Source organism: Alcanivorax sp. P2S70 (assembly GCF_000475295.1).
GTDB lineage: Bacteria > Pseudomonadota > Gammaproteobacteria > Pseudomonadales > Alcanivoracaceae > Alcanivorax > Alcanivorax profundi.
In genome coordinates, this window is sequence record NZ_AXBZ01000022.1 from 1 (window position 1) to 51114 (window position 51114).

Sequence of the window (51114 nt, forward strand, 5' to 3'; positions counted from 1 at the left end):
AGCGTGCAGCTGTTGTGTCTTGACTCGACGGTAAGGGTGGTTCCCTTTCCTGGAGGCAAGGCGCATCAGATGTGCGTTCCAGGCCGCGTCCCTCGGGTCTTCCAGGCTGGCCCACACTCGTTGTTGCGCTTTCTTCGAAGGTGAAGAGCCGATGGATGAACATACACCTTCAAAACCGCGCCCCGCTTTACCTTTTGGCCCATTAGAGAGGGTGAGCCAGCCTGAAAGACTGAGCACGCAAGGCGTTATTCAGAGGCTCCCTAGAACTTTTCTTCCGACAGTGTCTGCATCTGCTTGAGTCGCCCGTTGAGCTTGCTGTACAGGGCAAAGTCCTCCCGGGCATCGCGCAGGGCATAGCTCATTTGCTGTAGCGCCTTGCTGTCATTGCCGCGCAGGAACTGGCTTTCAGCCTTGGCGTGAAGTGCGCGCACCCGGTCGCCACTGTTGCCATAGGCATCGGCAGCCAGCTCCCAGATGGCGGGGTCCGTGCCGCGTTGTGCCAGCAACGGTTTGATGATCGGCAGTGCATTGTCCGGTTGATTGCTGCGCAGGTAGGCCCGGCTCAGCAGCACGGAGGCTGCATAGTTGCCGGGGGCAATATCGAGCACCCAGCGGGCTTGCTGGATGGCTTCGGGGTAACGTCCTTCATCCAGCGCGATTTCCGTGAGCCCCAACCGGAACCACAGCTCATCCGGGTGCTGGCTTGCCAGCGATTGCATCAGGTTGCGGGCCTGATCGTAGTGGTTCGCACGCAGATAACTGAGTGCCAAGCCGTATTGGGCGGCCTGCAGGGCCAGTGCGCTGCGTTCGTTGGTGTAACGTTTGAAATAATCGATGGCCTGACTGTCACTCTGGATAAAGGCGGCGCGCAGTCTTGCCTGCATCAGCAGGTAATGGGGAGAGACATTCAGCCGTGGGGAGGGGAGATTGCGTGCCCGGGCCCGGCTGTCTGCGATACGGCTTTCGGTAACCGGGTGGGTGAGCAGGAATTCCGGCGGCCGGCCCGCAAAGCGCTGGCCATCATGCATACGTTCGAAGAACCGCGGCATGGCATCCGGGTCCATGCCTGCTGCGGCGAGGGTCTGCATTCCCACGCGATCGGCTTCCCGCTCATTCTGCCGTGAATAGGCCAGCTGTGCCTGAATGGCGCCAGCCTGGGTGGCTGCCACCCCTGCCATCCCGGCTTCACCATCCCCGGCAATAGCGACGGCCAGGCTGGCCAGCATGGCGGCGAGTACGGCGGTGTTGACCTTTTTGGAATCCAGATAGCGGCGGGCAAAATGGCGTTGGCTAACGTGGGCAATTTCGTGCGCTACTACCCCGCCGACTTCGTCTTCGCTGTCTGCATTCAGGAACAGGCCGGCGTTAAGGCCGATGACACCACCAGGCACAGCGAAGGCGTTGATCTGGCGACTGTTTACCACCACGATGTCCAGGTCCGGCTCTTTCAGATCACTGTAGGAGGCGAGACGGTAAACCAGGCTTTCCACATATTCCTGCACCATCGGATCGTTCATGATGGAGGTTTGTCCGCGCAGGCTGCGCAGCCAGGCTCGGCCCAGACGGTACTCCTGATCTGCAGACATCAATGCCGATGTGGGATCACCCAGAACCGGCAGGTCATCATTGGCACTGACCGGACCCGTCAGCAGGCAACAGAACATCAAGAGTGTGCGCGATAACAACTTCAATCAATGGCTCCATGTCGGGCAGGCCGGGTTGTGACTATAATGCCGTCAGGTTGGTAATCAATGAATAGCATGACGGACACAGTGACTGATCTCCAGTTGGATACTTCCGGGCTGCAATGCCCCATGCCGCTTCTCAAAACCCGACAGGCCTTGCGACATATGCAGCCTGGCCAGGTGATGGAAGTGATTGCCACCGATGCCTCATCGGCCATCGATATTCCTGCCTATCTGAGACAATCCTGCCACGAGCTGGTTCGCAGTGAGGAGAAATCGGGCCGTTTTATTCTTGTGATTCGTCGCGGTGAACAGGAGAGCTGATGCTGCGCATTTTACGCAACTGGGCGGACCAGTATTTTTCAGACGAAGAGGCGGTGTACCTCTTGGTCGTGCTGCTGACAGCCGGTCTGCTGATCGCTTTCTTGGGGGGCATGCTGGCGCCCGTGCTGGCAGCCATTGTCATCGCTTACCTGATGCAGGGGCTTGTCTCAGGGCTGGAGCGGCGGGGGATGAGGCGTTTTTTGGCGGTGAATCTGGTGTTTGCCCTGTTTCTTGGGTTGCTGATCATGACGCTGGTGCTGCTGTTGCCCATGGTCTGGCGTCAGACCGCCTTGCTGGTTCAGGAGCAGTTACCCCATGTGCTCAAGAACGGCGAGGCCTGGTTGCGGGAATTGCCGGTGCATTACCCGGAAGTGATCTCTCTTGAGCAGGTGAACTCAGTGATTGCCGTCATTCAGCGGCAGGTGGCGGAAGCCGGACAGGGAGTGTTGACCCTGTCGCTGGCCTCGATCCCCAATATTGTGGAAGTGATGGTGTTTCTGGTGCTGCTCCCCCTTCTGGTGTTCTTTTTTCTCAAGGACAAAGACGCCATTGTGGGCTGGTTAATGCAGTTTTTGCCTCGTCGTCGCCGAGTGCTGAGCCACGTGTGGCAGGAAATGGATGGCCAAATCGCCAACTATGTCAGGGGCAAGGCGGTGGAAATCCTCCTGGTTGGCAGCGTTACCTTCGTCGCCTTTATTTTGCTTGATATGCATTACGCCGTGTTATTGGGTGTGCTGGTCGGGTTGTCGGTGGTGGTGCCTTACATCGGCGCGACGGTAGTCACCTTGCCGGTAGCTGCCGTGGCCTATGTCCAGTTTGGCTGGAGTGGTGAGTTTGCGCTGGTGATGGTGGTCTACGGCATTATCCAGTTTATTGATGGCAATATCCTTGTCCCGCTGCTGTTCTCTGAGGCGGTGAATCTCCATCCGGTGGCTATTATTACTGCGATTCTGCTGTTTGGTGGTCTGTGGGGGCTCTGGGGCGTATTTTTTGCGATTCCCTTGGCGACCCTGTTCAAGGCGGTGTTGAATGCCTGGCCCCGGGAGGGAAGTTATCCGGTGGCTGAACAGGCGAGTGGCGAGTAAACACAGCAAGGGGCGCCGTTGCGGCGCCTCCAGATGCCGCCAGCAAGCGCTCAAAACCCCGTTGCTTGCCCAGATTTTCAGGCGTATCCCCCTGAGTGGGCCAACAGATAAAGAGGGGGCGCTTTTCAGGGGGGGCTGCCCATCCATCGGCTTTTCACCTTCGAGGGCAGCGAAACAACGCGTGCGGGCCAGCCGGTTAGATCCCCAGCTCGTCCAGTTCTGCCAGCAGATCTTCGTGGTGGCTTTTGGTCTTGAACTTGTCCATGACCTTTAGCAATTTGCCATCCTTGCCGATGATGAACGTGGTGCGGATCAGCCCCATGAATTCCTTGCCCATGAATTTTTTCATGCCCCAGCAGCCGTACTTTTCTGCCACGGTGTGATCTTCATCGGATAACAGGCTGAAGTTCAGGTCATGCTTTTCGATGAACTTGGGCAGCCGTTTGACCGGGTCCGGACTGATGCCGAACACCTTTACCCCGCGCTTCTCCAGTTCCGCACGGGTGTCGCGAATCCCGCAAGCCTGGGTGGTGCAGCCAGGGGTCATTGCCTTGGGATAAAAGAAGATCACTACCGGGTGCTGGTTCTTGAAGGACTTCAGTTCCACCAGGTTGTCGTCCTGATCGGGGAGTTTGAAATTGGGGGCCAGGTTGCCAATTTTGGGATGTGCCATATCGGGGTTAGATCTCTCGTGTTATCGGGCGTGTAAGCGTTATCCAGAAGCGCCTCAGCGCTTCGGGCTCATGGTGGCGTCCAGATTGCGGGCCTCGCAGAAATCCAGGAAGGCGTCGCGCAGCTGAGCCACGGATTGTTCTGCGTTCATGCTCAACACCAGGTGAAGGCTGAACATGGGTGTGCCGGTGTGGGGCGCGGCATAGGTGCCGGTGTGCAGGTCGTCGATGTTGATGTTCCGGGAGGAGAAGAAATTGGCGATTTCATGGACGATACCGGGATTGTCCATGGCGACCACTTCAACCTCGTAGGGGAGGCTGCTGGGACGGGTGTCGCGCTGGCGGGTGCGCTTGAGGGTGATCAGCAGATCCAGTTCCCCGGTCAGCGTCTGCTGGTCGGCTTCCAGCTGATCCAGGGTGTCATTGCTGCCGCTGATCAGCATCAGCACGGCAAATTCGCCCCCCAGCACGGTCATCCGTGAATCAAGGATGTTTCCTTTACGCTCCAGTACTGCCCGGGACAGGGCTTCCACAATGCCGGGGCGGTCTGTACCCAGGGCGGAGATCACAATCAGCTGTTCCATGGCGTAGTCCTTGTCCTCACTATAAGGTGCTGCCCTGACGGTAATGGGCAGTACAATCAATCCTTCGGTGGCCTGGAGGCAATTTCCAGGGTCCGAACAGTTATGGTCAGGAAAGTGTAGACGGCCGCTTCGGGAGAGTCGATGCTGGCGAAAAGGCGGGTTTGACCGGCCACATCTGGCGTCCGGCCCTGTCGGCGTTTACCATAGCGCCCTTCACCCTTTGGCCGGGGCCGATGCGGCGGTTTTCCGGCTTTGCGCACCTGTGTTGCGCCCAACAGGAGAGAGGCATGATTCGCGGTAGCATTGTAGCGCTGGTTACCCCCATGCGCGCGGATGGTTCAGTGGACTGGGAACGCCTGCGTTCGCTGGTGGACTGGCATGTGGAGCAAGGCACCCATGCGATTGTCGCGGTGGGCACCACCGGGGAGTCTGCCACCCTGGGTTTCGAGGAGCATGACAGTGTGGTTCGCGAAGTGGTGGCGGTGGCCAAGGGTCGCATTCCTGTGATCGCAGGGACCGGGGCCAACAACACCGAAGAAGCCATCCGCCTGACCCGTGATGCCAAGCGCGATGGCGCGGATGCCTGCCTGCTGGTGACACCCTATTACAACAAGCCTCCCCAGGAAGGTCTGTACCAGCATTATCTGGCGGTGGCCCGGGCGGTGGATATTCCGCAGATTCTCTACAATGTGCCTGGTCGTACCGCGTGCGACATGCTACCGGAAACCGTAGAGCGCCTGAGCAAGGTGCCGAATATCATTGGCATCAAGGAAGCCACCGGCAATCTGGAGCGGGCCCGTGAAATCCGGGAACGCTGTGGCGAAGATTTCATGCTCTATTCCGGTGACGACGCCACCGCCATGGATTTCATCCTGGCGGGAGGTCACGGCGACATTTCCGTTACTGCCAACGTGGCTCCTGCCAAGATGGCTGCCATGTGTGATGCCGCCCTGGCGGGGGACGCTGACAAGGCCCGTGCCCTGAATGCGGAACTTGAACCCCTGCATCGTGATCTGTTTATCGAAGCCAATCCGATTCCGGTGAAATGGGCACTTTATGAAATGGGCCTCATTGATGCAGGTATCCGGCTGCCACTGGTCACGCTGTCTGAGGCGGCCCAGCCGCGGCTGCGTGAGACCATGCGTCAGTGCGGGCTGCTGGAGGGTAAATGAAGCACGCAGTACCGATTGCACTACCTGTAAGTGGCAAGGGCGCAAGCCTGGCGCTGACACTGCTGGCCCTGTCGGGGATGGTGGGATGTAGCTGGTTGCCAGATACCAGTCTGGCTTACCGGGATGCGGCAGTGACCGATCCTGTTGAGGTGCCGGAGGGCGACGTTTTTATCGGTGAGCAAGCGCTGTATCCCGTGCCGCGTCAGGACGATCGTTTGGTTGGCGCCCAGAAAGATGAAGACAAATTTGTACCTCCCAAGCCGCCCCAACTGGTGGTCTTGGGCAATGAAGCCGACAAGGACGACGCGACTCCTATCCCCAAGGGGGAGTCGATCCGTGCCGTTCTGGCGCGCGATGGTAACGGTTACCCCATTATCATGATGACCACTCGCTATGCCTGGGCATGGGAATACGTGAGTGATGCGTTGAAAGAAACCGATTTCAAAGTCAGCGATCGTGACCGTGATGTAGGCATTTTCTTTCTACGCGTACCTGACCGGTATGAACTGGGTGCACGGGAAGCGCAGTTGAAGCTCAGCCATACAACCAACGGTATCCAGGTTGCAGTGCTTAACGAAAAGGGCACGGCACTGGTGGACAAAACCCCCGGCTCTGCCATTCTCGAGCGTATTTACGAAGAGCTGGAATAACGTGGACGAAGCCCTTGCCCCAACCCGGCGGCTGCAATCCTGCCAGGGTAGACGCTGATGCGGTTTGCCTCCTTGGGAAGCGGGAGCAAGGGAAACGCCACCCTCATTGAGGCCGGGGATACCCTGGTATTGGTGGATTGCGGTTTCACCTTGAAAGAAACCCGGGCGCGACTATCTGCTCGCGGGCTCGAGCTCGAGCAGCTAAGCGCGATTTTGGTGACCCATGAACACGGGGACCACATCCGCGGAGTGGGCCCAGTGGCGCGGCAGGCGGGATGCGAGGTATACAGCTCGTTTGGAACTGCCTGCGCGGTAGAAGACAAGCCCGCCAGCCTGCGCAATACCCGGTGGCAGGAAGTACGTCCAGGCAGGGTGTTTCATATTGGTGAGCTGGAAGTGCTGCCAGTTCTGGTGCCTCATGATGCCCGTGAGCCTTGCCAGTACCGTTTTGGTTGGCAGCAGCGCACATTGGGAGTGCTAACTGATCTGGGTTCCATCACGCCTCATGTTGTGGAGGCATACAGTGAGTGCGATGCCCTGTTGCTGGAATGCAACCATGACTATGGCATGTTGGCGAACGGCCCGTATCCTGCCTCGTTGAAACGGCGCGTGGGTGGTATGTTAGGGCATCTGAGCAATGCACAGGCGGCGGCGTTACTGCGGCAGGCCAACACGGACCGTTTGCAGCATCTGGTTCTCTCTCATCTGAGCGAACAGAACAACACGGCTACTCTGGCGCTGGCCGAGATTCAGGCAGCGCTCGACACCGGCCACGAACGTATTGGCGTAGCCAGTCAGAACCAGGGGTTCGACTGGCTGCAGGTAATTTGATTTTGACCCGAGTGAAAGGTCTCTCCATGGAAAAACGCGACGAGTTGTATGCCGGCAAAGCCAAATCTGTTTTCACAACAGATGATGGAGACCGGCTGGTAATGGTGTTTCGTGATGACACCTCGGCTTTTGACGGCAAGAAGAAAGAAGCGTTGGCACGCAAGGGCGCGGTGAACAACCAGTTCAATGCTGCCATCATGGAGAAGCTAAAAGCGGCTGGTATTCCCTGTCATTTTGAAAAGCTGCTCTCGCCGACCGAGGCACTGGTCAAGAAACTGGACATGATTCCGGTTGAGTGTGTAGTGCGAAATGTATCGGCAGGTTCTATCTGTCGCCGTTTGGGAGTGGAAGAGGGCAAAGAGCTCAACCCGCCCACCTTCGAATTCTTCCTCAAGAATGACGACCTGGGGGATCCCATGGTCAATGATTACCACATCCGCAGCTTTGGCTGGGCCACCGATGAGCAGGTTGCCCAGATGAAAGCCTTGACCTTCAAGGTCAACGAGGTGCTCAAGCAGTTGTTTCTGGATGGCGGTATGCTGTTGGTGGATTACAAACTCGAATTCGGCGTGTTTAATGGGGAAGTCCTGCTGGGCGATGAATTCAGCCCCGATGGCTGCCGTTTGTGGGACAAAGACACCCGTGAAAAACTGGACAAAGACCGTTTCCGCCAAGGCCTTGGGGGCGTGGTGGAAGCCTACGAAGAAGTGGGGCGTCGTCTGGGGATGACGTTCGAATACTGAAAGCGCCATAAAGAGAACGCGATAATAATAAGGAGCGTACCATGAAAGCGGTTTTTCGAATCACGGCGGTTGCTGTGCTGGCTGTCGCCCTGAGCGGTTGTTTTCTCACCAAGATTGCGACTACCCCCATGCGTCTTGTGGGCGCTGCAGGTTCTGTAGTCGGGGCTGTGCTCTCGATCATTCCTGTCGTTGGGAATGCCGCTGACGAGGCACTGGAAAAGGTCGATGGTGCCATCGATAACACGGCTGACGAAATTGATAAGATCCCGCTGTGATTTCTGCTACTCGCACCGCCGGGCGGTGCGGGTGGGCGCAACAGCCTTGTAATCGGCTCCGGGGTGTGAAGAATATTGGCCACACCTCTGCTGCCTGACATAACAACAAAAACCGGAGTTCGCCATGCGTCGCTGGCTACTGTCCCTGCTTGCCATGCTGCCTTTCCAGGCGCAGGCAGACGATGCCCTGATTGGCATTGGATACCTCAATGGCCTGGTTGGCCTTAACCTGGAGTGGGCCACCACTCAGAACAGCTTCTTTGCCCTTCCTGCCTTCTATGTGGATTCGTCGGGTCTTGATACCGAGGAATTTCGCTGGGTCGTTGGCTGGAGGCACAAAATGGAGCGCGGCATGATGGACGAAAGCGGCTTCTACACGGGGCTGATGGGCGGCGATCTGGGCGGCGAGCGCCATTACGAGCGCCTGGGTGTCGCGTTTGAGCTGGGTCACCAGTGGGTCAAACCGTATTCCCGATGGACCGTGAGCGGTGCAGTAGGTGTGCTCGAAGCGCTTGAATGTGGAGAATACCGGGGCGTGAGGTCATGCGATACGGATGAAGAGCGTGATCGCTACGATCTTGATGTGGAGCCTGCCGTGGTTCTGGGGGTGAGTTACAGCTTCCGTCGCTAAAGCCCGGGTGGTCATGCCCCTTGATATTGGATGCCCCCAAACCTCCCGGCCCTGCTGCCCCTGTGTAGGGCCCTGCCCGCCGTGAAATGCGCTGTTTCTCGCTGCTTGATTGGCATTTCCCCACTCCGACCAGCGTTGACTGGTGTCTTGCCCCTGTAATGGGCAAGAGTTTTGCACAGCGAATAACCATTTTTCATATTAAGAATGAACGATGTGCCCTAACTCTTTGATTTTTATTGGTGGCTTCTAAGCTTTTGATTTTAAAGGGTTTAACAAAATGGACAAATTTTCATCATTTTGTTGTTACCTCAGGGAATGCCGGTACTGAGAACGGTTCCTGACACTCTATTCACAGAGTTATCCACAGATCCTGTGGGTAACTGAAAGGGCTTCAGCGACGCAGCATTGGAAGTGGCCGTAGAGGTTGGGAAAGAAACTGCTGTCCGCCAAGTTTGAATAGCAGGCGGTGAAAGCCGGCATTGGGGAAGGCGCGCTTGATTAGCCTTACACGGGCAGAAGGAATGCCAAAGCGAAGCATGCCAAGACTGACGTCGATCCAGTCTGCGCGCCGAAAAGCCTCGACCAGTCTGTCGTTGTCTGAAGGCCCTGAGCTGGATGAGTAACCGCTGATCTTGTGATGATTGACGATCATGGCCTCAATTTCCTCTTGCCAGTGCGCAAGCCCCTGCTCCTCGAGATAGTGCTCCGCGAGCCGGGCAGACGGACCTAGATAGTCAAAGGTACCGGCAAGCCAAATACCCGCATCGTGGAAAAAACCGGCGACGGCAAGTTTGTCGCGTGCCTCAGCATCCAATGTTTGCTGTGCAGCAACCAGGTTTATCAGGCGGTACACGTGGTTGCGATAGGGCGTGAGGTCTTTCCCGAAGCGTTCCATATGGGCATCAAATAACGCCTCAAGCCGGGGCAAGCGGGTAATGAGTTCTGGTGTCATTCAGTGATTCCGTCTTTGCGCCCTGGGGCACCAAGTGAGCAGAAACCGGGCGGGGTTAAAGAGTGTAACGCCACACGGCTATCCAACCTCCAATCATCCTAAGGGATCAGTTGTCGAATACCAGTGAATGGCAGTGAAAAAGGGGAACCGGTTGGCAATGTGACAGCTTTGGTTGGAAGGGCATGTCTGGCGGGTTCAACAAGCTGCATAACGGGAAAACAAAAGGTTGGTCGTGAGTCGGCCCTGTACTATAGTCGGACAATCACGCCATGATTGTTAAACAAGACGTAGTGGGGGCACGGTGAGCTTCAAAGCCAAGGAAAGCCTGTCGGAGCAAATTGCCCAGCATCTTGCCGACCAGATTATTCGCGGTGACATGTTGGCCGGGGATCGTATTCAAGAGCTGAGAGTTGCGGGTGAGCTGGAGGTCAGCCGCGGGTCGGTCCGTGAAGCCTTGCTGATTCTGCAGCGTCGTCAGCTGATCGATATCCTGCCGCGTCGCGGGGCAGTGGTAAAAGAAATGTCGGAGAGCCACGTGCGCAGCCTTTATGAGGTCATGCAGGTGCTGCTGGGGTTGGTGATCCGCAAAGCTATCAAGGTGGTAAGGGAAGAGGATCTGGATTCCTTTATCGAGCTGGTGCATGGCCTTCAGGTGGCCGCAGAAGACCGGGACCTGGATGAGTTTTTTGCGCTCAGCTTCCGTTTTCTCGAGCATGCCTACCCTTATGCCCGTAATCCCTTTGTGGAAGACATTCTGATCAATATGCAGCCGGCCATGCAGCGTGCCTATTTCATGGCGTTGCATCTGGAGGCCGATGAGGTGAAAGAGTGCCTGTCGTTCTTCAAGGCACTGGTGGAAACCATCTTCCGTCGTGATGTTCGCTCAGCGTTGGAGATCATTCGCGAATTCGCCGAACACCAGTCCGAGTTGGTTGAAGAGTCGATCACCCGAGCCCGGCAGATCGAGACCGCCTGGGGTTCACGACGAAAAAAATCATGACGTGGCGCTCAGGGGTTGCCCTGACCTGGCAAGCTGCATAGAATTGCCACCCTCTTCAGGGCGTTGTAGACGGCCTGTGGAATATACAACCGTAGCTCAGTTGGTTAGAGCACCACCTTGACATGGTGGGGGTCGGTGGTTCGAATCCACTCGGTTGTACCAAATGTGAAGGGCCTGTCGCGTGCGACAGGCCCTTTTTTTATGGCGCAAGGGCGAGGGTTGCTATCGTGGGGTGCACTTGCCGAGCCGGCCATTCTGATAGAATGGTGCCCCTGTTTTCCTTTCCCGGCTCTGCGGCATGACCTCCTGCGACATCCTTGGCTCCGCCACCGCCAGACTGATTCTGTATCTTCCCCATCGCCCCGTGGGTCTGGAGACGTTTGCGGAGACTCCCACGGCCCAGGCTGTGACTGAGGCGAACTCCAATCACTGGCGCAAGATCATCAACCTGCTGGCCAAGGTGGCAAGCCCGGAGGGGGGTGACTGGCGTCGTTATCGTGATCATGCGCTGTTTACCCAGACGGCCATATGTTTTGCTCCCCAATTATTGCCGGCAGCAGGTTGGCACTGGATTGCGGGCAAGGAAAACCTGCATCGTTTCGAGGGGCTTGCACATAAGGCGACACCGATTGATGCGGTGGGGCGGCTTAAAATGGATGTATCCCGTCGCCTGCTGCTGAGTCCGTATCCGGATTATCGACAACTGAACAATGAACGGGTGGCGGTTGTGCGCGAGGCCCTGGCTGGCGCCGGCTTCTATGGGGTGGGGGCATGTTGAGCCTGCCGTATTATCTGGGATGTCCACAATGGCAGCACCCGGACTGGCAGGGGCGTTTGCCTGCGGGCTTATCATCGCTTGCGCAATACAGCCGGGTATTCAACACGGTGGAAGGCAACACCACCTTCTACGCCACGCCAACCTCCGCCCAATGTGAAGTGTGGCGATCGCAGGTGCCGGAGTGTTTTCGCTTTCTGTTCAAATTTCCGCGAGAGATCAGCCACGATGCCCTGCTGGCCAGAACCGACCCGCAGGTGCGTCGCTTTCTGGCCACGCTGGCGCCCTTGGAGGATGTGTTCGGTCCTTTCCTGCTGCAGTTGCCCGCCGCCTTTGGACCTCAGCATCTTGCCAATCTTTGGGGCTTTCTGGACCGCTTGCCGGATGCGCTGACCTGTACTGTGGAAATGCGTCATCCGGCCTTTTTTGAAAAAGGGGAGGCAGAGCGTGCCCTGAATCAGGGGTTGCGTGAGCGAGAGGTGGCCCGGGTATGTTTTGACAGCCGACCCCTGTTTGCGGCCGACCCAGTCGATGAAAGCACTCGCGATGCCCAGCGCAAGAAGCCGAAGTTGCCAGTGCATGTGTTGCCAGTGGCGAGGGCAAATCCAGTCGTGCGGTTTATCGGGCACCCGGAGCTGGAGGCAAACCGTGAGTATCTGGCGCCGTGGGTACCGCGAATGGCGAACTGGATTGCCGAAGGCCGCAAGCCCTATATGTTCATCCATATGCCGGACAACGGGCAGGCCTTGTCACTGGTGCAGTTATGGCAGGGATTATTGCGGGAGAAGGTGCCGGAGCTGCCCGAGCTGGGGTTGGCTGATCAGGTCGATCAGCCCGGTTTGTTCTAGGAATACACCGGCTCTACAACAGTGATCACTGAGCCAAGGAGGGATCGAGGCCTTCAGATCGCGAACTTAGTGAAGAGCCACGCGGGTATCATCACGACGACGGCTGTTTTCTGCCCACACCAACAGGTCGTAGTAACGACGGATATGGCGGACGTAGACCACAGCCTGACCGCCACGGGCGGTGCCGTATTTCAGCTGCTCTGCATACGCAGGTTTGGCGAGCATGGGCAGACGCTGTTTCACATCCTGCCAGTTGTCCGGGTCGCCGCCCTGGCGCTGGGTAAGAACACGGGCATCTTCCAGATGTCCGAAACCCACGTTGTAGGACGCCAGCGCCATCCAGGTACGACTGGGCTCCGGGATGCGGTCCGGGATCTTGGCGTGTACGCGGCGCAGGTAAGCGGCGCCGGCACGAATGCTTTGTTCCGGGTCGGTACGGTCGCTGATGCCCATCTGCCGAGCGGTATCATTGGTCAGCATCATCAGGCCCTTCACCCCGGTCGGGGAGATGGCGCCCGGATCCCACAAGGACTCCTGATAGGCCACGGCAGCCAGCAGGCGCCAGTCGAATTCATTGTCGTCTGCAGCGGAGCGGAACAGCTCTTCGTAGCGTGGCAGCCGTTCTTCCAGGTGACGCATGAAGCTGCGGGCAGCGTACAGGTTGAAGTACTCCACATGCCCGTAGAAACGATCTTCCAGCTTGGCGGTAGTGCCATCGGCTTTGGCCTGGGTCAGGAAGCGCTGGGCTGCCAGATACAGGCTTTTGTCATCCTTGGGATTGAACGCCCAGGCCAGGGGCATGTCAGTGGCCACGGTGTAGTCGGCAATCAGGTCTGGCCACAAGGCTCGCTGCAGGGCATAGGAATTGGAGTGGATCAGGGTGTAATCCACCTCGCCATCTTCCACCAGTGCCAGCAATTGCTCCGGTGTGGCGTCTTCTACTTCAATGAATTCCAGTTCCGGGGTTTCCAGCTGGGCCTGGATCAACATTTCGGCATGGCTTGAACCTGCCGGCACGGCCACCGTGTAGCCGACCATATCCGCCAGACCGCGCAGGCGCGGACTGTCCAGGCGGCGGGCGACCAGGGAATCGACTTGTTGATAAGGGGTGGTGAATCGCAGGCTTTCGGTACGCTCGGGGGTCACCACCAGGCCTGCTGCGGCGATATCCGCAGTGCCTTTACGGATGGCGTAACGGATGTAGGAGAGGTCGTCGGACTCCAGCACCTTGAGTTTCACCCCCAGGCTGTCAGCAAAGCCTTTGGCAAGCTCGAATTCCATGCCGGTTTCGCCGTGCTGGTCTTCATAGTAGGTGGTGTTGGAAGGACGGGTAATAACGACCAGTTCACCACGATCCATCACCCGCTCCATGGCGGAGGGGGTGGGGCGCATGGCGAGCATCATCCCGACCACGCCGAATAGCGCCAGCGAGGCGAGCAAATGCTTACTGTGTCGAAAGAATACCGTCATCTTGGGTGGTACCTCTGTCAGGTTGTCCAGACAGGTCGATACTGCCTACCGCCGACCGGTTGGGAGCCTTTCTCCCACTACCTGTGATCTATATCACGAAACTTGGGGCGCACTCTAGCATTGCCAACCCCATGATCTGTAACCATTTGTCGGACAATAGCCGGTTTTTTGCACAAATTTTAAAAGTCCGGTAAAGAGCATGAATTTGCTTATCAGGCAAGTGGCGTAGGTGATTTGCTACCGTCTTATGAAGGGGTGAGCCCTGAGAGGGCGGGGCAGGGGAGGGATCCAGAGCTAGGGGAAATTTGCACCCCATGAAGGCTGCGATAGGCAGGCAAATCCCGTATCATTGCGGCCCTGAATTTGGCTCCACTTCATCCCCCACTGATCAATCAGAGTAAGGCGCACTATGCTGATCCTCTCCGGAAGCCCGGCCCTGTCCGCATTTCGCAAGGAAAAACTGCTGGAATCCCTGCCCGGGATTACCGCTATTTCAGCCCGATTCGTTCACTTTGTGGCATTGCACGAGCCACTGGACGGTGCTCAGCAGCAGGTGCTGGAAGGGCTGCTGCAATACGGCCCGAGCCTGGAAGAGGATGACGTGGACGGCCAACGTTTCGTGGTGGTGCCACGCCCCGGCACGATCTCGCCCTGGTCGTCCAAGGCCACGGATATTTGCCACAACGCCGGCCTGACCCAGGTGGAGCGTGTCGAGCGCGGCATTGAATACCGTCTGGACGGCGAAGGGGACCGCGCGACGCTGGCGGCGGCGCTGCATGACCGCATGGTAGAAGTGGTGCTGGCGGAGCTGAACGATGCTGAAGCCCTGTTTGCCCACCATGCCCCCCGCGAGCTGAGCACCGTGGATGTGATCGGTGGTGGCCGCAACGCGCTCGCCACGGCCAATAGCGAACTGGGTCTGGCGCTGGCAGATGACGAAATCGATTATCTGGTAGAGCGTTTTACCGCTCTGGGCCGTAACCCGGCGGATGCCGAGTTGATGATGTTCGCCCAGGCCAATTCCGAGCACTGTCGTCACAAGATCTTCAATGCGGACTGGACCATCGACGGAGAGGAACAGGAACTGAGCCTGTTCGGGATGATCCGCAACACCTACAACAATGCCCCCGAAGGCGTGTTGAGTGCCTACAAGGACAACGCTTCCGTGGTCGCCGGTCCTGTTGCCGATCGTTTCTTCCCGGCCCCGGACAGTGCCCGTTACCAGTTCGTTAACGAGCCGGTGCACCTGTTGATGAAGGTGGAAACCCACAACCACCCCACCGCGATTGCCCCGCACCCGGGGGCGGCTACGGGTTCCGGCGGTGAAATCCGTGATGAAGGTGCCACCGGTCGTGGTTCCAAGCCCAAGGCGGGTATGACCGGTTTCTCCGTGTCCAACCTGAATATTCCCGGTTTCCAGCAGCCCTGGGAACAGCCCTATGGCAAGCCGGGCCGGATTGCCTCGGCGCTGGATATCATGATCGAAGGGCCTATTGGCGGGGCGGCCTTCAATAATGAATTTGGTCGTCCCAACCTGTGTGGCTATTTCCGTACCCTGGAAATCGAGGCGCCGGGGGTGAATGGCGATGAAGTCCGCGGCTACCACAAGCCGATCATGATCGCTGGCGGCATGGGCAACATCCGTGACGGCCATGTGGAAAAGAACCCGATCACCGAAGGGGCCAAGATTATTGTGCTGGGTGGCCCGGCCATGCTGATTGGTCTGGGGGGCGGTGCCGCCAGTTCCATGGCGTCCGGCCAGTCGGATGAAGCGCTGGATTTCGCCTCTGTACAGCGGGATAACCCGGAAATCGAACGTCGGGTGCAGGAAGTGATTGATCGCTGCTGGGCCCTGGGTGACGACAACCCGATTGTGTCCATCCATGACGTGGGGGCGGGCGGCTTGTCCAATGCGTTGCCCGAGCTGGTCCACGACCACGATATGGGCGCTCAGCTGGAGCTGCGTCGCATCCCCAATTCCGAGCCTGGCATGAGCCCGGTGGAGATCTGGTGTAACGAAGCCCAGGAGCGTTATGTGCTGGCGGTGATGCCTGCGGATATCGACCGCTTCGATGCCATCTGCAAGCGTGAGCGCACGCCCTACGCGGTGCTGGGCGAAGCAACCAACGAAGAACACCTGACCGTCAGCGATGAGCACTTCGGCAAGCCGCCGGTGGATCTGCCCATGGATCTGTTGTTTGGCAAGCCACCGAAGATGCAGCGCAGTTTCGACCGTGAAGACTTCCAGCGTCAGACCTTCACCACCGAAGGGATTGATCTGAAAGAGGCCGGCGAGCGGGTGCTGCGCCTGCCCACCGTGGCCTCCAAGAGTTTCCTGATCACCATCGGTGACCGTTCTATCACCGGCCTGGTTCACCGTGACCAGATGGTGGGCCCCTGGCAGGTGCCGGTGGCCGATTGTGCGGTTACCGCGACCGGCTTTAACCAGAACCTGGGTGAAGCCATGTCCATGGGCGAGCGTACCCCGGTGGCCATGGTGGATGCGGCTGCATCCGGTCGCATGGCGGTAGCGGAAGCCATCACCAACATTAGTGGTGCCCACATTGGCGACCTGGGGCAGATTCGTTTGTCTGCCAACTGGATGGCTGCTGCCGGCCATCCGGGAGAAGACCAGGCCCTGTTCGACACCGTGAAAACCGTGGGCATGGAACTGTGCCCGCAGCTGGGGATTGCCATCCCGGTTGGCAAGGACTCCCTGTCCATGCGCACCGTGTGGAACGAGAAGGGTATCGACAAGAGCGTTACCTCGCCCTTGTCGCTGATCATCTCGGCCTTCTCCACCGTGACCGACATTGATCTGACCGTCACCCCCGAACTCAAGACCGGAGTGGACAGCGAGCTGTTGCTACTGGATCTGGGCCGTGGCCAAAACCGTCTGGCGGGCTCGGCTTTGGCGCAGGTGTACGGTCAGGTGGGGGATGTTCCCCCGGATCTGGACGATGCCAAAGACCTGATTGCCTTCTTCGAGGTGACCCAGCAATTGCTGGCGGAACGCAAACTGCTGGCGTACCACGACCGCTCTGACGGCGGTCTGTTCGCCACCCTTACCGAGATGGCCTTCGCCGGCCGCACCGGTCTGGACATTACCCTGGATCACATCGCCGGCGATGGCCCGGAGGCGGTGGCCGCACTGTTCGCGGAAGAGCTGGGGGCGGTGATTCAGGTGCCTGCCGAGCATGCCGATGAGGTGGTGCAGCGGTTCGACAAGGCCGGTCTGAGTCAGTGCGTGTTCCGTCTGGGGCAGCCCGATGGCGACGACGTAATTCGTCTGCGTCTGGGCGGTGGCATCCTGCTGGAGACACCGCGCCGGGAGCTGCACCGCATCTGGGCGGAAACCAGCTACCGGATTCAGGCCCTGCGCGATAACCCGGATTGTGCCCGTCAGGAATTTGATGCCATCCCGGACAGCAACAACCCGGGCCTGAACGTGCGCCTGACCTTCGATATGACCGAGAACCCGGCCGCGCCCATGATCAACACGGGCGCGCGCCCGCAAATGGCGATCTTGCGCGAGCAGGGGGTTAACGGTCAGACCGAGATGGCCGCGGCCTTCGACCGTGTCGGTTTTGACGCCATTGATGTGCACATGAGCGATCTGCTGGCTGGCCGCGTGAAGCTGGAAGATTTCAAGGGGCTGGTGGCCTGTGGCGGGTTCTCCTACGGTGATGTATTGGGTGCCGGCGGCGGCTGGGCCAAGACCGTGCTGTACAACGAATCCCTCCGCGAGGACTTCAACCGTTTCTTCTTCCGCGAAGATACCTTTGCACTGGGGGTATGTAATGGCTGCCAGATGCTGTCGCATCTGAAAGACCTGATCCCCGGTGCCGAACACTGGCCGCGCTTTGTGCGCAACCTGTCCGAGCAGTTTGAAGCACGAACCTCGCTGGTGGAGATCCAGGATTCGCCCTCCATTCTGCTCAAGGATATGGCGGGTACCCGCATACCGATTGCCGTGGCCCACGGCGAAGGACGGGTAGAGCTGGCGGACGAGACTCTGAAGCGTAACCTCGAGCAGCGACTCGTGGCGCTGCGTTACGTGGACGGTCGTGGCAACGCCACCGAGCAGTACCCGGCCAACCCGAACGGCTCCCCGCAGGGCGTTACCGGCTTTACCACCACCGACGGGCGCGTCACCATCATGATGCCGCACCCGGAGCGGGTGTTCCGCGTGCTGCAAAACAGCTGGATCCCCGACGACTGGCGCGGCCACGAAAACGGCCCCTGGCTGCGAATGTTTGCCAACGCGCGTAAGTGGGTCGGTTAAGCGCAATTGACAGTTGATAGTGGACAGTTGACAGCTGGAAACTAAAAAGGCGGAAATGGCTTGGCCATTTCCGCCTTTTTTATGTCCTTTTATGAACTTGTGGCGGCGAGAGGCGATGTTCAGAATCAAACGATCGTTTGAACTGTGTTTCGCTGTTCATTATTCACTGTTAACTGTTCACTGAATTATTCATGACCGAAAAAACCTTCGGGCCTTTTGAATTGCAGAAGGCTTACAGCACCGAGCCTGTGCCGGATGATTTTGTTCTGCGTCGGCGTATCAGTACTGCCATGCGTACGTTGTCCGAGCGGGTGATTCGTGCCGAGGTGGATCAAGCCACCCTGCAGCACTGGGCCGAGCAACTGGAAGCCGTGGTGGCGACGGTGGGGGAGCCGGAACGGCGCGACAGCAAGCAGGCGAATCGCAAGCTGTTTACCGGGGCGGCCACCATCGAAGACCTTTACCACATGATGGATTTTGATCCGGTCAGTGGCGGTGCCAACCCGATTGCGCCCCAGGTCACCTGGGTGCAAGAGGGCCAGGAGGGGGTCGAAGGTACCCTGCGTTTGGGGCAGCAATACCAGGGCCCGCCGGGGCGGGTGCACGGTGGGGTGATCGCCTGGATTCTGGACGCGGTATTGTCACGGGCCCTGCACGCCGCCTTCCGGCTGGGCGTCACCGGCACGTTGAATATCCGCTATCTGGCAGGGACCCCCATTGAAGACACGATTACCTGCCGTGCAAGGATTACCGGGCAGGAAGGGCGCAAGATCTTTATCGAAGGCAGTATCTGGCACGGAGACCAGCAGACTGTGCACGCAGAAGGGGTGTGGTTGACCCCCAAGAGTTTGGGGTAGCACATGAGTGAGCCAAGGTACCACTTCAAGGATATCCGCGTGGCAGAAACGCCGGCACCGACGCCGCGGGCCCAGTTGCATCGCGACCTGGGCAAGGCGCTGGCGGACCTGAACGAGCAGGTGCTGCGCCTGGATGCGCCGGAGTCAAAACTGCGCGAATACAACGCACACGTGAACCAGATGCGCGATGACCTGGCCCAGTACGGCAATCGGGATTACATGGAGATTACCCAGCGCCTGCTGGCGGGGCAGGGCAGTGGCGACGACGTTACCGATCTGGTGGATTTCGAGATCCTTTCCGGCAAGGCATCCCCGGTCTCCCCGCCGCTGGAGTTATGGCTCGACGGTGACACGGTGCGTGGGCGCGCCCACTTTGGCATGGTCTATCAGGGGCCGCCGGGGCGAGTGCACGGTGGCGTGTTGGCCCTGTCTCTGGATATGCTGATGGCCAAGACACAGGATTATGTGCGGCAGATCGGCATGACCGGCACCCTCAATATCCGCTATCTGGCCGGAACGCCCATTCAGCATGATGTGGATTTCGAAGCCCGATTGATCAAACTGGACCGGCGCAAGCTGCTCTGCGAAGGTTCGGTCTGGGTCAATGGCCAACAAACGGTGGCCGCAGAAGGGATCTGGATCTCCGCCCACGGCGAGTATGCCCTCAAGCCGGAATACGCAGAGCTGGAAGCTGCCATTCGCGCCCAATAACAGGAGTGACCATGGAAGAGATGACCTACAAGCTGTGTTTCTACGTGCCGGTGAGCCATGTGGAGCAAGTGAAGCAGGCGATCTTCCAGGCCGGAGCCGGTCACATTGGTGACTACGACTGTTGTGCCTTTCAGGTATTGGGGCACGGTCAGTTTCGCCCTCTTGATGGCAGCCAGCCTTTTCTGGGCCAGCAGGGGGAAGTTGAGGTAGTCGAGGAATACCGGGTCGAAACCATCGTCACCGCCGCCTGTCTGCAGGCGGCGATTAGTGCCTTACGGCTGGTGCACCCCTATGAAGAGCCCGCCATTGATCTGTGGAAGCTGGAACCGCTTCCCGCCTGATCCCGCCGCTGTAGCGCTCCTTGCCGGAGCATTGCCCCTGGCAGTGGCCTGACGGCAGGAAATTAACTGCCTTTAGTCCTCGCTGGGGCGACGCTTCAGCGGGGCAATATCCTGGCATCGCACCGGGAAACGGTCTTCCTTCAGATCATCAATGTAAAAGCGCAGGGTGCGGCCAATCGTGGGAAAGGCCAGTTCATCCCAGGGAATCTCGTCCAGTGCAAACAAGCCGGCATCGCTGCTTTCCTCGCCTACCCCGTACTTTCCCTCGACCAACTCACCGAGAAAGAATACGTACACCTGATTGATGTGTGGAAGATTGAATACCGTGTAGAGGTCCTTGATCGCCACAGTGGCGCAGGCTTCTTCCCAGGTCTCGCGGATGGCGCCCTCTTGGAGGGTTTCCCCGTTCTCCATAAAGCCGGCGGGTAGTGTCCAGTAGCCTTTGCGCGGCTCGATATCTCGTTTGCAAAGCAGGACCTTGCCTTCCCAAACCGGTACCGCGCCAACCACAATCTTGGGATTTTGGTAGTGGATGGTGTTGCACTGATCGCACCAATAGCGGGGGCGGTTGTCACCTTCGGGGATACTGAAATGTAAATCCGGGTTGCCGCAGTGACTACAAAAACGCATGAAAGCTCACTTTTATGGAAGGGACGCTTAAGTGTACCCGAGATGATAACGGCAATACCTCATTCGTGGGGGTGCAATTCTCTACGAGAAGGAGTATAAAAAAAATGCAGACCAATTTGTGACCACTGTCACATTTTTTCAATCTTTAAAAATAGCCAGAAGGATTAGTGCCGGCAGTGAGTGCTTCGGCCTAGACTAGGCTCCGACGCTGAAGTGAATTCGTTTTTTTGGCCGTGAGGCCATCTGGAAGGGAACGACCCTCACTAAGGTCTTTGGCCTGTGAATAGGGGAAATAGGGGAATTGATATGGACGCTTCGATGGCGCAGGGAACGCGTGACGACAGTAAAACCTACCTGGTTGTCTCTCACTGTAACAACCTTGCTATCCGTTTGCTCGCCAAGTCTATCGAGACTCAGCGGGGAGTCAGTTGTACTGCGATTACCCGCGATGACTTGTTCTGCGACCAGATTCAAGATGATCTGGTTCTCATTAACGTTCTCGATTTTCCCTCGGCGGAAATCGAGAGATTGCTGGGGCGTATCCAGGAACGGATGCCATTGTGCCGGGTAATTCTGGTCAATGCAGACCGTGGCGACAATATATTTTTCCTGTTGAACTGGCCAGTTGTTAAAGGTGTTATCTATCAACAAGATAACGATACTCTGATCTCCAAGGCCATCGATGTGGTGTGCAAGGGAAGAAGCTGGTTCCCTCGTAACTACATGGATTATCTGGTGCGCCACCGCAAGACACCGACCCGGTGTGGTCATGTGTTTGAAAGCCTCACCAGCCGGGAGCGTCAGATGCTGGACCATGTGGTGCGGGGTATGAGCAACAACGAAATCGCCGACGCCCTGTGCCTGAGCACCCATACCGTCAAGGCCCACCTGCAGAGCCTGTACCGCAAGGTTGGAGTCAAGAACCGGGTAGGGGTGATGCGCTGGGTGCATGAAAACCACCTGGAAGAAGAAGGGCGCTAATGGCTGCCCGGCAGCATGCCTGGTGCGAGATACTGCTACTGGGATTGTTGCTGACCTTCTCTGCAGGCCACGCCTCAGATCTGGAACAGGAGATGGGCGTGGTGGTAGACCAGACAGTGACACCTATCGGTAAGCGGTTCTACCAGCAGTTCGCCTATCAACGGCATTATCTGTATCCGGATACGCCGTTCAGTCTCAGTATTTTCGAGCAACCCTCCGCCAGAAGCGGCAGCATTATCACGATTAAGGGAGCAGACAGTACGCTGAGTCGTTTTGTCTTGTCTTTCGCATCCAATTGGGAAGATGCCCGGGTGCAGTCGATGGTGCAATCAGTGGAGATGCAGGTCAGGCGTCTGACATTGATGAATGCTCTGGTAGATAACCCGGATCTGGCCAAGGATGGCTACTGATGAAAAAGATGACAGTGCTGGGACTGCTGGCGCTAAGTGTGCCGGCCGTTGCCAGTGAGCTGGTGTACCAACCCGTAAACCCGAATTTCGGCGGCAACCCACTGAACGGTTCCCACTTGCTCGGCAATGCCCAGGCGCAAAATGATTACAAGGATCCCAGTGCGGCATCATCATCCTACGAGCGCCCCTCTGATCTTGATCGCCTGACTTCCTCGCTGCAGTCACGCTTGCTCAGCCAATTGCTGGCTGACGTGGGTGCCGGGAACGAAGGGAGCATTGTCACGGAAGACTTTGCCATCAATATCGTGGATAACCAGGGCATCCTTTCGATCATCATCGAAGACATCAATACCGGGGAAATCACCCAGATTGAAGTGGATGGGTTGGTACCGGACAGCTTTTAGTATTCAGGGACGAATATGGATTTCACAATCATCAAGGGCGGCACCGCGTTGGTGCTGGTTGCGTTGTTGTCCGCCTGCGTTACTCCTCCCCTTGAGCCGGAGTCGCCGGCGCTGGTGGAAAAATCCGAAGTTGCCGAGGATCTTGAAAAACTGCCTGAGCCAAAGGGACGAATTATGGCCTCGGTATACAGCTTTCGGGACCTGACCGGGCAATATCGGCCGGCACCGTCATCGTCTTTCTCAACTGCAGTCACACAAGGGGCGGCGGCCTTTCTTATCGATGCACTAAACAGGTCTGGGTGGTTTCTGACGCTGGAAAGGGAGGGGTTGCAGGACCTGCTCACCGAACGAAAAATCGCGCGGGCGGTGGTGGAAAAGCGCCAGAAAAGCGGTATGGCTGTGGCCGATGTTCCCGACCTTTTTTCCTCTGATATCCTGTTCCAGGGGGGGATTGTTGCCTATGAAACCAATATCAAAACTGGCGGGCTGGGTGCTCGCTATCTCGGTGTAGGCGCATCGGAGCAGTACCGTGCTGATCAGGTGACCGTAAACCTGCGCGCAGTGGATGTGCGTACAGGTCGTATTATCAGCACAGTCTCTACCCGAAAAACGATCTACAGCAAGGAGCTTCAGGTCGGTGTCTATCGCTATATTGATTTTAAGGAGCTATTGGAAACCGAAGCCGGTGTGACAACCAATGAACCGGTCCAGCAGTGCGTGAAGCTGGCGATTGAGGCGGCCGTTGCCCACTTGATCGTCAAGGGTGTTGTGGAAGGTAACTGGCAGCTGAAGAACCCGGCGGATATGGAATCGGATGTGATCCAGCAATACAGCCTGGCATTACAGCAATAGGAAAGCCTGACCGAAAACCTTATTGCGCTGTCACTATCTGGCTGCGCTCGGCGATAACCCTTGCGTCCTCGTTACGCAGGACGGCAGTAATCCTGATCTTGTCGTTGCTGGCGATATTGATGCTCAATTGTCCTGCCCGCTGTGGTTGTATTTGGCTAAGCATCTTGCCGCTTTGACGGGAGCGGCTTTTGCCGCTCTGTCCCTGTTTTTCCAGCACGATGTCATAGTAAACCGGCTCGCCGATGGTTTCGCAGGTCACGGATAGCTGAAAGTGATGCAGTGACGTTCGGTTTTCATGGAGTATTTCCATCGTGCACATCGGCGAGCCCGCACGGTTGCTGTACGCGGGACTAAAAAATATTCCTCCCAGCAACACCAGACCCGAGCGAAAGAGCAGAGTGGGCAAGCCTGGGCGTTTGAATCGATAGCCTACCGTCATGGTCGTCACTCCCGTAGTGGATAGTAAGCGCCAAGGGTTGGTCTCCAGGACTTTTATGGCGCATCAATGCCTGGGGTGCAGTCCGCAGGCTGTGATTTTTTCAATACCTTTCCTGGTTTCCATCCGGCCCGATAATAGCCAGGGCAACGTGCAAGTTTAGCTTGTTCGCTGACACAAGAGACTGGGTAATCAATGCCAAATTGCCATGGTGTTCAGGGCCTGATGTAGGTTGAAAAAGATCATTGCAGTGCCAGGGACGGTGTTGTCATGGTAAAAAAAGGGGGCCACATAGGGTGGCCCCCTTTTTACTTCACGCCGAATTACATTTGTGTAATTGAGGCGTTGTTACCGGCACCGCCGTGCTGGCTGATGCTGGCGGCGTTGACATCAGAAGACTGCAGAATGGACGCGGTGTTCGGGTCGAGGCCGGTGCCCAGGCCTGTCTGCAGAATGTCGGCAACGTTACCCGCACCAGATTGCTCAATAGAGGCAATGCCATACTCGGCAGGTGCAGTCTGGTTGATGTAGGCATCATTGCCAGAGTTGGACTGCAGAATGGTCGCTTCACCATTACCACCCCACTGGTCGATATCCCCAATGTTGTTGTCACCAGACTGAGTGACCGCGCCAACATTGTCAGAGCCGGACTGTTCAACACGACCAAAGTTGGCAAGACCCGATTGAGTGAGGGTCGCGAGGTTACGATCCCCCAGGCCCTGATCCACTTCGGCAATATTGCTGTCGCCAGACTGCATGATCGTGGCAGAACTTTCGGTGGACTCATCCTGAATCACAGTAGCAAAGCCGTTCACACCGCTTTGGTCGATGAGTGCGCTGGACAACCAGGAGAAGTCCTGACTGATGCTGCCGTCGTTATTGTCACCGGATTGCAGGATGGTGGCGGTAGCGCCATCAGAAATGGCAACCTGGCTGATGTCCGCAGTGTTGTCTGCACCGGTCTGATCGACGGTTGCAGTAGCGAACCAGCTATCGTCCTGCAGAACTGTCGCGGTGTTATTGATGTTGGTTTGGGTGACAGTGGCCACAGAACCAATCAGATTGTTCTGGGTAATGTCTGCTTGCAGGTTAACACCACTGGTCTGGGTGATACTGGCATCGGCATCAGTCGATGCGCTCTGCACAATGCTGGCGTCGCTGGAAAGCGCTGCATCCTGATCAATGCTTGCTACGGACGAGAATGTGCCGCCAATTTGCTGAATGGAACCGTTGGTGTTGTCAGAGATATCGATCTGGTTGATATCGGCATCGTTGGCGTCGCCCACCTGCTCGATGGTCGCCGTTGCGAACCAGCTGTCGTCCTGGTTGATGGTGGCCATATTGTCGTTACCGGTGGTATCGATATCGGCCGTCATCATGTTGGCGCTGTTAGCCTGGCTCACGTCTGCGCTGTTGTTGTCACCGTTCTGATCAACGGTAGCAACAGCATCATTGACGTTACTTTGGGTCGTCGTGGCAGCGTTGCCGTTGCCGGTCTGGTTAGTGGTGGCAGTGCTGCCGGCGGCCCAGCTGGTGCTGGTGATGGCGGCCAGTACGGCGACGGCCAGGGGCTTCATTACGTTCATGAGTATTTCTCCTCATCGTTATCTAGGCAAAAAAAGTGCTGCAAAGTCAGTCCCATTGCTGAATCGAGACATTCATCCCGGCCCCGTATTGGGAAACCGAAATTCCGTTTGCCGTGCCGTTTTGGGTTATGTCGGCACGGTTTCCTGTTCCGTATTGCTGGATATAGGCGCGGTTGTATTCCCCGACCTGCTCCACAATGGCGGTGTTGTACAAACCGTTCTGATCAATTTTGACGCTATTGCCCATGCCGTATTGCGCAACGACAGCCAGGTTTTCCCAGCCGAGCTGTGAGATGTCGGCCTGCTGTTGTGAACCGTACTGGATGACATCAGCCTGATTGGCGTAGCCGTTTTGCAATAGGCGGGCGTTATGACTGTTACCTTGCTGTTCAACAGCCCCATGATTGGTGCCAGACTGCTGGATATGGGCAACCAGATCGGCGCCCCGCTGTGAAATGTCGGCTTCGTTACCGAGAGGGATTTCGCTGAACAGGGACAGATCGCCGGCAGCGGACTGCATACTGAGCAGTAGCAGCATGCATGCTGATAAAAGGCGTTTGACTTGCCTTGTTCCCATGTTGCCATCCCTGAGCGCCATGTCGGTTTCGTGATGCCATCCCGGCATCGTGTTTCTTGCTGGTGGAGTCTTGCGTGTTTCAGAGTGGGGCGAAATTCGCCATGGGTGCTGAATTTCTGTGCACGATTTAACACTTCGGTGCTATACAGCCGTGCCGAAGAATCGCATTAGTTCTGCTGCGAAACAGGGCAGCAGGGGTCAAGCGCTGCGTTGCAAGGGCAATGGGAGAGTGGGGGGCGTTAGCCTCCCGGTGTAGGAAATTGACCCACCATGGATTTGCCGCCACAACACGGAGGTGATGCCGGATGGAGAAGGTGACTTGCCGCAGCGGGAATTGCTGTTCAAACTACCGTTTGAATCTGTCATCAGAAGGGGAGCCGTGTGCTCGATTTGCTCAGGCAGCGCTTGCCTGGTTACCAACGCACTGAATTGCCGCTGGCACTCCCGGAGGCAGCAGTACTCATGCCGCTGGTTGATGCCCCTGATCCTCGGGTGATTCTGACAGTGCGTTCCAGCAGTATGCCGACCCACGCCGGTGAAGTGGCGTTTCCAGGAGGCAAGCGGGATCCGGGCGACAAAAATTTGCTCATGACGGCGCTGAGAGAGAGCCACGAAGAGGTAGGCCTGGAGTCCCGATATGTGGATGTACTGGGGCAATTGTCACCTGTGGCATCCCGCTATGGCATGAAAGTCACGCCGTTTGTCGGCATCGTTCATCCCGAAGCACCGTTGCAGGCAGAGCCGGGTGAAATTGAGCAAATCTTCCAGGTGCCGCTGCGCTTTTTTCTGGAGGAGACCCCGGAATTGTCCAGCCCGATAGACTTTTTCGGGCGTCGGTTCAGGATTCCCAGCTATTACTATGAGGACAAGCGAATCTGGGGGCTCACGGCCTTCATGATCCTGGAATTGATCAATCACGTTTACGATGCGGGTATCCAGTTTGATGTCACTGGACTGCCGGTCGGTAAGGACAGCACATGATATATAAAATAGGCAGCCGTCAGCTGGAGATGCGTGGCGAGGGCCACTGGATTGCCGACAACGCTACTGTAATCGGCTCGGTCATCATGGAAGCCAATACCAGCATCTGGTTTAACGCGGTGCTGCGTGCCGATAATGATGTCATTGAAATCGGTGAGAACACCAACATTCAGGATGGCTCGGTGCTGCACGTTGATCCCGGTGTTCCCATGAAGATCGGTCGGGATGTGACGGTCGGCCACAAGGTCATGCTGCACGGCTGTACCATTGGGGACAATAGCCTTATCGGTATCAATGCGGTGGTGCTCAACAAGGCGGTTATCGGTAAAAACTGTATTGTCGGTGCCAATTCCCTGGTCCCGGAAGGCATGAAAATTCCCGATAACTCTCTGGTGATGGGCTCACCTGCGAAAGTGGTCAAGGAAATTACTGATGGCCACAAGGCCATGCTGACCATGAGCAGCATGCACTATGTCGCTCATGCCAAGGAATTTCGGGAACACCTTGAAGTGGATGAACGCTTCTCCCATGACTGATCGGCAGCTTGTTTCCCCCTGTGTGTCCATTTGCGCCCTGGACGAAGACGATATCTGTGTCGGGTGTTATCGCACGGGGGGAGAAATTTCTATCTGGGGCTTGCTGTCTGATGAGGAAAAACGAGAGGTATTCCGCCGGATCGAATTACGGATGAATGGCGACGCCGCGCCCTGTGTGGTGCGCAAGAAAAAGGATGGCCAATGACCACGCAGCTTGCGCAGGAGCAGGGCACTAAACCGGTTGTCGGGCTGGCGTTGGGGAGCGGCTCTGCCCGTGGCTGGGCCCACATCGGCATCATACAGGCTCTGGAAGAGATCGGTGTCGAACCCCAGGTTGTTGCGGGTACGTCGATAGGCGCCCTGGTGGGGGGGGCTTATGTCACCGGTTCACTCGATGCGTTTGCTGACTGGGTGGAAACGCTCACGGTCAAAGATGTGTTCGGGCTGCTGGATATCAGTTTTTCCGGTGGCATGGTGAAGGGCGAGAAGCTGTTTGGTTTTTTCCGGGAGCACCATGCCAACCCGGATATCGAGACCCTGGACAAGAAATTGGTCACGGTGGCCACAGATATGCAAAGCGGTCGGGAAGTCTGGATTACTGAAGGCAAGATGCTGGATGCCGCCCGGGCTTCCTGTGCGTTACCGGGGCTGTTTTCACCGGTGAAACGTCAAGGCCGCTGGATGCTCGATGGAGGGCTGGTTAACCCGGTACCGGTTTCTGCCGCTCGCGCCATGGGTGCGGATGTGGTGATCGCGGTGAATCTGAATGCCCAGCTGGTGGGTGCTCACATGGCGCGTGATTCCCGAGCCCAGGCTGATCAGGCCGGAGGAAGTGATGAAGAGCGTAGCATCTGGAACAAGATGATGGATTACTTCTCCTCCAGTGATGGAGAAGATCCCGGGTTCTTTGATGTGGTGGCCTCCAGCATCAATATCATGCAGGACCGCATTACCCGTTCGCGTATGGCGGGCGATCCACCAGAGGTCACCTTGGTGCCGATGCTGGAAGATTTTGCCCTCATGGATTTCCACCGGGCGAAGGAAGCGATCGAGGAAGGGCGGGCGTTGGTGAAACGTTACGAAGCCGACATTCTGGCCTGGGTCGGGTCGCCCCTGGCGGATCGGGTCTAGTATCGCGCCGAATTCGCCAGAGCGGAATACAGCCGTAACGGCCTGCTGATGCACTTCTGCCGTCTTGCCACTTGCCCATTCGGGCGTTGTGGCAAGACGGTTTCTGACGGTTAGTCTTCCAGTCCGAGTATAAAGTCGGCGCCTTTCTCAGCGATCATCACTGTGGGCGCGTTGGTGTTGCCCCCCACCAGTGTTGGCATGATCGACGCATCAATGACCCGCAATCCTTCCAGGCCGTGAACGCGTAAGCGGTCATCGACTACCGACATATCATCCTTGCCCATCTTGCAGGTTCCCACCGGGTGGTAGATGTTGTCGCATTTGCGGCGCAGGAAGGCTCGTAATTCGTCATCGCTTTGCACATCTTTGCCCGGGAAAATTTCCTCGCCACGCCAGTCATCCAGAGCGGATTGCTGCATGATGTTTCGCATGGTCTTGAGCCCTCGCAGCATTCCTTCCATGTCATCAGGATGTTCCAGGAAGCGCGGATCGATCAGTGCGGGAGAGCGCGGGTTGGCATCACGCAGGGTGATGTTGCCCCGGCTTTTGGGGCGCAGAATGCAGACGTGACCCGAGTAACCGTAGCCCATGCTGAAGGCCAGGTTGAGGCCGTGGTTATCCAGGCGCGCGGCCGTCAGGTGCAGCTGCAAATCGGGAATGGACTCTTGGGGGCGGGATTTGATGAAGCCACCGGCTTCGGCCACGTTAGAGGTCAGCTGCCCCGTACGACGATAAAAGAAGTCGAAGATTCCCTTCAGCCCGGTGGCCAGCAAGGCACCGGGGGCCAGGCTCAGGGTGTCTTTCTTCTTGCTCTTGTTGACCACGAGCACATCCGGGTGATCCTGCAGGTTTTCGCCCACGCCGGGCAGATCATGCACCAGCGGGATATTGTGTTCTGCCAATTCGGCCGCCGGGCCAACACCCGACAGTTTCAGCACCTGTGGAGAATTGATCGCACCACCGGAGAGAATGACTTCATTGGCCGCTTTCAGGGTCCGAATCTGGCCATTGTGTTCCACTTCCACGCCGATGGCCCGTTTACCTTCAAACAGGATTCGGTTGGCCAGGCAGCTGGTCAGCACGGTCAGGTTGGGGCGATCCATGGCAGGGTGAAGGTAAGCGCGTGCAACACCGCAACGTTCGCCGTCTTTCTGGTTCACCTTGTAGAGCCCGACCCCTTCCTGCACATCGTTATTGAAGTCGTCGGTTTCCGGATAGCCGGCTTCAACCCCGGCACGGACAAAGGCGTTGCTGACGGGGTGGTTGAAGCGAAGGTTGGCGATGTTCAGCTTGCCGCCGGTGCCGTGGAAGGCATTTTCCCCGTCTTCGTAATGCTCTGAGCGCTTGAAAACCGGTAGCACATCGTCATAGCTCCAGCCACGGTTGCCCAGCTCCGCCCAGTGGTCGTAGTCCCATTTGTGGCCGCGGGTGTAGCACATGGCATTCACCGCCGAGGAACCGCCCAAGGTCTTGCCGCGGGGGATATAGATCTGGCGGTTGTTGAGTGCTTTCTGTGGCACAGTGTAGTAGCGCCAGTTGCGAGCGTTGGAGCGCATCATCAGGATGATGCCGGCGGGAATACGAATGAAAAGGCTATTGTCTGCAGGACCTGCTTCCAGCAGGCAGACCCGGTTCTGCGGGTTCTCGGAAAGGCGGTTGGCAAGGACGCAGCCGGCGGAGCCAGCGCCGACAATGATGTAATCAAATTCCATGAAGTTTGCCTTCAACAGGTAGATCAAGCACGAAAAGCAAAGAAAGTGGCGACGAACAGGGCGTGCCTTTGCTCTATATATAGTGTGTATTCTAGGAAATTAAGCCATGAAAACGAGGTCTGTGACTGACTCGCTGGTCCAATGTATACCTGCGCTGCTGCTAATGTCTCCTCTTTCCGGGTTTCTTGGGGCTGCGCCTGCACTGGCAGCGGCAACAGAATCGTTGCCTGAAGGCTGGCAGGAAGTCTCCTTTTCCGGGCAGACCCGGTATCGTCAAACCGGAGAGTGCTGGCAGGCGACGTCGTCGAATGCCGCATCTGGGCTGGTGTTCGAATCACAAGTAGATTTGACGCAAACCCCCTTACTGGCCTGGGCGTGGCGTGCAGAAATCCAGCCCGATTGGCCGTCAGGCTCGGAGCGCCAAAAAGAGGGCGATGATTTTCTGGCACGGGTTTACGTCATCCACAAGGGCTGGCTGCCCTGGCAAAGCCGGGCGATCAACTATGTCTGGTCCCGTGAGGCGTTGGTGGGTGAGCACTGGGCCAATCCGTTTGCGGGTCAGGCGCACATGGTGGTAGTGCAGGGGCCAACCGGGCTGGGGGAATGGCAACATTTTCGTCGGGATATCCGGGCGGATTTCCTCCGCTATCACGGTCTTGAGGTGGAGCGGGTCGATGCCATCGCGATCATGACAGACACCGACAACACCGCCAGCGATGCGCAAGCCTGCTATCAATTGCCTGTATTCAGGGAGGCGCCCTGACAGTTGCGGTCGGTCACCGCCTCTGTATATTATTTGAGCTGTCTGTGATTAGCCTGTCATGGCAGGTTAATCACAGACCCCGGCAAAGGTGCATAGCGGTGTTGAACCGACCGCCAACACGATCCCTCCCTCCCAGATTCCGTCTGCTGGCCTCCCTGTCTTCTTTGCCCCGCTGTCGCCGAATCGTCATCGTTCCTGATATAGCGTTTACCTGCACATGCGACAGAGAGGTTGCCCATGAGTGAACGTATTCTGCGTCTGGACAAGGCTGGCACTCCCGTAGAGTGGCTGGATTGGCAGATGGCGGCCACTTTGTACGCCCGTGGCCTGGTTACCTGGACGCTGGGAGATGTGATCTATCGACTGCGTGGGGGATTGAGCCGGGATACCGGGCAGCGTTCATCGTTATCACTGCATTCCATTATTGCCTGTGATGGGGAGGCGTTCTGTTACCGGCGCAGTGCGCCACCGTTAACCAATCGGGCGCTGTTTCGGCGTGATCAGCATCTTTGTATGTACTGCGGCAAACCCTTTGCGGAAAACGCCCTGACCCGTGACCACATTGTACCCACCTCACGGGGTGGCAGAGATCGCTGGTCCAATGTGGTGTCGGCGTGCCGGCGCTGCAATCAGCGAAAGGGGAATCGCCAATTGGAAGAAATCGATATGGATTTGCTGGCATTGCCCTATGTACCGAATATGGCGGAATACCTGGCCTTGATAAACAGTCACCGGATTCGGGGTGACCAAATGGCCTTTCTGCGTAACCAGTTTGGTAAAGATAGCCGTCACTTGTAAAACTCAATGTAAAAAAGTGTGCCTAAATCGCTGTTTTCAGAAGGTTTTAAAATAAAGAGTCTCTTTGTTCACTGCCTGTTGATGTATAACTGTCTATAGTGAATCAGGCTCACAAGGACAGGGTGACATTTGTTTGCACGCGTTTTATTTCCGGTGGCCCTGCTACTCGCATGGTGTTTGCCAGCACATGCCGACAAAGCGGCGGCATTTTATTACGGGCCCAATATCCCGTGGTCCGAGCTCTCCCTCTATGACTACCCGGTAGTCGAGCCTGATCAGGCTGATCGCGTTCCTGAATTCGTTGCCGATCAACGTTTCTATGCGTACGTCAGTCTTGGCGAGGTCTTGCCCCAACGCTCCTACTTCTCGTTGATCAAGCCGCAATGGCGACTCGGCAAGAATCGCAATTGGGGGTCCTGGGTGCTGGACCAGTCGCAAGCCGAACTCCGGGATATCTTTGTTGAGAAAGTCTTTGCCCCACTTTGGGAGGCCGGCTACCGTGGATTTTTTCTGGACACCCTGGATAGTTATCAGCTTGGCGTGACTGACGAAGAAGGCCGGCAGCAACAACGGGAGGGGCTTGCCGCGCTGATCAATGCGGTGTCTCAGCGGTATCCCGATGCACGTTTTATCTTTAATCGCGGCTTTGAACTGATGCCGATGGTTCGTGCCCAGGTCGACGCGATCGCAGCAGAGTCCCTCTATCAGCGGTGGTTGCCCGAAAAGGAGAGTTATCAGGTTGTTCCCGACCCGGACCGGGAATGGTTGTTGCAGCAATTTTCTCAGCTTCGCCAGCGATTTGAAGTGGACGGTATTGCCATTGATTACGCCCCGCCAGCGGAGCGCGAACAGGCACGTCAGTTGGCCAGGAAAATTGCAGATCATGGGTTGATCCCGTGGGTCACCAATCCGGCCATCGACGGGTTTGGGCTGGGGGTCCGCGAAGTGCTGCCGCGGGATGTGTTATTGATCCACGGTGGCAGCGAGGAGCGTTTGTGGGAGCATGCAGATGCAATTCGCTACGGACTGATGCCCTTGCAGTTTCAGGGCTTGATCCCTGATATCAGGGAAATAGACGATACCATGCCGGCGGGGGAGCTGCGTGGCCGCTATGCCGGCATTGTGGTGTGGCTGGAGAAGGATGGCATTTCCTCCCCGGATTTTGAAAGCTGGCTGGTTCGCCAGCGTGAGTCTGGTGTTCCCATTGTGATGCTGGGTTACCCTGCTGTTGACCCTCTGGGCCCCAATGGCCAGATCTTCGGTTTTCAGGCAAGGACCACCCCTCAGGTGTTGCCCTCTATTGTCAGGCAGCACGAAAGCATGGGGTTCGAAGCCCCCCTGCCGCGCTTTCTGCCGGTAGGAGAGCCGCTTTACAATGCCCAGGCGACAACCCCCTGGCTGGAGATCGCTTCAGGTTCCCAACGTTACATGCCGGTGGCGATCACCGAGTGGGGCGGCTATGCCATGCAGCCCTACTTGATCCGTGCCGCCCTGCCCACGATCAAGGCAGAGGGCCTGGATCGCTGGATGCTCAATCCTCTGACTTTTCTTCATGATGCATTGCGCTTGCCCGCCATGCCGATCCCTGATGTGACCACAGAAAACGGGCGGCGACTGGGCTTTGCCCACATGGATGGTGATGGCTTCCCCAGTCTGGCAGAAGTGCGTGATTATCAGGGGCAGGCAGACGCTCGTGTATTACTCGAAGAGGTGCTGAAAAAATTCACACTGCCGACCACGATCTCGGTGATTGAAGGGGAGATCGCCAGCGATGGACTGTACCCGAATCAGGCCGCCGAGCTGCAACAGATTGCCCGTGAAATGTTCAGGCTGGACCATGTCGAGGCTGCCACGCATACCTACTCCCATCCGTTTTTCTGGTATGACGCGCAGAACAATCCAGGCGATCTGTTTGGCCCTGAAGGGCAACTTCGTCTTGCTATCCCGGATTACAAAATGGACCCCGTGCGTGAGGTTGCCGGCTCAGCAGACTATATCGAGAAAAACCTGCTTCCTCCCGGCAAGAAAACCCGCATGGTGCTATGGAGTGGTGACACTGTACCCACTCCTGAAGCGCTGACGGCTGCTCGTGAGCATGGGCTGCTGAACATGAACGGCAGCGATACCACTATCACTCGCAGCGCGCCGACCTGGACCCTGATCAAGGGTATCGGTTTGCCCAAGGGGGAGGAGTATCAAGTCTATGCTCCCAACCAGAACGAAAACATTTATACCCGCGAATGGACCGGACCGTTTTACGGCTTTGAACGGGTGATCGAAACCTTTGAGATGACGGAAAGCCCTTATCGGTTCAAACCGGTCGATATCTATTACCACACCTACATCGCCAGTAAGAATGCATCGCTGAAGTCGCTTGTTACCGTGTATCAATGGGCGCAAGACCAGCCCCTTTTTCCCCTGTTCGCCTCGGAATACGTGCGTAAGGTTCTGGATTTCAACCAGATGGCCATCGCACGCGAAGCAGACCGCTGGCTCGTGAGAGGCGGCGGTGAATTACGGACACTGCGTTTGCCTGAGTCGCTGGACTTACCGGATATGGGTAACAGTGAGGGGTTAGCCGGTTACCGTGTCGACAAGCCCGGCCGATATCTGCATATGCAGGGGGCGACGGCCAGCTGGAAGGCCGGTAACCACAAGCGCCCCTACCTTCAGCAGGCGAATGCCCGCCTCACAGATTTTACGCAAACCCGGTCGGGGCTGGCTTTTTCGCTAAAAGGCTATGCCGGCCTGGAGTTTTCAATCGGCAATGCCGAAGGCTGCACAATGCGGCAGGCGGGCAAGCGCCTTGCTCCGGTTCGCCGGGAAGGATCTGTTTACCACTACCGGAGTGCGAAGCATGAGCTCACTGAGCTACGGCTACAATGTTCGCAGTGAACGCCTCCGGGTAATGGGGTTACATGAATTACTGGCGTTCCTGCTGCTGATTGCTGTGGTGTGCTGGATGATTTTTCCACGGGATCTGTCATCCACGTTACGCAATGCGCGCCTGGATGCCGTGACGTTCAGTTATATGCAGGCCTGGCTCAAAGCCAAGCCCAATGATGATGAATTGCGCCTGCTCATGGCCCGTGAACTGATTATGTTAGGGCGCTTTCAGGAAGCAGAAAATCAGCTGGTGCTGATTGCCGGCCATGGCCACTTTCATGATGGCGATGTGGGCTGGTTGAGGTTGTTAAAGGATTTCCACCGCTTAATGGCTCTGCCCCCCAGAGACCGTGTCGGTACCATGCTGGAATATGAAACGGTAGAACGCCTCAACGCAGTGGACTGGGGAGCCCTGACCCGGCCGCAGCGTGAGGAATATGCGGACATGGCTCTCGCCCTGAATCAGTCCGAGATGGCAGCAATGGCCTACAGCCGTATTGCCGTGCAATCCGATACCCCAGCGCAATGGCATGAGCAGGCTGCGGCGGTGCACCTGGCGCATGGCAATTATCAAGCGGCTGCCACATCCTATCTTCGGGCCATGGACGCACGCGGTGATTACGACGTGCGCAAAGCGTATTTTCTGTCGGCACTGGACGTTCTGGTGGCCGGCAGTCTTCATGCGCAGGCACTGGCGTTGGCCGAGCGCCGGGAGCGAAGCTTTATTGCCGATAAAGAGGTGGTGTACCGGTTAATGCTGCTTGCCCAGGCCGGTGGAGACATGGCCCGGGCCCAGCGATATGCCGTGATACTGCTCAATCTCCCCGGCGTTGAGGCGAGCCGATGAAGCGGCTGATTGCTGCCGGAGTCCTGCTGGCGGGGGTGGCTCATGCCCAGCCACCCGAGCCTTATGTCGAGCAGTATTACGATCGTAGTTATCAGGTGTTCGTTGGTGCCGGCAATCTGGTCCGTGCCAGGCAAGTTATTACCCGTGCCCTGTATTGGCATCCGGATGATGTGCGGTGGCTTGAGCGCTTGGCGCAGGTTGCTCGCTGGCAAGGGGATATGAGTACGTCCCTGAGAGCCTGGCAGCGAGTCGCCAACCTGTCTGATTCCCCGCAAGCATGGGAGGCGGTACTGGAGCTGGCCCCTGCGACCTACAACAATGAATTGATCATGGAGGCGCGTAAGAAATCCCTGCAGGAACACCCCTATGATGCTGTTCTGATTGAGGATATCGCCCGCCAATATGAATTGCTTGGTAAACCGGCAGAGGGCGTGCAATTTTTGCAGCAGTGGAATCGGCGTTATCCCAGCCGTGCCGCACTCAGGGAAATGCAGTTGCTCGCGCTGAATATGGGGGATGATGTCCAGGCGGCCCGTTTTGGTCGCGAGTATATGGAGCGGTTCGGGCCTGAACCGACTCTGGCACTGGATACCGCGAGGCTGCTGTGGCTTCAAGGCGAAAGGGGGGGAGCCCTCTCCGGCCTTCAAGGCGATGCGCAGCGAATGGACTACCACCCGGAAGTTACCCGCTATCTGGCAGTGATGTCAGCGGAACAGGGTGAGTGGGATCTGGCCATCGCCAGCTACAACACCCTGGTTGAGAATGATGATGACACCATCCCTGATCTCTACATGTTCATCAATCTTCTGCGTTATTTCGACCGAGACCAGATGACGGCATTGCTGGATCGTGCCTGGGGAAAACTGGACGATCCCAACATGGCGGTGGCGGTACTCTACGCGCTGCAAGATCGGGGCGACTATCAGGGTATTGAGGCTTTTCTTGGTCGACTCAGTGCCGAGCAGCGGAAAACGCTTGAGCAAGATCCTGCGTTCCTGCGTTTTGTGGCCGGTCTGGAGCTGCGGAATCAGCAGCACCAGGCCGCGAAAAATACTTTGCGTCGTGCGTTATATCTCGCTCCTGGAGACCGGGACTCAAGAATCAACTGGTTGTGGCTGAATGTGGCCACCGCAGATGAAGATGCACTGCGTCGAAGTGTTCAACGCTGGCAGAATGAGGCGGTTGCAGACAGCCGCTATTGGGCGGCCTTCTCGGCCGCCTATCTGGAGCTTGGTGATCCGGAGACTGCACTTCGTTATCAGCGCGCGATGCTCAAGCAGCAGCCGGATGACTGGTTGGCACAATGGAATTTCGCCCAGACGTTGATGACGGCCGGCAGGCATGATCAGGCGTGGCCAATCCTGCGATCCCTGTGGCGTGACTTGCCGTCGAGTATCGATCCCGCCCGGAACACCGAATACCGCTTCATGCTGTTGACGCTGAGTCAGACCTTCGAGAGCGGTGATGCGTCACTGGCAAGGGCACAAGCCATGACAGAGCCTGACCTTGATATTGCTGCGGCCACCCGTGCGGAATGGCTGGCACAGTGGTCGCTGTATCAAGATAGCCGTGAATTGGCGCAAAGCTGGTATCTCCTCAAGTGGCGAGCGGAGGGAGAGCTGCAGGCCGGATCGGCTTTGGCCTATGCGGCTTTACAGGACGATCAGGACCAGGTGGCCAGCGTTCGTGAGCAGTACTGGCATCGGTTGACCTTGTCGGAACAGCTGGACACCCAGGTCAGGCTGGATGAGGAAAGGCAAGCGGCGGCCACCCTGATGAAAATCCAGCAGGGGGCACCAGAGTTGGCCGGGCAAGTCATGCTCCAGGAGAGTTTGCTCCTGCCTTCTGCCCGTTCATCGGGGCTGGGGCTTGAGCGTCGTCGATTGGGGGCACTGGAGGTACTCGATTTGCAGTTTACCCAGTTCCAGCCGGTCAGTGACCACAGCGAACTGGTGTTCCAGTACGATCGACGTGAGTTCACCAGCAATGATGAAACGCTGCTTGTTGTCGATGATCAGGAGCACCGGGCAGGACTCTACTGGAACCATAAGCGCGGCCGGTATCGGCAGTCGTTTTTCGTTGGACAGCGTGATTTGCTGGATCACCATGAGACCATGGCCGAATTGGAAATGGGTGGTGCCTGGCACAGCGACTGGTCTGTCACCCTGGGTTACCAATGGCAGATGCCGGCGGATGAATCGTCCTTATTGTTGCTGGGGGGCGCGCGCACCGGGCTGCGATACGGTTTGGCCTGGTCGCCCTCGTCGACCTGGCAAAACAGCGTGGACCTGTCGGACTACACCTACCATGACCTGGATGGCGAAACCCTCGGAAGTGGCACAATCGTGAATGTTCAAAGCACCTGGCGCCCCTGGTTGTCGCGGTTTTCCCCTGGCCTGAAAGGGCGCCATACCCGCGCTGCCTTTGACGAAGAGCGCGAGAGTATGGATGAGGTGCAAGCGCTTTTGCCGCCCGGACAATCTGCCGTCGCTATCCCGGAAGATTATCACGAGACAGAGCTGACCTTGCTGTTGGGCATGCCCGATGTCCATTTACGCCCGCACCGGCTGCAAGGATGGGCAGAGCTGGGCTACAGCCACAACAGTTTGTCTGGCAGTGGGTTTACCGGCCGCGCGGGGATTGAGGGACCATTCATCGGGCGCGATGGCTGGAAGTTGTATCTGGAACAGCAATTGAATACTGGCGGTAGCGGTGAAGACAGCTATCGAGCGGCATTTGAATACAGGATCTATTACTAGGAGAGTTGCCATGAGAGTACTGATAAGCGTGTTGCTGATCGCCGTGCTGGCGGGCTGCACCCACGTTCGCAGTAGCCAGGATGTGAGTGTGCCCGGGCAGGGAACCTGGCTGGTGTTGCCGCTGGTGAACCGTACCGCAACACCCCAGGCCGGGTTGCGAGCGGCAGCCATCGTCGAGTCTGTTCTCTACCGTCATGGTGTTCAGAGAGTCGAGGCCTACCCGGAAACCGATAATGATGGTGTACTGTTTGAAGCCTCCTCACCCGCCATCCGCAAAAAAATGGCACAGTGGATCACCACCCAGGATGCGACTTACGTTGTCAGTGGTGTGGTGCATGAATGGCGCTACAAAACGGGAGTCGATGGTGAACCGGCTGTGGGGGTAATGCTGGAAATACGTGAGTTGCCTTCCGGTGAAATCGTATACAGCGGTACCGGTTCTCGCGCAGGCTGGGCACGAGACTCCCTGAGTGAGACCGGGCAAAAGGTCATCGATAAATTACTGAAACCGGTAATCAACTAATGCTCGAACGGATCGGCAACGGAAAGCTGGCCGCAATCATGGCGCCCATGAAAGGGGCGACCTGGGCAGTGCTTGAAACCGTACTGCTCACGGCTGTGGCTGTGGGCATTGGGGTATGGTTACGCCCTGAAGACCCCCTCACCCTGATAGACACCTTCCGTTGGGTCCTGTTGGTGCCACTGTTGCTGGCGCTTCGATACGGCAGCCTGATTGGTGTGCTGGCGATGCTGTGCCTGATTGCCTGTTGGTTTATCCTGCGCTTTCTCGGTTATTACATTGGTCATGATTTTCCGGAAAGCACCATGCTCGGCGGGTTTATCATAACCCTGATTGCCGGGGAGTTTGCCGATCTCTGGCGGGTCCGATTGATGCGAGCGGACAGCGCGGCCAGCTATGCACTTGAGCGCCTTCAGAATCTGACCCAACGCTACGTATTGCTGCGTCTTTCCCATGACCGGCTTGAAGAAAATCTGCTGATCAAACCGTATACGGTGCGCGATGCACTCACCCGTTTACGGGATCTGATTCTTGACGAAAGCCAGGATGTTACCTTGCCTGCCGCCGATGACCTGTCGGGTTTGCTGGCAGAGTATTGCCAACTTCAACGTGCGGCGATTTATCCGGTTGTGCAAGGGGAAATACAGGACAAACCGGCGGCTACCCTCGGCGAGAACAAACCCCTTGAGCGCAACAATGCGTTGCTGGAGTATGCGCTGGACAACCAGCTGCTCGCCCATGTTCAGCAATCAGATCACGATGATAATTATCATGGGCTCTATCTGGTGGCCTCGCCAATCATTACCAGTGCTGGCCAGACCATTGGTGTGCTTGTCGTCGAGCGATTGCCCTTCCTCTCGATCAACTACGAAAACCTGCAATTGCTTTCCGTGCTGCTCAACTTTTATGCGGACGTGGTGCACAGCGGACCAGAAACCCAAACCATGCTTGCCCGCTGGCCGGGTCTGCCTTTCCGTATGGGCAGTGAGCTGGTGGCCCTCACGCGATTGCGTACCGACGTGCGAGTGGAAACGGCACTCACCTTGTTTGTGGCAGATGACAGTGAGCAAGCAGGGCTGATACTCGATGCCTTGGCGCGGGGGCTGCGTAGTCTCGATCTGGCCTGGTGGATCAACGACAACATACTCATGATCATGATGCCCATGACCGGAGAATCCGGGCTGGAAGGCTTTGTGCTGCGCACAGAAAGCTGGCTACAAGATGAATTTGCCTTTATGAGCTTGCGCCAGGCAGGAGTGCAGTTTTTCTACCGGCATCTGGATGGAAGAGATCCGGAACAGCAGGTATCGGAGTTACTGGGAGCCGCTGGTGTCTAGCCTGAAGCTGCTTATCTATGCAGTCAGTGCGGAGCTGGGCTCCCTGCTACTGCTGCTTAGCAAGGAAGCCTCTCTAGGTATCTTTTTGCTGTACCTGGTATCCCACGGTTTGGCATCGGCATTAATGACGGTGGTGGCGTGGAGTGTGCTCCCTGCACGCTTCAAGACCCCCAAAATCCTGTCCTGGGTTTTGATCTTCGGATTTGCTTTTTTCATTCCGGCAATCGGTTTGCTGACACTGTTGGGCGGGGTGGTTCTGGGTATCTGGCTTCCTGCGACCTTCCGGCAGCATCATTTCGGCGTCATCGAGAAGCCCTATTTCACCCCGGTACAGGCATCAGCAGGCAGTGGCTTTCGGCAAATCGATCTGAAAAGTCTGTTATCCGATAGTGAGTCACCTGATGCTTTGCGGGTGCAGGGGATGTTGGTATTGAAGGATATGCCAGCGAAGGTCACCGGCAAGGTACTGCGTGAGTCGCTCGGTGACAGATATGAAGATGTGAGACTGCTGTCCTACGGCATTCTGGATCAAAAGGAAAAGGTCATTACGCGGGATATCGAGCGTGCCATGCAGATGCTGGAGCGGGCCAAAGAGTCCCGTCGCTATCGGCTTGCCCGCCGACTATCTGAACTTTACTGGGAATTGAACTATCAGGATCTGGTGCGCGGTGACATTCGCGCTATTGCCCTGGAAAAAGCAGCCTTCTATGCCGATATGGCGCTGATGGAGGCGCCGCAGGACGCGGGCCTGTGGTTACTGCGCGGGCGGATTCAACTGGCAAGAAATGAATACGGTGATGCCCAGCAGTCGCTGGTCTTTTCGCGGCGTCTTGGATTGTCTGCGAATCAGGTCAATCCGTGGCTGGCTGAAATTGCCCTCGATCGGCGACAACTGATTCTGGTCCGCCGATTGATGTCAGAAATTTCCGATGACAGTCAGTTCACCAATCTTAATAAATCCGTTGAATTCTGGAGAAGTCATGGCATTGCCCACCGCTGACAAAGCCGATATTTGTCTGCTGCTGGAAGGGACTTTTCCCTATGTGAGTGGAGGAGTGTCCAGCTGGGTGAACCAGATCATTCGTGGTTTCCCGGAGTACACCTTTGCCTGCTGTTTTGTCGGTAGTCGTCCTGAAGACTACGGTGATATGAAGTACGAATTACCGGACAACGTAGTGCATCTGGAGGTGCACTATCTTCACAATTTCAAACGGGGCGTGGAAAAGCGGCCATCCAATGGCAATACCAAGGCTTACAAGGATGTCTGTACCTTCCACGAATTGATCAAGAGCGGTGCAGACAATCAGGAAAAAGCCCGACTTTTTGAGAAAATTGTTAATAACCTTGGTGATGGCAAGGTCTACTCTGAAGAGTCATTTCTACATAGCAGGGCAAGCTGGGACTATATCTCCCAGGCCTACCGCGACTATAGCCGGGATCCGTCCTTTGTGGATTATTTCTGGACCGTGCGAATCATGCATTCCCCTATCTGGGTACTGAATGAAATCGCTGACAATCTGATACCGGCAAAGATGTATCACACCATTTCTACCGGTTATGCCGGCTTTCTGGGAGCCATGTTGAAACGCCGAACCGGCAAGCCTCTGCTACTCTCGGAGCATGGTATCTATACCAAGGAACGCAAGATTGATCTGTTTCAGAGTGAGTGGATCAGTGACAACCGGGGCCTGGTAGAAAAAAACAATGCGGAGATGGCGTACTTTCGCGAGAAATGGGTGAATTTTTTCACCGAGCTGGGCCGCCAATGCTATATGGCCTCTGACCAGATTGTGGCTCTGTATGAGCGCAATCGGGAGCGTCAGGTCAGTGATGGTGCGCCGGAATCGCGAACCATGAACATTCCCAATGGCATCGATTTACCGCGAATGAAAAAGGTTCGTGCGGCCCGTGGGCCGGAGGTACCAAAGACCGCCTGTCTGCTTGGGCGGGTGGTTCCCATCAAGGATGTGAAAACCTTTTTGCGGGCTATGCGCACGTTAGTCAATGAAATTCCTGATGCAGAAGGATGGATCGCTGGCCCGGAAGATGAAGACAAGGACTACGCCAAAGAGTGCCATGGACTGGTCGCCAGTCTTGGCCTGGAAAAGAACGTGAAGTTTCTGGGCTTCCAGAAAATCGATGAGTTGCTGCCGAAGGTCGGCGTCATGGTGCTCAGTTCTATCAGTGAGGCTCTGCCGCTGGTGATTCTGGAGGGGTTTGCGGCGGGAGTGCCCACGGTTTCCACCGATGTGGGGTCTTGCCGGCAGCTGATTGAAGGGCTGGGACCGGAAGATGAAGCCTATGGCAAAGCCGGTGAGGTCGTTGGCATTGCTGACCCGGAAGCGCTTGGCAAGGCAGTTGCCCGGTTATTATCCGACGATGAGGAGTGGTATCGGGCACAGCAAGCCGGGATTCGCCGGGTGGAAGCGTTATATACCCAGGAGATGATGTTCGGTGCTTACCGTGAGATTTATCAGCAACTCATGGAAGGTAACGGTCTCTCCAAACAGACAGGGCAGCACTAATGGCGGGGATTGGCTTTGAGCTGCGTAAGCTGCTTCGCAAGGATACCTTGCTGGGGTTGATTCGGGCGTACGCCTACGCTGGTGTGATCAGCTCGGGCCCCTGGGTGTTGTCCATCATCGGTATCCTGATTATCGGGATATTCAGTCTCGGGGTAGTGGTGCCGGATCTGGCGGTGACGCGCTTTCAGGTGACAGTTACCTACCTGATCGCGGGAAGCCTGATTTTGACCGGGGTTGTCCAGCTCGCGTTTACCCGGTTCTGTGCGGACCGTTCCTTTGAACACCGGGAGGATATGATTCTGCCCAATTTCGGCGGGGTCACAGTGCTGGTAACGCTGATTTCCGGCTGCCTTTCGCTGCTGATTGGATTGTTTCTTTTTCCCGGGCAGAGCATCTTGTATCGGGTGCTACTGGTGGCCAGTTTTGTGGTGTTGTCGAATATCTGGATTGCCACGGTTTTTTTGTCCGGCATGAAGCAATACAAGGCGATCCTGTGGCTGTATGCCCTCGGCTATACGGTGACTGTGGCTGCTGCCTTGCTGCTCAGGTTTATGGATCTGGAAGGCCTGCTGCTGGGGTTTCTGCTTGGGCAGGTCACGCTGCTGGGCGGTATGCTGGTGCTGATCATCCGAGGCTATCCCGCATTAACGATTGTCTCGTTTGAGATGTTCTCCGGCAAATACCTGTATCCCTCGCTGATGCTGGTCGGTTTTTTCTACAATGCCGGTGTGTGGGCAGACAAGGCCATGTTCTGGTTTTACTCCGGCACCGGCAGCGATGTGATTGGCCCCCTGCGGGCATCACTTATTTACGATATCCCGGTTTTCCTGTCTTACCTGTCGTTGATCCCCGGCATGGCGGTTTTTCTGGTGCGTATGGAAACCGACTTTGTGGAGCATTACAGCAACTTCTACGATGCAGTGCGTGACGGTGGCTCCTTGTCTTACATTGAAGAACAGCGAAATCAGATGGTGTTCGTGATTCGCCAGGGGATTTTCCAGATTCTCAAGATTCAGGCCATTGCTGCGCTGTTATTGATGGTCACCGGCGCACAGATCTTTGCTGCCCTTGGCATTTCCGAACTGTATCTACCCTTGCTCAAGGTGCAGTTGATCGCCACTGCCCTGCAGGTGGTATTCCTGGCGATTATCAATGTGTTCTGTTACCTGGATCAGCGACGCATGCTGGTGTTGCTCACCGGGTTATTCCTGGTTCTCAATATTCTCTTTACCGGTATCAGCCTGTATTTGGGGCCCCAGTTTTTCGGGTTTGGCTTTTTGCTGGCGCTGGCGGTATGCGTGCTGTTGGGGTTGTGGCTGGTGAATCGCAAGATGGGCGAGTTGGAGTACATTACTTTCATGCTGCATTAAGCGGCAAGGGGGCCCCGCCGCTACCGGCTTGGGTAGCGCCGCAGGCTCGGCGCGGTGGGGGGGCTGGCGGAACCAACGGGGTGATTGTTGACACGTCGGCTGTGGAATCACCGCTACGTCGTTGCCGCGTTCTCTCTTCGAAACCTGGCTTTTCAGCATTCAAGGCAAAAAAAACGGCGCCCAAAGGGCGCCGATAATAGTTTGGCTCGGGAGAGCTATCACGGAGCAGAACTCCGCCATCGATGGATGGGACCTCATCGACGGGAACATTATGTGGACACTTGTTCGCACGCGCATTCGCTTTGCAGCCGTTCCGCTTGGGTCTGATGGTCAATATTTGCACTTGCGTTCCGTTTTGGTGCGTTTATCAAGCTCTCGCGTCTCGTTATGCGGTTTTGTCCGTCTCAAAGGAATAACAAGGGCCCGCGTCACCACACTTTTTTGTGGCAGGCCTATGCTATGTTTGACGCACTTATCGACCAGAGGGAAAGGATTCATGTCGTCACCGCTTGCCAACGTTTGCCGGCTCCTCCTGTTGGGCCTGGTAATCAGTCTCGTCGCCTGTGATAACAATGCCGGAAGCGATCAGAATCGTCCCGAGGCCAATCCCGGTACACCGCAAGTGGACGCCCCACAGAGCCAGACTGCGGCCTCTGTTGATGATCGCTGGCAGGCCCATCTGGCGGCTGTGCCTTCCGGCCTGATCAGTGCCCGCAGTGCCATCGTCGTCCGTTTCAGCCATCCGGTTTTCGGCCAGCAACAAGTCGGCAAGCCCGTCTCTGGCGTCGCCCGGCTGGCGTCACAGAAACCGGTGACCGTGGTGGCGACGAGCCCGGATACCTTGTCCGTGCAGCCGCAAGAGCCCTTTGCCAGTGGCGAATCGGTGACCTTGCTGCTATTCGCCCAGGGGCTCGAGGGGGTCGATGACAAGCTGCCCGTGGCCGAATTGCCGCTGCAGGTGATGCGCCAGCAGATGACCCTGACGGTGCAATCCCTGCTGCCAGCAGAACAGGGCGATACCATGGTGCTCAGCGGCAGCCTGGAAACCCGTGATGTGGCCGAGGCCGCCACGGTGGAGGCAGTGTTGCGTGCCCGCCTTGAGGGCGGCTCACCGGTGATTCGCTGGCAGCATGATGCCGCGGGGCTACGCCATGATTTCACCGTCAGTGAGGTGGTTCGGGGCGATAGCGAAGGCCGCCTGACGCTCAGCTGGGACGGCGAGCCCCTGGGACTGAACAACAGCGGCGAGCGCCATTATGGGGTGCCGGCCATCGCCACTTTCGCCGTCACCAATGTGCGGGCAGTGAATTATCCGCAGCCCCATGTGGAAGTGAATTTCTCCGAGCCGCTGCAGGGAACCCAGAATCTGATGGGGCTGGTCACCCTGGATGGTGACCTCAAGCCGCGCACGGAAGTGGATGGCAGCCGGCTGCGGGTCTACCCGAAAGACGACAGCAACGAGGCGGTGAAACTGGTGGTCGAGGCGGGAGTCCGTTCTGCCAAGCAGGCCCGGCTCGGCAAGAAACTGGAAAAGACCCTGACCCTGATGATGACCCGCCCCGGCGTTCGCTTTGTCGGCAAGGGCACCATTCTGCCCAATGGCAAGGTTCTCAGCGTGCCGTTCGAAGCCGCGGGTGTTAACAGCGTCAAGGTACAGGCGTTCCGCGTATTCGATGACAACATTGGCCAGTACCTGCAGGGCAGCGAGCTGGACGAAGGGCACATGGATACTCGTGCTGGTCGTTATCTGTGGCAGAAATCCATCCCGCTGCCGGCGGCAGATGAGGGCTGGCAGCGTTACCAACTCGATCTCACCGAGCTGATGGCCAGCCATCCCAACGGTTTGCTGCATTTAACCCTCACCATTGATGGCGACGACATTCGCTACAGCTGCCCGGAAGGAGCCCTGAGCCGAAAAACCACCCTGCCGGACAACTACGAAGGCCCCGGCCAGGATCACGATCAGGTGGATGTCAGCCGTTACTACCGCGATGCCGGTTACCTGAGCTGGTATGAACAGGACAATCCCTGCTCCGACAGCTACTACCGCTACAACGATCTGGCCAGCAGTACCCGGGCGTTTCTGGCGTCCAACCTGGGGCTGATCGCCAAGCAGGGGCAGGGCGATGACCTCCATGTGGTGGCGACGTCGCTGGATGCCAATGCCCCGGCGGAAGACGTGGTGGTCAAGGTCTATAACTATCAACAGCAGCAGATCGGCATGGGCCTGACAGACGCTGAAGGCATGGTCGCCATCAAGGTTGAAGGCACGCCGTTCTACCTGAAAGCCGTCAAGGATCGCGACACCGGTTTTCTGAAACTGGCCCGCAACCGGGCGTTACCCACCAATCAGTTCAACACGGGCGGCGAGCGCGTGCACGATGGCCTGAAAGGGTTCTTCTACGGCGAGCGGGATGTATGGCGCCCCGGGGACGACATTCACCTGACCTTTGTGTTGCAGGACCCCGAAGACCGTATCCCGGATGATCACCCCCTGACCCTGGACTGGTTCGATCCGCGCGGCAACAAGGTCAACAGCTACACCCTGGAGTCTCCGCTCAACGGTTTTTATGCCTTCACCCTCAGCACCCAGGAGTCCGCTCCGACCGGCAACTGGCGGGCTGTCGCCCGGTTGGGCCAGCGTTATTTCGATACCCCGTTGCGGGTCGAGGCCATCAAACCCAATCGTCTGAAGATCGAGCTGGACCTGCCGGAAAAAGTGCCCGCCAACGAGGCCACGCCAGTGACCCTGTTCAGTCAGTGGCTCAATGGTGCCACTGCGGCCAACCTGAAGGCCGATGTGAAGGTTCGCGTGACGCCGAAAGCCACCCGTTTTGCCGGGCTGGATGCCTACCAGTTTGATGATCGCACCCGGGCATTGGGCAGTGAGCCATTCACGGCCTTCGAGGCCAGCGTAGATGCCCGGGGCAAAGCCACTTTCCCGTTGACCGTGCCGGTGGATCTGCCCCCCGGTATGTTGCGGGCCACCCTGACCACCCGGGTGTTTGAAAACAGCGGCGATTACAGCACCCAAATTCGTAGCGTGCCGGTGTACCCCTATGCGCAATGGGCGGGGCTGCGTATCCCGCAGGGCAGCGGCTGGGGTAACTCGCTGGCCCGCGACAAGCAGCACGGTATCGACCTGATCAGCGTGGACAGCGATGGCAAACCCCTCGCCGGCCGGCCCCTGCAGATCACCGTGTACGAAATTGACTGGCGCTGGTGGTGGGACCGTTCCGGCGAGAACCTCACGCACTTTATCAGTGACCCGCACACCAAGGTGGTGTCCGAGGCGCAGCTGACGACCGACGCCGACGGCCGTGCCCAGTGGACCCTGAACGGTGAAGATTACGAGTGGGGGCGTCACCTGATTCGGGTGTGCGATACCGCCAGTGAGCATTGCGCCTCGCAGACGGTGTACCTGGGATGGAGCTGGGACCGCGCCAGCGACAATCAGGATGCGGCTACCCGGCTCAGCCTGGGCGCCGACAAGGACCGCTACCAGACCGGCGACACCGCCCGCATTGAATTGCCCGCAGTGGCCAATGGACGACTGCTGGTGACGCTGGAAACCGGCTCCCGGGTGATCGACCAGTATTGGCTGGCCGCCAGTGGCGATGCCCAGACCCTGGACATCCCGATTACTGGCGAGATGGCGCCCAATGTCTATGTGCATGTGGCGTTGCTGCAGCCACACCAGCGAGACAATGACCGCCCAATTCGGCTGTACGGCATCGTGCCGCTGCTGGTGGACGATCCGGCCACCCGCCTGGAACCGCAGATCAACGCACCGGACAAGGTCAAACCGGAGCAAACCTTCCGTATCGAAGTCAGCGAAACACAGGGCAAGGCCATGACCTACACCCTGGCGCTGGTGGATGAAGGCCTGCTCGGACTCACCAACTTCCAGACCCCGGATCCCCACAAGGCGTTTTACCAGCGCGAGGCGCTGGGTGTGCTGACCTGGGATTTGTTCGACATGGTGGTAGGTGCCTATGGGGCCGAGCTGGATCAGCTGCTCGCCCTCGGGGGCTCCGATGGCAGCGACGATGGCCGCGACAAACAGCGTCGCCGTTTCCCGCCGGTGGTGTCGTTCCTGGGGCCGTTCTCGCTGGAAGCCGGTGAGACCGCCCAGCACGAGATCACCCTGCCGCCCTATATGGGGCAGGTGCGGGTGATGGTGGTGGCCGGTGACAACGGCGCCTACGGCAAGGCGGACAAGGACATTACCGTGACCCAGCCGCTGACCCTGCTCACCAGCCTGCCGCGGGTGCTGGGCCCGGGTGAGAGTGTGGATCTGCCGGTAACCGTGTTTGTGACTGATGACAGCCTTAACAAGGTCACGCTGAGCGTGGGGGCTGATGAGCGCCTGTTCTCGCTGGACAAGGCCAGCACCGAACTCACCTTTACCGGGCCGTCGGATCAAATTGCCATGCTGCGGGTCACGGCCAGGAAGCAGACAGGGATTGGCGAGATTACCGTCACGGCAAAAGGGGGCAAGCACGAGGCCCGCGAAATCGTGAACCTGCCGGTACGCGCTGCCAATCCGCCGACCACACGCGATACCTTCAAGGTCCTTGAGAAAGGCCAGACCTGGGCGCTGGAAACCGCCCCTCACGGGCTGCCCGGCACCAACAGCGCCTCGCTGGCCGTGAGCAGCCTGCCGGCCATGGGGCTGGAGCGGCGTCTGGATTACCTGCTGCGCTATCCCCACGGTTGCATCGAGCAGACGACCTCGGCGGCGTTGCCGCAATTGTATCTGCCGCAACTGATGTCGCTGGATGACAGCCAGCAGCAGGATATCGAAAACAACATCCGCGCCGCCGTCGAGCGCTTGCAGACCTTCCAGATGCACGGCGGTGGGTTCAGCTACTGGCCGGGCCTGGCCAATGCCGATGACTGGGGCACCACCTACGCCGGGCACTTCCTGCTGGAAGCGCGCCGTCTCGGGTATGCGGTGCCGGCAGAGATGCTCGATAACTGGCAGCGTTACCAGATTCGGCGCAGCCAGCAGTTGGGGGACCGTCCCTGGGAATGGAGTGCGGAAGCCTATCGTCAGTACACCCTGGCCCTGTCCGGTAGTCCCCAGGTTGGTGTCATGAACCGCCTGCGTGAACGACTGCAGATGGCCGAGCAGGACTATCGCCGCAGCAGCAGTTATCACACCGGGCGCTGGTTGCTGGCGGCGGCTTATCAGCAGATGGGCCTGACTGATGTGGCGGCCGAGCTGACCACCCTGAAAGCCACCGGGCTGGACAACGATGGTGCCCGCTACAGCTATGGTTCGCTGCTGCGTGACGATGCCATTCGCCTGACGGTCAGCCAGGCCCAGGGCGATGCCCAGCATGCCTGGACACTGGCGCGCAATATTGCCGATCAACTGGCGGGTGACGACTGGCTGAGTACCCAGAGCACCGCGTGGGCGCTGATGGCCATGGCCCGTTATGCCGGCGCCCAGGGGGAGGCGAAGGGCTACCAGTATGCCGTCAAGGAAGGCAAGCAGGGCTGGCAGGAAGTGGCCGCCACCTCGCCGGTAACGCGCCAGACATTGCAGGCCGGGGGCGAGGGGCTGACCGTGCGTAACGACAGTGATCGCAAACTGTTTGTCACCCTCAGCCAACGCGGCACGCCAGAGCCCGGTAACGAGCAGGCGGTGAGTGAAGGGTTGCGACTGGCCGTGCAGTTCAGCGCCAATGGTCAATCGGTGAATCCGTCCAGCCTGACCCAGGGCCAGGATTTCACCGCCCGGATTACCGTGACCAACATCACCCAGCGCACCCTCGACAACGTGGCCCTGACCCAGATCCTGCCGTCAGGCTGGCAGATCACCAGCAGTCGTCTGGATGGCAGTGCCAGCGAAGGGGGGAATCAGGAAAAGGTGACCTATCAGGATGTTCGCGACGACCGCGTCATGCATTACTTCGATTTGGCGCCGGGCAGCAAGAATGCACTGTCTCTGTCAGTGAACCTCAATGCTACCTTCGCCGGGCGTTTCTACCTGCCGGCCTGGACAGCGGAAGCCATGTACGACGGCCGCTATCAGGCGAGAAGCAAAGGGCAGTGGGTCGAGGTGAAGCGCTGACCCGGGCCGCTAACATGGCTCCCTGCCAAGGCAAGGGAGCCATGCGCGGGCTCAGGCGGCCTGATCCTTTTGGTAGCCTTCCACATCGCCGATCAGCTGATCCATCTCGGCCAGGTATTCGCGGTTGTCATGGTCCCAGGGGTGGAAGCCCGGCTTGAACCAGTCCAGCCAGGGAAGGATCACCCGGCGCAGGCCGCCAGGTGACAGCCACTGGAACCGGAAGGATTGCCACCAGCCCTTGAGGTTGAACAGCTGGCCAACTTTCCAGGTATTGATCAGGTAGAACGGATAAAACAGGGCAAAGAAAATGGTGGTGGCCAGCACCAGTGCGCTGGAGCGTAACAGCCAGGCCTTCAGGCCACGGCCAAACACCGTCTCGAACACATCAAACGCGACCGCCTTGTGTTCGGTTTCTTCCAGCGCATGCCAGTGCCAAAGCTTCTGGTAAGCCGGGTCTGAGCCGTCGATCAGGTCTGGCTCGCGCAACAGTACATCAGCAAGAATGGCGGTGAGATGCTCCAGGGCCACGGTCGCTGCCAGTTGCATGGAATCCGGCAGATAACGGCTCACCGCATCCAGCAACTTGGTGACGATCAGCTCCTGAGTGTCCACCGGTAATCCGGCTTCCACCATCTTCTGGTTGTAGTCTTCATGCTCGCGCCCGTGCATGGCTTCCTGGCCAATAAAATGACGCACGGCTTCCTGCAATTCCGGGTCGTCGATCCGGTCACGGTATTTGCGAACGCTATTGATAAAGAACCGCTCTCCCTCAGGGAAAAACAGCGACAGTGTATTGAAGAACTGGGTGACCGTGGGGCCCCAGTTGTGCCAGTTGAGCACCTGCTCGTCGGGCACATGGAACTTGAGGTTCCGGCGAACCGGCATGATGTGCATTTTCATTGTTATCTCACTCCCTTGCCGCTTTCTTCGTGGTCCTCTTCCACTTAGCGCTCGATTTGGCAGAATTACAAGGTCACTGTGACAGTCGGATACGCAAAAGAAACACTAGGGAGCCTCTGAATAACGCCTTGCGTGCTCAGTCTTTCAGGCTGGTTCGCAATCTAGGCGCGATTTTGAAGTTGTATGTCCATCCATCGAAAA

Annotated in this window: 45 protein-coding genes and 1 tRNA gene; 35 read left to right on the top strand and 11 right to left on the bottom strand. The window is 57.5% G+C overall.

Annotated elements, in window-relative coordinates; all coding sequences use genetic code 11:
* Positions 1–260 precede the first annotated feature (260 nt).
* Entirely contained in the window at positions 261–1691 is a 1431-nt protein-coding gene (locus tag Q672_RS24940) for a M48 family metalloprotease (RefSeq protein WP_031226372.1), read from the bottom strand.
* Positions 1692–1760: 69 nt separating this feature from the next.
* Between Q672_RS24940 and Q672_RS24945 the strand changes: the two genes are divergently transcribed.
* Both Q672_RS24945 and Q672_RS24950 read left to right on the top strand, forming a co-directional pair.
* The gene (locus tag Q672_RS24945; RefSeq protein WP_022985192.1) at positions 1761–2009 is read left to right on the top strand and encodes a sulfurtransferase TusA family protein; all 249 of its coding nucleotides are present in this window, start codon (positions 1761–1763) and stop codon (positions 2007–2009) included.
* On the top strand, positions 2009–3094 hold the full coding sequence (locus Q672_RS24950) for an AI-2E family transporter (RefSeq protein ID WP_022985193.1): 1086 nt from the start codon (positions 2009–2011) through the stop codon (positions 3092–3094). The genes Q672_RS24945 and Q672_RS24950 overlap by 1 nt, the downstream gene beginning before the upstream one ends.
* Before the next feature lie 196 nt (positions 3095–3290).
* Here Q672_RS24950 and bcp read toward each other — a convergent pair whose 3' ends face one another.
* The gene (bcp, locus tag Q672_RS24955; RefSeq protein WP_022985194.1) at positions 3291–3767 is read right to left on the bottom strand and encodes a thioredoxin-dependent thiol peroxidase; all 477 of its coding nucleotides are present in this window, start codon (positions 3765–3767) and stop codon (positions 3291–3293) included.
* A gap of 54 nt (positions 3768–3821) precedes the next feature.
* Positions 3822–4349 (bottom strand): glycine cleavage system protein R, encoded by a 528-nt coding sequence (locus tag Q672_RS24960; protein WP_022985195.1) that lies wholly within the window; start codon positions 4347–4349, stop codon positions 3822–3824.
* Between the two features lie 287 nt (positions 4350–4636).
* Here Q672_RS24960 and dapA point away from each other — a divergent pair, with 287 nt between their 5' ends.
* The 6 genes from dapA to Q672_RS24990 all read left to right on the top strand — a co-directional run bounded on the left by dapA (position 4637) and on the right by Q672_RS24990 (position 8651).
* On the top strand, positions 4637–5521 hold the full coding sequence (dapA, locus tag Q672_RS24965) for a 4-hydroxy-tetrahydrodipicolinate synthase (RefSeq protein WP_022985196.1): 885 nt from the start codon (positions 4637–4639) through the stop codon (positions 5519–5521).
* Positions 5518–6171 (top strand): outer membrane protein assembly factor BamC, encoded by a 654-nt coding sequence (bamC, locus tag Q672_RS24970; RefSeq protein ID WP_022985197.1) that lies wholly within the window; start codon positions 5518–5520, stop codon positions 6169–6171. Before dapA ends, bamC begins: the two co-directional genes overlap by 4 nt.
* Positions 6172–6228: 57 nt before the next feature.
* The gene (locus Q672_RS24975; protein WP_022985198.1) at positions 6229–7002 is read left to right on the top strand and encodes an MBL fold metallo-hydrolase; all 774 of its coding nucleotides are present in this window, start codon (positions 6229–6231) and stop codon (positions 7000–7002) included.
* 26 nt (positions 7003–7028) lie between these two features.
* Entirely contained in the window at positions 7029–7745 is a 717-nt protein-coding gene (purC, locus tag Q672_RS24980; protein ID WP_022985199.1) for a phosphoribosylaminoimidazolesuccinocarboxamide synthase, read from the top strand.
* Positions 7746–7786: 41 nt separating this feature from the next.
* A complete protein-coding gene (locus Q672_RS24985; protein WP_022985200.1) occupies positions 7787–8020 on the top strand; it encodes a DUF6726 family protein in 234 nt (77 codons plus the stop codon).
* A 124-nt stretch (positions 8021–8144) separates the two neighbouring features.
* Entirely contained in the window at positions 8145–8651 is a 507-nt protein-coding gene (locus Q672_RS24990; protein ID WP_022985201.1) for a hypothetical protein, read from the top strand.
* Positions 8652–9042: 391 nt separating this feature from the next.
* On the opposite strand, the gene Q672_RS24995 is transcribed toward Q672_RS24990, so the two are convergent.
* Entirely contained in the window at positions 9043–9603 is a 561-nt protein-coding gene (locus Q672_RS24995) for a hypothetical protein (protein WP_022985202.1), read from the bottom strand.
* 301 nt (positions 9604–9904) lie between these two features.
* Between Q672_RS24995 and Q672_RS25000 the strand changes: the two genes are divergently transcribed.
* The 4 genes from Q672_RS25000 (at position 9905) to Q672_RS25015 (ending at position 12226) form a co-directional block, all read left to right on the top strand.
* On the top strand, positions 9905–10603 hold the full coding sequence (locus Q672_RS25000; protein ID WP_022985203.1) for a GntR family transcriptional regulator: 699 nt from the start codon (positions 9905–9907) through the stop codon (positions 10601–10603).
* A gap of 85 nt (positions 10604–10688) precedes the next feature.
* Positions 10689–10765: transfer RNA gene (locus tag Q672_RS25005), tRNA-Val, on the top strand.
* Between the two features lie 136 nt (positions 10766–10901).
* Positions 10902–11381 (top strand): DUF6942 family protein, encoded by a 480-nt coding sequence (locus Q672_RS25010; protein ID WP_022985204.1) that lies wholly within the window; start codon positions 10902–10904, stop codon positions 11379–11381.
* The gene (locus tag Q672_RS25015; RefSeq protein WP_022985205.1) at positions 11375–12226 is read left to right on the top strand and encodes a DUF72 domain-containing protein; all 852 of its coding nucleotides are present in this window, start codon (positions 11375–11377) and stop codon (positions 12224–12226) included. Before Q672_RS25010 ends, Q672_RS25015 begins: the two co-directional genes overlap by 7 nt.
* A 66-nt stretch (positions 12227–12292) precedes the next feature.
* Here the strand turns inward: Q672_RS25015 and mltF are convergent, their stop codons facing one another.
* Positions 12293–13696: a membrane-bound lytic murein transglycosylase MltF gene (gene mltF, locus Q672_RS25020; RefSeq protein WP_022985206.1), complete on the bottom strand. Its 1404-nt coding sequence runs from the start codon at positions 13694–13696 to the stop codon at positions 12293–12295.
* Between the two features lie 409 nt (positions 13697–14105).
* Between mltF and purL the strand changes: the two genes are divergently transcribed.
* The 4 genes from purL to Q672_RS25040 all read left to right on the top strand — a co-directional run bounded on the left by purL (position 14106) and on the right by Q672_RS25040 (position 19890).
* Entirely contained in the window at positions 14106–17981 is a 3876-nt protein-coding gene (gene purL / locus Q672_RS25025) for a phosphoribosylformylglycinamidine synthase (protein WP_022985207.1), read from the top strand.
* A gap of 191 nt (positions 17982–18172) precedes the next feature.
* A complete protein-coding gene (locus tag Q672_RS25030; protein ID WP_022985208.1) occupies positions 18173–18838 on the top strand; it encodes a PaaI family thioesterase in 666 nt (221 codons plus the stop codon).
* Between the two features lie 3 nt (positions 18839–18841).
* Positions 18842–19549, top strand: coding sequence for a PaaI family thioesterase (locus Q672_RS25035; RefSeq protein WP_031226379.1), 708 nt, complete (start codon positions 18842–18844; stop codon positions 19547–19549).
* A gap of 11 nt (positions 19550–19560) precedes the next feature.
* Positions 19561–19890 (top strand): NIF3 1, encoded by a 330-nt coding sequence (locus tag Q672_RS25040; protein WP_022985210.1) that lies wholly within the window; start codon positions 19561–19563, stop codon positions 19888–19890.
* Positions 19891–19962: 72 nt separating this feature from the next.
* On the opposite strand, the gene Q672_RS25045 is transcribed toward Q672_RS25040, so the two are convergent.
* Complete coding sequence (locus tag Q672_RS25045; protein WP_022985211.1) at positions 19963–20520, bottom strand: NUDIX hydrolase; 558 nt, start codon at positions 20518–20520, stop codon at positions 19963–19965.
* 306 nt (positions 20521–20826) lie between these two features.
* Between Q672_RS25045 and Q672_RS25050 the strand changes: the two genes are divergently transcribed.
* Genes Q672_RS25050 through Q672_RS25065 form a run of 4 tightly spaced genes read left to right on the top strand, consistent with a single transcriptional unit; the run spans position 20827 to position 23167 of the window.
* Positions 20827–21501: a helix-turn-helix transcriptional regulator gene (locus tag Q672_RS25050; RefSeq protein WP_031226381.1), complete on the top strand. Its 675-nt coding sequence runs from the start codon at positions 20827–20829 to the stop codon at positions 21499–21501.
* A complete protein-coding gene (locus Q672_RS25055) occupies positions 21501–21911 on the top strand; it encodes a CsgE family curli-type amyloid fiber assembly protein (RefSeq protein ID WP_022985213.1) in 411 nt (136 codons plus the stop codon). Before Q672_RS25050 ends, Q672_RS25055 begins: the two co-directional genes overlap by 1 nt.
* Positions 21911–22315, top strand: a complete 405-nt coding sequence (locus Q672_RS25060; protein WP_022985214.1) for a curli assembly protein CsgF — start codon at positions 21911–21913, stop codon at positions 22313–22315. The genes Q672_RS25055 and Q672_RS25060 overlap by 1 nt, the downstream gene beginning before the upstream one ends.
* Positions 22316–22330: 15 nt before the next feature.
* Positions 22331–23167, top strand: coding sequence for a CsgG/HfaB family protein (locus Q672_RS25065; protein WP_022985215.1), 837 nt, complete (start codon positions 22331–22333; stop codon positions 23165–23167).
* A gap of 19 nt (positions 23168–23186) precedes the next feature.
* Here the strand turns inward: Q672_RS25065 and Q672_RS25070 are convergent, their stop codons facing one another.
* The 3 genes from Q672_RS25070 to Q672_RS0117150 form a co-directional block, all read right to left on the bottom strand.
* On the bottom strand, positions 23187–23606 hold the full coding sequence (locus Q672_RS25070; protein ID WP_022985216.1) for a hypothetical protein: 420 nt from the start codon (positions 23604–23606) through the stop codon (positions 23187–23189).
* 320 nt (positions 23607–23926) lie between these two features.
* A complete protein-coding gene (locus Q672_RS25075; RefSeq protein WP_022985217.1) occupies positions 23927–25189 on the bottom strand; it encodes a hypothetical protein in 1263 nt (420 codons plus the stop codon).
* 46 nt (positions 25190–25235) lie between these two features.
* A complete protein-coding gene (locus Q672_RS0117150) occupies positions 25236–25766 on the bottom strand; it encodes a hypothetical protein (protein ID WP_158586932.1) in 531 nt (176 codons plus the stop codon).
* A 381-nt stretch (positions 25767–26147) separates the two neighbouring features.
* Between Q672_RS0117150 and Q672_RS25080 the strand changes: the two genes are divergently transcribed.
* The 4 genes from Q672_RS25080 to rssA are packed head-to-tail and all read left to right on the top strand — an operon-like array spanning position 26148 to position 28414.
* On the top strand, positions 26148–26747 hold the full coding sequence (locus tag Q672_RS25080) for a CoA pyrophosphatase (protein WP_022985219.1): 600 nt from the start codon (positions 26148–26150) through the stop codon (positions 26745–26747).
* Positions 26744–27283, top strand: coding sequence for a gamma carbonic anhydrase family protein (locus Q672_RS25085; RefSeq protein WP_022985220.1), 540 nt, complete (start codon positions 26744–26746; stop codon positions 27281–27283). The genes Q672_RS25080 and Q672_RS25085 overlap by 4 nt, the downstream gene beginning before the upstream one ends.
* A complete protein-coding gene (locus Q672_RS25090; protein ID WP_022985221.1) occupies positions 27276–27488 on the top strand; it encodes a DUF1289 domain-containing protein in 213 nt (70 codons plus the stop codon). Before Q672_RS25085 ends, Q672_RS25090 begins: the two co-directional genes overlap by 8 nt.
* A complete protein-coding gene (gene rssA, locus Q672_RS25095) occupies positions 27485–28414 on the top strand; it encodes a patatin-like phospholipase RssA (RefSeq protein WP_022985222.1) in 930 nt (309 codons plus the stop codon). The genes Q672_RS25090 and rssA overlap by 4 nt, the downstream gene beginning before the upstream one ends.
* Positions 28415–28524: 110 nt before the next feature.
* Here the strand turns inward: rssA and Q672_RS25100 are convergent, their stop codons facing one another.
* On the bottom strand, positions 28525–30126 hold the full coding sequence (locus Q672_RS25100) for a GMC family oxidoreductase (RefSeq protein ID WP_022985223.1): 1602 nt from the start codon (positions 30124–30126) through the stop codon (positions 28525–28527).
* Between the two features lie 106 nt (positions 30127–30232).
* On the opposite strand from Q672_RS25100, the gene Q672_RS0117160 reads away from it, so the two are divergent.
* The 11 genes from Q672_RS0117160 (at position 30233) to Q672_RS25150 (ending at position 50013) form a co-directional block, all read left to right on the top strand.
* Complete coding sequence (locus tag Q672_RS0117160; protein ID WP_031226387.1) at positions 30233–30889, top strand: DUF3047 domain-containing protein; 657 nt, start codon at positions 30233–30235, stop codon at positions 30887–30889.
* Positions 30890–31126: 237 nt separating this feature from the next.
* The gene (locus tag Q672_RS25105) at positions 31127–31687 is read left to right on the top strand and encodes an HNH endonuclease (RefSeq protein WP_022985225.1); all 561 of its coding nucleotides are present in this window, start codon (positions 31127–31129) and stop codon (positions 31685–31687) included.
* 129 nt (positions 31688–31816) lie between these two features.
* Positions 31817–34582, top strand: coding sequence for a bifunctional glycoside hydrolase 114/ polysaccharide deacetylase family protein (locus tag Q672_RS25110; protein WP_022985226.1), 2766 nt, complete (start codon positions 31817–31819; stop codon positions 34580–34582).
* Positions 34545–35420 carry a hypothetical protein gene (locus tag Q672_RS25115; protein WP_022985227.1) on the top strand — a complete coding sequence of 292 codons (876 nt, stop codon included), beginning with the start codon at positions 34545–34547 and terminating at the stop codon, positions 35418–35420. The genes Q672_RS25110 and Q672_RS25115 overlap by 38 nt, the downstream gene beginning before the upstream one ends.
* Positions 35417–38179 carry a tetratricopeptide repeat protein gene (locus tag Q672_RS25120; protein WP_022985228.1) on the top strand — a complete coding sequence of 921 codons (2763 nt, stop codon included), beginning with the start codon at positions 35417–35419 and terminating at the stop codon, positions 38177–38179. The genes Q672_RS25115 and Q672_RS25120 overlap by 4 nt, the downstream gene beginning before the upstream one ends.
* A gap of 10 nt (positions 38180–38189) precedes the next feature.
* Positions 38190–38702, top strand: a complete 513-nt coding sequence (locus tag Q672_RS25125) for a hypothetical protein (protein ID WP_022985229.1) — start codon at positions 38190–38192, stop codon at positions 38700–38702.
* Positions 38702–40036 carry a PelD GGDEF domain-containing protein gene (locus Q672_RS25130; protein WP_022985230.1) on the top strand — a complete coding sequence of 445 codons (1335 nt, stop codon included), beginning with the start codon at positions 38702–38704 and terminating at the stop codon, positions 40034–40036. The genes Q672_RS25125 and Q672_RS25130 overlap by 1 nt, the downstream gene beginning before the upstream one ends.
* The gene (locus Q672_RS25135) at positions 40029–41036 is read left to right on the top strand and encodes a hypothetical protein (protein ID WP_031226390.1); all 1008 of its coding nucleotides are present in this window, start codon (positions 40029–40031) and stop codon (positions 41034–41036) included. The genes Q672_RS25130 and Q672_RS25135 overlap by 8 nt, the downstream gene beginning before the upstream one ends.
* Positions 41017–42561, top strand: a complete 1545-nt coding sequence (gene pelF / locus Q672_RS25140) for a GT4 family glycosyltransferase PelF (RefSeq protein ID WP_022985232.1) — start codon at positions 41017–41019, stop codon at positions 42559–42561. The genes Q672_RS25135 and pelF overlap by 20 nt, the downstream gene beginning before the upstream one ends.
* Positions 42561–43931, top strand: a complete 1371-nt coding sequence (pelG, locus tag Q672_RS25145; RefSeq protein ID WP_022985233.1) for an exopolysaccharide Pel transporter PelG — start codon at positions 42561–42563, stop codon at positions 43929–43931. The genes pelF and pelG overlap by 1 nt, the downstream gene beginning before the upstream one ends.
* A 496-nt stretch (positions 43932–44427) precedes the next feature.
* Entirely contained in the window at positions 44428–50013 is a 5586-nt protein-coding gene (locus Q672_RS25150; RefSeq protein ID WP_022985234.1) for an alpha-2-macroglobulin family protein, read from the top strand.
* A 51-nt stretch (positions 50014–50064) separates the two neighbouring features.
* On the opposite strand, the gene Q672_RS25155 is transcribed toward Q672_RS25150, so the two are convergent.
* Positions 50065–50913, bottom strand: coding sequence for a metal-dependent hydrolase (locus tag Q672_RS25155; protein WP_022985235.1), 849 nt, complete (start codon positions 50911–50913; stop codon positions 50065–50067).
* Positions 50914–51114: the final 201 nt, after the last annotated feature.

Coding starts and splice junctions, on each gene's coding strand:
- Q672_RS24945 (WP_022985192.1), top strand. CDS start 1,761: ATGACGGACACAGTGACTGATCTCCAGTTGGATACTTCCGGGCTGCAA.
- Q672_RS24950 (WP_022985193.1), top strand. CDS start 2,009: ATGCTGCGCATTTTACGCAACTGGGCGGACCAGTATTTTTCAGACGAA.
- bcp (WP_022985194.1), bottom strand. CDS start 3,767: ATGGCACATCCCAAAATTGGCAACCTGGCCCCCAATTTCAAACTCCCC.
- Q672_RS24960 (WP_022985195.1), bottom strand. CDS start 4,349: ATGGAACAGCTGATTGTGATCTCCGCCCTGGGTACAGACCGCCCCGGC.
- dapA (WP_022985196.1), top strand. CDS start 4,637: ATGATTCGCGGTAGCATTGTAGCGCTGGTTACCCCCATGCGCGCGGAT.
- bamC (WP_022985197.1), top strand. CDS start 5,518: ATGAAGCACGCAGTACCGATTGCACTACCTGTAAGTGGCAAGGGCGCA.
- Q672_RS24975 (WP_022985198.1), top strand. CDS start 6,229: ATGCGGTTTGCCTCCTTGGGAAGCGGGAGCAAGGGAAACGCCACCCTC.
- purC (WP_022985199.1), top strand. CDS start 7,029: ATGGAAAAACGCGACGAGTTGTATGCCGGCAAAGCCAAATCTGTTTTC.
- Q672_RS24985 (WP_022985200.1), top strand. CDS start 7,787: ATGAAAGCGGTTTTTCGAATCACGGCGGTTGCTGTGCTGGCTGTCGCC.
- Q672_RS24990 (WP_022985201.1), top strand. CDS start 8,145: ATGCGTCGCTGGCTACTGTCCCTGCTTGCCATGCTGCCTTTCCAGGCG.
- Q672_RS24995 (WP_022985202.1), bottom strand. CDS start 9,603: ATGACACCAGAACTCATTACCCGCTTGCCCCGGCTTGAGGCGTTATTT.
- Q672_RS25010 (WP_022985204.1), top strand. CDS start 10,902: ATGACCTCCTGCGACATCCTTGGCTCCGCCACCGCCAGACTGATTCTG.
- Q672_RS25015 (WP_022985205.1), top strand. CDS start 11,375: ATGTTGAGCCTGCCGTATTATCTGGGATGTCCACAATGGCAGCACCCG.
- mltF (WP_022985206.1), bottom strand. CDS start 13,696: ATGACGGTATTCTTTCGACACAGTAAGCATTTGCTCGCCTCGCTGGCG.
- purL (WP_022985207.1), top strand. CDS start 14,106: ATGCTGATCCTCTCCGGAAGCCCGGCCCTGTCCGCATTTCGCAAGGAA.
- Q672_RS25030 (WP_022985208.1), top strand. CDS start 18,173: ATGACCGAAAAAACCTTCGGGCCTTTTGAATTGCAGAAGGCTTACAGC.
- Q672_RS25035 (WP_031226379.1), top strand. CDS start 18,842: ATGAGTGAGCCAAGGTACCACTTCAAGGATATCCGCGTGGCAGAAACG.
- Q672_RS25040 (WP_022985210.1), top strand. CDS start 19,561: ATGGAAGAGATGACCTACAAGCTGTGTTTCTACGTGCCGGTGAGCCAT.
- Q672_RS25045 (WP_022985211.1), bottom strand. CDS start 20,520: ATGCGTTTTTGTAGTCACTGCGGCAACCCGGATTTACATTTCAGTATC.
- Q672_RS25050 (WP_031226381.1), top strand. CDS start 20,827: ATGGACGCTTCGATGGCGCAGGGAACGCGTGACGACAGTAAAACCTAC.
- Q672_RS25055 (WP_022985213.1), top strand. CDS start 21,501: ATGGCTGCCCGGCAGCATGCCTGGTGCGAGATACTGCTACTGGGATTG.
- Q672_RS25060 (WP_022985214.1), top strand. CDS start 21,911: ATGAAAAAGATGACAGTGCTGGGACTGCTGGCGCTAAGTGTGCCGGCC.
- Q672_RS25065 (WP_022985215.1), top strand. CDS start 22,331: ATGGATTTCACAATCATCAAGGGCGGCACCGCGTTGGTGCTGGTTGCG.
- Q672_RS25070 (WP_022985216.1), bottom strand. CDS start 23,606: ATGACGGTAGGCTATCGATTCAAACGCCCAGGCTTGCCCACTCTGCTC.
- Q672_RS25075 (WP_022985217.1), bottom strand. CDS start 25,189: ATGAACGTAATGAAGCCCCTGGCCGTCGCCGTACTGGCCGCCATCACC.
- Q672_RS0117150 (WP_158586932.1), bottom strand. CDS start 25,766: ATGGGAACAAGGCAAGTCAAACGCCTTTTATCAGCATGCATGCTGCTA.
- Q672_RS25085 (WP_022985220.1), top strand. CDS start 26,744: ATGATATATAAAATAGGCAGCCGTCAGCTGGAGATGCGTGGCGAGGGC.
- Q672_RS25090 (WP_022985221.1), top strand. CDS start 27,276: ATGACTGATCGGCAGCTTGTTTCCCCCTGTGTGTCCATTTGCGCCCTG.
- rssA (WP_022985222.1), top strand. CDS start 27,485: ATGACCACGCAGCTTGCGCAGGAGCAGGGCACTAAACCGGTTGTCGGG.
- Q672_RS25100 (WP_022985223.1), bottom strand. CDS start 30,126: ATGGAATTTGATTACATCATTGTCGGCGCTGGCTCCGCCGGCTGCGTC.
- Q672_RS0117160 (WP_031226387.1), top strand. CDS start 30,233: ATGAAAACGAGGTCTGTGACTGACTCGCTGGTCCAATGTATACCTGCG.
- Q672_RS25105 (WP_022985225.1), top strand. CDS start 31,127: ATGAGTGAACGTATTCTGCGTCTGGACAAGGCTGGCACTCCCGTAGAG.
- Q672_RS25115 (WP_022985227.1), top strand. CDS start 34,545: ATGAGCTCACTGAGCTACGGCTACAATGTTCGCAGTGAACGCCTCCGG.
- Q672_RS25120 (WP_022985228.1), top strand. CDS start 35,417: ATGAAGCGGCTGATTGCTGCCGGAGTCCTGCTGGCGGGGGTGGCTCAT.
- Q672_RS25125 (WP_022985229.1), top strand. CDS start 38,190: ATGAGAGTACTGATAAGCGTGTTGCTGATCGCCGTGCTGGCGGGCTGC.
- Q672_RS25130 (WP_022985230.1), top strand. CDS start 38,702: ATGCTCGAACGGATCGGCAACGGAAAGCTGGCCGCAATCATGGCGCCC.
- pelF (WP_022985232.1), top strand. CDS start 41,017: ATGGCATTGCCCACCGCTGACAAAGCCGATATTTGTCTGCTGCTGGAA.
- pelG (WP_022985233.1), top strand. CDS start 42,561: ATGGCGGGGATTGGCTTTGAGCTGCGTAAGCTGCTTCGCAAGGATACC.
- Q672_RS25150 (WP_022985234.1), top strand. CDS start 44,428: ATGTCGTCACCGCTTGCCAACGTTTGCCGGCTCCTCCTGTTGGGCCTG.
- Q672_RS25155 (WP_022985235.1), bottom strand. CDS start 50,913: ATGAAAATGCACATCATGCCGGTTCGCCGGAACCTCAAGTTCCATGTG.